A 57671-nucleotide genomic window follows, 5' to 3' on the forward strand; every position below is an offset into this window, starting at 1 on the left:
ATTTCTGCCAACATCTAACTTTTTCGTTGCTGGTCTTCTCTTCGGTTTCTTTTCGCCATCTTCCTTTGGATTAACAGCTTGCCCTTTGATTACTTCTTCCCTCTCCAAGTTGTTGCGAATTTCTGCCTTCATAATATATTTCGCCACATCTTCTTCAATGGAAATAACCATTTGTTCAAACATTGCATATCCTTCTCCTTGATATTCACGGAGCGGATCAATTTGACCATATGCTCGTAAATGAATTCCTTGACGAAGTTGATCCATTGCATCAATATGGTCAATCCATTTGCTGTCAACAGCACGAAGCACAATCACTTTTTCAAATTCGCGCATTTGCTCAGATGCTAATTGTTCTTCTTTTTCATCATAATTTTTGATCACTTTATCAAAAATCATATCTACAATTTCATCGCCGTCTTTGCCGCGAATTTCACTTAATTGCAGCTCGCCTTCATGAAGAAGGTTACCATTTGCATAGTCAATAATGGCTTGCAGGTTCCATACTTCTTGGTCTTCATGATCTGGTGTATGTGCTAATACATTGCGCTCTAAAGATGATTTAATCATGCCTTCCACAATGGAGCGTAAGTTTTCAGCAGTCAACACTTCATTACGCTGCTTATAAATAATTTCTCGTTGTTGACGGAGCACATCATCATATTGCAACAGCTGTTTCCGTGAATCAAAGTTATTACCTTCGACACGTTTTTGCGCGGATTCTACTGCACGAGAAACCATTTTGCTTTGAATAGGCTGCGAATCATCCATGCCTAGTCGTGCCATCATGTTTTTCATATTGTCAGAACCGAATCTGCGCATTAACTCATCTTCCATAGAAAGGTAGAATTGTGTCACCCCAGGGTCTCCTTGACGTCCGGAACGTCCGCGAAGCTGATTATCAATACGTCTGCTTTCATGACGCTCTGTACCAATAACTGCTAAACCACCAAGGTCTTTAATGCCTTCTCCTAATTTAATATCGGTACCACGACCAGCCATATTCGTTGCAATCGTGACAGCACCTTTTTCACCAGCATTGGCAATAATTTCTGCTTCTCTTTCATGGTTTTTCGCGTTTAACACATTATGCGGAATCCCTTTGTTTGAAAGATATTTCGAAATAATTTCAGAAGTTTCGATCGCAACCGTACCAACAAGAACTGGCTGTCCTTTTTTATAACGTTCTGCGATATCTTCAACAACTGCTCTAAACTTGCCATCCATGCTAGCGTAAATTAAATCAGCACGGTCATCACGAGCGATTTCTCTGTTTGTTGGAATAACAACAACATTCATATTGTAAATATTACGGAATTCCTCTTCTTCCGTTTTTGCCGTACCAGTCATCCCGGAAAGTTTTTCATACATACGGAAGTAGTTCTGGAATGTAATCGTTGCAAGCGTCATGCTCTCATTTTGAATTTCCAAGTTTTCTTTCGCTTCAATAGCCTGATGCAGCCCATCACTGTAGCGGCGTCCTTTCATTAGACGACCTGTAAATTGGTCAACAATCACAATTTCTCCGTCCTGTACAACATAATCTACATCATTATGCATGCTGGCATGCGCTTTTAACGCTTGGGAAATATGATGGTTAATCGCTACATTGGAAACATCAAACAAGTTCTCAATTTGGAAAACACGTTCTGCTTTCGACATTCCTTCTTCTGTCAGCTGAACCCCTTTTGTTTTTTCATCATAAATATAATCTTTTTCTACTTTTAAGCTGCTTACAAATGTATTGGCACGCACATATAATTGCGTTGATTTTTGTGCAGATCCAGAAATAATCAATGGTGTGCGGGCCTCATCGATTAAAATAGAATCGACCTCATCGATAACCGCAAAAAAGAGCGGTCTTTGCACTTTTTGCTCATTATAAAGAACCATATTATCACGCAGGTAATCAAAGCCTAATTCATTATTCGTACTATACGTAATATCCGCACTGTAGGCTTCTTGTTTTTCCTCTTTTGATAAAGAGTTTAAATTCAAGCCAACGGTCAATCCAAGAAATGTATATAATTGACCCATTTCTGCAGCATCACGAGTAGCAAGATATTCATTGACTGTTACAACATGTACACCTTTTCCAGAAAGTGCATTCAAATAAACTGGCATCGTAGCAGTTAACGTTTTCCCTTCCCCTGTTTTCATTTCAGAAATATTTCCTTCATGAAGGGAAGCACCACCCATTAACTGAACAGGGTATGGGTATAGACCAAGAACACGCTTAGCACCTTCACGTACAACAGCAAAAGCTTCGACAAGCAAATCGTCTAATGTTTCCCCTTTTTGATAGCGCTCTTTAAACTCCTCTGTTTTAGCTTTTAATTGCTCATCCGATAATGCCGCAGTCTCATCTGCAAGCAATTCCACCTTATCTGCAATTTTTGTTAGTTTTTTCAAATCGCGCTTATTTTGATCAAACACTTTATTTAAAATTCCAAGCATTAAAAAACGCTCCTTTGTGTATATGTTTATATCGACCGTTTACACGTTAAAAAACGAATCACAGTCTTATTAGTATAGTTATAATACATTAAGATCAGATGAAAAATCTTTGTAGCTTTTGTTAATTTGCTACTATACTATTTCAAAAAATCATGGTAATTTTCCACCTGTAAACTTCTTTATCTTATTTATCTTACCATTTTCATACTTGAGTGACAACTTATGTACTGACACCGCAAAAAATCGCAAGGCTCAGCGCCTTGCGATTTGCTGTTATTATAATGCTTCAATCAAACCATATTTACCGTCTTTTCTTTTATAGACGATATTAGTTGTATTTGTTTCTGCATCTGTGTAAACAAAGAAACTATGTCCAAGCAGATCCATTTGCAAGATTGCTTCTTCGCTATCCATCGGCTTTAAATTAAACCGTTTTTGACGAACAATTTCAAAATCTTTTTCATTCTCTTCTACCTCAGCAGAAGCAGCGACTTCAAATGTACCAAACAGTTCTTTCACTGTGCCTTTTTCGCGGAATTTGCGGTTTACTTTCGTTTTATGTTTTTTTATTTGACGTTCTAATTTATCAACTATTAAATCAACGGCTGCATACATATCTTCATGGTCTTCCTCCGCACGCAACACCAATTGGCTCATCGGAATAGTCACTTCCACTTTTGATGTTTTATCATTGTACGTTTTTAAATTGACATTCACATTCGCATCTGGTGTTTCGGAAAAATAACGCTCTAATTTAGAAATTTTCTTTTCTACATATTCTCGTATTGCTGGAGTTACCTCAATGTTTTCTCCTCTAATGTTGAAGTTCATATAGCTGTTCCTCCTTCATATTTCCAGTGCAAGAATTATATACCGAAAAGAATAAGAAATTTTCTATTCGGTGATTTTTTGACCATACTATATAATTCTATTAGCTCCTTTAAAACTCCTGCTAAATTTTTTAAAATTTTCGACAAATTTATTAATAAAAAGTAATTTTTTTCTCAAACTAGACATTTTCTTTGCTATATCACTTGTTGCTTTGAAAAGATTCTTGACGAAAATGCGAAAAAACCGCCTTATGAAAGACGGTTTTCCACTTAATTTCTTCGATCATAAAAAACGCCATCCGTTTGCAGGGACTGGTACGGATTTACATATTTTTGATTCGATGTTTTTTTCATTTTTAACTTCTTAAGCTCTTGCAGAATATTTACTTTTTCTTCGTTAAGAAGCTTTAACAGCTCTTGATCCTGCTGCAATAAAACTTCTACTAGATTTTGTTCCTGCTCCGATTGTGGAGGAGCAAGCAATGTCAAACAGGATTGCCTTTGGTTGAGCAACTCGTCTACTTCTTGCATAAATTCCTCTTTATCAGATGCTTCCTTTACTAGTTGAATTAACTGCGCAGTTATTGTATAGCATTGCTTGAATGCTTCCATTAAACTTGGCCGCCTTGACCATACTGCTGTTGACGATTAATTTGGATTGCCTCTTTCCACGTATCACGAAATTCTGTTACGAATGTTTCTACTTCTTCGAGAATGGTTATATCACTTGTAATATTTGCCTTTATTAATTGACGATTCAAATAGTCATAAAGGGACATCATATTTTTGGATACAGGAATATCCATATTTAAAGTCACCATTAATTCTTGAATAATATTTTGTGTTTTTTGGATATTAATATTTCTCGTTTCAACATCTTTGTTTTCGATTGCTTTTTTTGCTAATTGGATAAATTTTAAACAACCGTTATAAAGCATTAAAGTTAACTCTCCTGGAGATGCAGTCGTAACAGAATTTTGTTTATAAGATTGATATGGATTGGAAGTTGCCATTGTTAAAACTCCTTTATTGCGAATTAAACATATTTGTTAATTGGGCTGATTGACTATTTGCTCTATTAATTGCTGTTTCCATCACGGAAAACTTAGACCAATATCGGTTCTCTATCGTTTTTAATTTATCTTCATAACTGGATATTTGATCATTATAATTATTCAGTAACTTCCCTAGTGTAAACGAATTATTACCTTTGGAAGCGTTCCCTGCTTTTTCTGTAATATCAGTCATCGCTGTTTTTAAGCTTGCACGCAAGCGCTGGGCAATTCCTTTTTCAGAAGTTGTCTCCCCGCTTTTTTGAAAAAGTTCATAGATTGCGTTTGGATTTTCAGCGATGGCCGCACGCAGCTTGTCTTCTTCAATCGTCAGTTTTCCGCCATCCAAATAATTTTTGGTTGTTGTGATTCCAATTTGCGAAAGCTGTTTAAAACCAGAAGTTCCAGAAACTGAATCGCTTATATCGCTTCTCATTTTTGTGAGAATACCCGATAAAATCGAGTCATTTCGAAGTGTCCCGCTTTTTGCTTTTTCTTCCCACAGCTTAATTTCATCCTCTTCCATTTCTTTTTTCTGTGCGGTTGTGAGAGGAGTATAAGCACGATACTTAGATTCGCTTGTTTTTGTTTTTATTTTATCAATAACTTCATTATATTTATCAACAAATTTAACAATCGTGTCCATGATTGCGTCAACATCAGCTGTTGAGGAGAACGTGACCGGAGTACCTGTTGTTTCTTTTTTTGCTGTGAATTCTACACCGTTGATTTGGAATGTGTTAGAAGTACGAGTGATACTCATTCCATTGTAGATAAGCTCTGCATTGGTTCCTTTTTTTCCGACTGCTGCCATATCACTTTCTAATTCTAGGTTTAATAAGCCACTAAAAAACCTATCATCTGGATTAGTAATACCGCTGTCATCTGTTAATTTGATCTCTGATCCAGTAGTATCCCCCGCATTTTTTGCTGTGAAAGATATCCTTTTGGAAGTTTCATCAAAAAAAGCAGTCACACCAGAATCTTTATTGATTTTTGCAATCACGCTATCTAATGTATCATCATTCGTAATTGATATTGTTGTATCTTGCATTGTTCCATCTTTTGTAATAGCACTGATTTTAACCGTTTGCGCACCAATACCTAGTATATCGGATGACTTGGCAATGTCAGTTGTACTAGACATCGTCGCAGCAGTTGCCAGTTTAGTTACTTCAAGCGACCCAGTAAAATCAATCGTCGAATTGATATTTTTAATAGAAACAACATTAGGATCGGAGATATTTACTGTTTTCTTGATATATGACCCTTGTTTGGCAACACCGTTAAAAATCTGCTGATCCAATTCAAGCAGCAATGAATTCATACTGCGATAGTCATCTCGTTGCCATTCTGTATATGTTTTTCTTTGATTAATTTTATCTAATGGTTTTCGTTCAGCTTGCATTAATTGTTCTACCATAGAATCAATGTCCATGCCGCTTGCAAGACCACCTATTCTCGTAACCAAACTCCATTCACCTCTTATGCTTTTTTATCTACTACTAAGCCGACAAACTCCGTCATAGCAGCATACATATCTAAAAATTTCTTCGATGGAATTTCCTTGACCACTTCATCGGTCACATCATCTACAATCGTTACGTAATACTCATTTAACTTTTCATGCAATTGAAATTTCACGGAAGTATGGGATGGCTGCATAAATTTATTCATCCCTTGAATAATATCATGAAGCTTTTTTTCATTTGCAACATGATCAGAATCAGCTTCACTTTTTGTAAAAGCATCCTCTGCAATAATTGATTCCTCTATACTTGCTTTATTTATAATCGGATTTTTTTCCATTTGTCTAGATGCAGAAAATATCGGCTGGGAAACAGTTTTTTCAATCATTTAATACATCCCCCTGTAAAGAACAACTAGAATTGTATTATTTATATCGGCAGGAATTTAAGAGATTGAAGAAAAATATTATGTGAATATGGATGAATGAGGAGAAATGACTAGTTAAAGACGGGAAAATGAGACTAGATTTTGTTTTAAAATCAATCTTTACTCGTTTCTGTCGATGCCTGTCCTAAAATTTGTTTTTTAAATAAAGAGTGACAGGCACCATAAGAAAAATATTTACAATTTTACTCATTTTATGTTAACTTATTTAATAAATTAGTTAACATAAAAAAGAGGCGACTTTTATGAAAAGACATTTTTGGATAGCTGGTACAGATACCAATATTGGAAAAACACTCGTAACTACATATTTAACGCAATATTTGCAAAGAAAAAAAGCAACTGTCATACCATACAAACCGATCCAAACAGGCATCATAGAGGATACAGCATTCTATCAGTCATTTAGTAAAGAGCCCTTAGTAGAAGAGCATTTGAATAGCTATTCTTTCAAGGAGCCTGCTTCGCCGCATTATGCTGCGATGTTAGAAGATGCTGTTATCAAAGAAGAGGTAATTCTAGAGCATATCGAAAAATTAAAATCGTTGTATGATTATGTGCTTTGTGAAGGGGCAGGTGGATTATACGTTCCATTAAGTGATCAGCGTCCCTATCATTTAATCGATCTTATAAAACAATCAAAGCTGCCTGTCGTCCTAACTGCTGGTACACAATTAGGGACAATCAATCACACATTGCTGTCTGTAGAAATGCTTAAAATGAAGGATATTCCGATTACCGGCATTGTATTTAACCGTTTTGAAGGCACTAGGCTTGAGAGGGATAACATCAAAACGATTCAACAATACACAGATTTGCCTTCTCTTGTGATTCCTAAGTTAAATAATCTATCAGAATTGAAAAATATTCAGGTGGAAAATAATGAATTTTTCGAAAGGATATTAAGGACATGACACCCCTTTCCAATTTACAAAAAAGAGACTTGCAGCATGTTTGGCACCCTTGTTCTCAGATGAAGGATTATGAAGATTTCCCACCGATTGTCATTAAAAGCGGGAAAGGTATTTATTTGTATGATGAAAACGGAAAACAGTATATAGATGCCGTATCTTCCTGGTGGGTGAATTTATTTGGCCATGCGAATGAGCGGATTAGTAGTGCATTAGCCAATCAAGCTTTTCAGTTAGAGCATGTGATATTTGCCAACTTTACGCATGAACCAGCCGTATTACTAGCAGAAAAATTAGCGAAACTAACACCGGATGGTTTAACAAAAGTATTTTTTGCAGACAATGGCTCTTCTGCAATCGAAGTGGCGTTAAAAATAAGCTTCCAATATCACCAGCAAAAAAATAAACCGAATAAAAAACGGTTTCTAGCACTAACAGATGCCTACCATGGTGAAACACTCGGAGCGCTCTCAGTCGGGGGAGTAGATTTATATAATGAAATCTATCAGCCTCTTTTGCTAGATACGATACGAGCACAAGGACCAGATTGCTTTCGATGTCCCTTTAATGAAAAGCCAGAAAGCTGTGATACACCTTGCATCTCATTTATAGAAGAAAAATTAAAACATCATCATGAAGAACTGACTGCTGTGATCATTGAGCCGTTAATACAAGCAGCAGCTGGAATGAAAATGTACCCTCCTTCTTATTTAAAAAAATTAAAGGAGTTATGTTTGCAGTATGATGTACACTTGATTGCCGATGAGATTGCCGTTGGCTTCGGGCGGACAGGGACAATGTTTGCATGTGAACAAGCGGGTATTACACCAGATTTTATGTGTTTATCAAAAGGATTAACAGGCGGCTACTTGCCATTATCTGCGGTAGTAACAACGGACGATGTTTATGATGCTTTTTACGATGATTATGAAAGTGGGAAAGCATTTTTACATTCTCATAGCTACACAGGGAACCCTTTAGCATGCAGAGTGGCACTTGAAGTATTGCAGCTATTCGAAGAGGAAAATTACATAGAGCAAATTCAGCAAAAAAGTAAGTATATGCATGATTTAGCATTAAACATTTTCACTAACCAACCCTATGTCGGTGAATACAGACAAACTGGTATGGTCGGCGCGATTGAATTAGTAAAAAATAAAGAAACAAAGGAACCTTTTCCAAGCAAAGAACGAGTCGGCTATCAAATTTATCGAATTGCGCTTGAAAAGGGCTTGCTGCTAAGGCCGCTTGGAAACATCCTTTATTTTATGCCGCCATATGTCATAACAGAAGAAGAAATAACAACAATGATTCATACAGCAAACGAAGCCATCCAGGAATATTTCGTATCAAAAGGAGGTTTTTTCAACAAATGAATAAAAACACAACTGTTTCATTAGCAGCTGTCTCAATGTTTGCAGCATTAACTGCTGTTGGGGCATTTATCAAGATCCCACTGCCCCATGTTCCATTTACACTGCAAGTTCTATTTGTCTTTTTATCTGGAAGTCTATTAGGGTGGAAAAGAGGATTGCAAAGCCAACTTGTGTATGTTTGCATCGGTCTCGTTGGCTTTCCTGTCTTTACACAAGGGGGAGGAATCAGCTATATTTTTCAGCCTACATTTGGCTATTTAATCGGCTTTATTGCTGGTGCATTTGTGATTGGGTGGATTATAGACAAAATAGATCAGCCAAAAACGTATCACTTTATTCTGGCCCATTTCGCTGGTCTGCTAGTCGTTTACGCGATTGGCGTTCCTTACCTTTTCATGGCACTTAACATGTGGATGGGCATTCCAAGCAGCTGGTCCCATGTCATAATGATTGGCTTTGTTTACAGCATTGCTGGTGACATTCTTATATCCATTGTTGCCGGTGTTTTAGCTGCAAGATTATACAAAGTATTCCAGAGTGTTCGAAGCAAAAACAAAATTGAAAACCAAAAGGAGAGTATCGTATGAATTGGCTACAGTTAGCACAAGAAGTTATCGACGGAAAAATTATTAGTGATGAGGAAGCAAACAGTATTTTAAATTGTGATGACGATGATTTATTGCCTTTATTACATGGCGCATTCCATATTCGCAAGCACTATTATGGAAAAAAAGTGAAATTAAATATGATTATCAATGCAAAAAGTGGCTATTGTCCGGAAGACTGCGGGTACTGCTCCCAATCTTCTATTTCGACAGCTCCAATTGAAAAATATCCGTTTATTTCGAAAGAAGAAATTTTAGAAGGCGCGAAAACAGCGTTTGACAATAAAGTAGGAACGTATTGCATTGTAGCGAGCGGCAGAGGTCCGACACGAAAAGATGTAAAAGTGGTCAGTGAAGCAGTAGAAGAAATTAAAGAAAAGTATGGTCTGAAAGTATGTGCCTGCTTAGGTCTACTAAAAGAAGAATATGCTGCTCAATTAAAAGATGCCGGCGTTGACCGCTACAACCATAATGTCAACACATCAGAACGCCATCATTCTTATATTACAACATCACATACATATGAAGATCGTCTAAATACAATCGAAACGGTAAAAAAACACGGCATTTCCCCATGCTCTGGAGCGATTATCGGCATGAAGGAAACAAAAGAAGATGTTATTGATATTGCTCGTGCCCTTCATCAGTTGGATGCGGACTCGATTCCAGTCAACTTTCTTCATGCAATTGACGGAACAAAACTAGAGGGCGTTCATGAATTAAACCCTCGTTATTGCCTAAAGGTGTTAGCTCTATTTCGCTACATCAATCCGACAAAAGAAATCCGTATTTCAGGCGGCCGAGAAGTAAACTTAAAAAGCCTACAGCCATTAGGCCTATATGCAGCCAACAGCATCTTCCTAGGAAACTACTTAACAACAGCAGGACAAGAAGCGAATCAAGATCATAAATTGATTGAGGATTTAGGGTTTGAGATTGAGTTGGTGAAGAAGCAGGAAGAGGAGTTTTCTTGTTGAAGTGCTGTAAGTAATTAGTAAAAAGCTGACTTTGTATTTTAATTCTTAATGCAAAGTCGGCTTCCTATTGAAAGAGATTCCTTTATTAATAGTCACTTGAATTCTTAATTTCAAAACTCATTAGAAAATAGGTTGTTAAGAGTTGCTTCTCATATAATTCCAAATTTGATAATCTAATACACGAGGATTAATATTCGAATATTTTTGTAGTAGAATTTTAGAAGTTTTATATAATAAGATTTGCGCTTCGTCTACATTCACTTTTCTCTGTAATACTCTATCAAGAAACCGAATAATCATTCTATCAGGTTTAAAGTATCTTCTCCTACCAACATATAAAAGTAAACAAGTGAGATTCCGCTTTTCTGACCAGAAATTAATTTGATCTCCTTTTCAAATTCTTGATTCCCATAAAGTTTAATAACATCTTGCAAATAATTAACGCTATATTTGTGAAGCACTCTACAGAATTGATATACAGCTTCAGCTTTTAATATTCCATTTCTAGAAGAGGTTCTTTGTCTATTTTGGAACACTTCTTGGACAAAATTATCTAAACCTATTTTTTCATAAGAATCTAAAAAATCCTCAACAGATTGTTGTTCTTCAACACTAGGATGATTTGCTTCACTTCTATATCGATTGAAACCGAAGTAATCACAGTACCTGTTAACAGTGTTTCTTACTAACTCCTATTGAAAATACTGAATCTATTACACATAAAGGCACACTAGTATAATAGTACTCATCAGGAAGAGTTGCATTTTCGAGTTCTAGTACCTCTTCACAAAATTTACTTATTTTCGTTTCATCGTTATATAAAATATCTTGCATTATATCACTCCTTAGAACAGTAAACAAAAGACAATCTAAATACACAACATTCTGAACAGTATCTCTCACAAAATAAATCTACTATCACAACAATTGTAAACGAAGAGGAGTACCTTTTGATAAATTATTTTTCGCTTTACGTCCTAGCACTTCTTCATAATATTTTGGTGCTAAACCGTAACCAGGTCGTATTACTTTAATATTTTCTTTCGTAAACTCTTCACCAGCTTTAATATCTTTAGCTACATAGATAGAACGTCGAAATTTTAATGAGCTTTTTTCTTTTTCTGTTGGTCCGTAAGTAACTTGTCCAATAGCTTGCCAAGCTCTTTCTGTTTCTTCTACAAGGAGCTTCATCTCATGTGGCTCCATTGAAAATGCGGCATCGACGCCACCTTCTGCTCTTGATAAAGTAAAATGCTTTTCAATCACAGTAGCTCCTAACGCTACGCTTGCTACCGTAACACCTGTACCCATCGTGTGATCAGAAAGACCCACTTGACAATTAAAGGCTTGTCTCATATGTGGAATCGTAGAAATATTTGTATTATTAGGAGTAGCTGGATATGTGCTTGTGCATTTTAACAAAATTAAGTCTTTACATCCCGCTTCTCTCGCCACTCTAACTGTTTCATCTAGCTCTGCTAACGTGGCCATACCTGTAGAGATAATCATTGGTTTTCCTGTAGAAGCAACTTTTTTAATTAATGGGAGATCATTATTTTCAAAAGAAGCAATCTTATACATAGGAACATTTAACGATTCTAAAAAGTCAACAGCTGTCTCATCAAAAGGTGTACTAAACGGAATAATTCCCAGCTCTCGGCACCTTTCAAAAATAGGCTCATGCCAATCCCAAGGAGTGTAAGCTTGTTGATATAATTTATAAAGAGAATTTCCGTTCCATAAACTCTCTTTATCTTCAATCTTAAAATCATCGTTATCAATATCTAATGTCATCGTATCAGCTGTATACGTTTGAATTTTCAATGCATCTACACCCGCTTTAACAGCTGCCTCTACAATAGCTAAAGCCTTATCTAGTGACTGATTATGGTTGCCAGACATTTCTGCTATAATAAAGGGTTTATAACTTGAAGATATAATTGATTGTCCTAATATAATATCTTTCATAAGATCATTCCTTCTATCATTTTAATTACCTCTGGTTGGTATTTTGTCCAACCTTCACGAGATATTGACAGGAACAATACGTTTATATATTGTTCGTTTCTAAATACTTTTTCATTTAGGATTCTATCTTGTGAAAAACCCAATTTTTTGTGCACCGCTATACTTTTACTATTATTTTCTAATACTTCCGCATATAACTTATTCATATGTAACTTATTAAAAATAAAATTTAAAGCTAAATATCCCATTACTTTTCCTAAACCATTTGGAGCATTTGAATCACCTATGTAAAATCCCCACTTGCATATCCGTTCAATTGCGTCTAATATATTTATATTTACTACTCCAATAGGCAATTGGTCTAAATAAAGTATTTTCATAATAAAATTACTATTACCTTCGACAATATTTTGTTGAAACCATTTTTCATGCTCTTCTAATGTAATTAAATGATTGTCTAACATCATTCTACGAATATACTCTTGGTTTCTCCACTTCAAAATTAAATCAAAATGCGAATGATCAACATTTTGCAAATATACTCTATCAAGTACGTTCAAAATCAATTTCCTCCATAATAGCTTTTAACACAGTGTATTTATCAACAATTGATGAATCTACCATATTAAGAGCTTTATCCGATAAAAGCTTAACCTTATTAGGATATTTCATGAGATGATGTAGTTGTTCCTGAATCATCGTAACTGTTACATTATTATGATTACCTAAATAAACAGTTGCGCCTACATTACTAACTGCATCTGTAATTTCTACTTGATTATCAGCTACAGTAATTGTAATAGAAGGTAAACCAAGATAACATCTTTCCCATGTAGTAGTTCCTCCTGCACCGATTGTTAAATCAGCTTGATTCATTAAATGTGCCATATTGGATATCTGATAATGAAACGTTAAGTTAGGATGACCATCACAATACAATTGAATTTCTTCTTTTTTTATATTAGATGCACCTGCAACGACATTTACATCTATATGCTTGAACTTATCAATACTAATAGCTTTTAATGTTTTCATCGTTTCATTAGTAGCATCTGCACCACCAAAAAAAACTAAAATGTTACGAATTTCCCCATCACGACTACGCTGCTTCTTAGATTGAACCAAAAATTCTTCTCTTAGCAAGACATAATTAGGGCCTAAAAGCTGTCGACAGTTCGAATGCAGTATTTGACAATACCTGCTTTCTAAATTCAAATAAAAATTTTGATCTAATAATACGTCACAGGCATGTTTTCGATTAGCTAAATCATCTATAACGAATATTTTAGGTATAATTTCTTTAATGGCTGTTTCCCAATTAAAATCTAGAGCGTAATGATCGACTACAATCATTGCTATTTTTAATTTCTTTTTTGTAATCATTAATTTAGTTTCATCAAAATCTACACTCCAATATGCTCTGTGCCAATCTAAATCAGATAGCGTAGTGTTTTTATATGGTAACCTAAGTAATTCAAACCCCTGACTTTCTATATAACTCATGAGATTACCATCTAGTTCTCTACAAATAAAATAGCTATTAATATTTATTTTTTTTAACTGATGAGCCAGAGTGATACATCGCATTACATGACCTGTCCCAATTTGTAAGGAAGCGTCTACTCGAAAGGCAACATTCATATTATTCACCCTTAACCTAAAAACTTTTAATCACTAAATGATTTTTTGTTCCACATGTTTATTTATATTTGCCCAACTAGGATTTTCATTTAGAACCCCTACAATATCTTTTAAATCAAAGAATTCTTTTTGAGGATAGAGTATACAAACTATTTTCTTTATTAAAGTAAAATCCTCCATAGTATCGACTGTTAGACGATATTCACTGTGATCATCCTTATCTTCAATACTTGCTAACCTAAATTTCTCAGGGTGTTGATAAAAATAAGACGTAACATGTTCACGATTCGAAACATTTTTTGCTTCTAAATAAGCCATTGTTAATGCTTCATATGAAAACACTTCTGTATCGAACCCTCTTGGATAAGTACGTGCTAATGTATTAGATGCATAATCATATTTATTTATATCGCTAATAAAAAATTCTACTACTTTATCTACAACATCCGAATCAATAAGTGGACAGTCTGATGTAAGTCGAACAATGACATCAAGTTTAAATGCAGTTGCCGCTTCGTAATAACGTGCGAGGACATCTTCTTCTGAACCCCTGTATACTGGGATACATAGTTTTTCACATAGTTCTACAATTGGATGGTCAGCTTCATTTGTTGTCGTAGCTACAATGATCTCATCTAGTCTATTCGATCGACCAACTCGCTCCCATTGATATTCAAGCAATGTTTTTCCAAGAACTGTTTTCAATACTTTTCCCGGTAATCTTGTGGATCCCATTCGTGCTTGAATAATAGTGCCTACTCTTAAGCTCTCCATCTATCACAACACCTCGTATTCGCTGACAATACTTTTCACCGCGTTAATTACATCTTGAACATCTTTCATACTCATAGCCGGAAATAGTGGCAGCGTAATAATTTCTTCATATAGCTTTTCTGCTTCTACACAGCTTCCTTTTTTATAATCTAATTGTTGATAATAAGGTTGTAAGTGAACAGGAATATAATGAACATTCACTCCGATATTATGCTTTTGTAACTTTTCAAAGATTTGTTTGCGATTTGTCGATAACTTAGATAAATTCAGACGGATAATGTATAAATGCCAACTAGATAGGGTTTCTTCTAACTGTCTTGGAACGGATAATGTTGATAATTCTTTAAAAGCCGCATTATACATCTCAACATATTTACGCCGTAATTCAATGAAGCGATTAATTTTCTTTAACTGACTCGTTCCTAATGCAGCTTGTATATCCGTCATTCGGTAGTTATAACCTAAAAACTGCATTTCATAGTACCATGGACCATCGTTACGATTCATTTTGTTTACGTCACGTGTAATACCATGTGAACGAAATTGCAGCAGTTTTTCATAGTATTTCTTACTGTTTGTCGTAATAATGCCGCCTTCTCCACTCGTAATATGTTTAACAGGATGAAAGCTAAACATCGTCATATCACTAATTGATCCTACTTTTCTTCCCTTATACGTAGCACCTAACGCATGAGCAGCATCCTCAATTACAACTAAATGATGCTTTTTAGCAATGTCCAAAATAGCATCTAAATCCGCTGGTTGACCTGTGAAATCAACTGGAATAATCGCTTTCGTTTTATGAGTAATTTGATGCTCTATCTCAACTGGATTGATATTATATGTTTGTTCATCAATATCTGCAAAAACGGGCGTACCTCCTTGATATAAAATACAATTCGCACTTGCAGCAAATGTCATAGGTGTAGTAATAACCTCATCACCTTTTTGAATACCCGCAGCAAAGCAAGCACCATGCAGCGCTGCTGTTCCATTAGAGAATGCAACGGCATATGTAGCACCTACGTAGTTAGCAACTGCTTCTTCAAACTGTTGAATATACGGACCAGTTGTTAAATAATCTCCTCTTAATACATCAACAACAGCTTGTATGTCCTCTTCGTCAATCCATTGCTTTCCATATGGTAAATAACTTTCTCTTTTACTGATCACGATTTACTCTCCTTATTGGCAATACGTTATTTTCTTACATACTGTCAACTAGATGACGAAGCTCATCAATTGTTAACCATGTATCATTAACATCACTTGTATATTTAAATCCATCTGAAAGAGGTTTCCCATCTTGCACACATTCACTTGACCACCAAGGAAATTCCGGTTGTATGGTGTAGTAGGTATCAAATTCTAAAGTATGGCGAGCATCATCTTCAGTGATCATCGCTTCATGAATCTTTTCACCTGCTCTAATCCCAACATATTTTATTGAGCATTCAGGTGCAATTGCTTTCGCTAAATCAACAACCTTCATGCTTGGAATTTTAGGAATAAAAATTTCTCCACCATGCATTCTCTCTAAACTATCAAGTACAAATTGAACACCTTGTTCTAACGTAATCCAAAATCGTGTCATTCTCTCATCTGTAATTGGAAGTTCACCCGTTTCTTTCATTTTTTTAAAGAACGGAACGACACTGCCGCGACTTCCAACTACATTTCCATATCTTACAACAGCAAAGCTCGTCTCTTTGTCACCAACGTATGAATTTGCTGCCACAAATAGTTTATCCGATGCTAATTTAGTCGCTCCATATAAATTTACAGGACTGCATGCTTTATCTGTACTTAAAGCAATTACTTTTTGAACACCTTTGTCAATAGCAGCTTCAATAATATTTTGCGCTCCGTGAATATTCGTCTTTACCGCTTCAAATGGATTATACTCACATGCTCCAACATGCTTTAATGCCGCAGCATGAATTACAATATCTACTCCTTCAAATGCTCGATATAATCGATCCTTATCACGTACATCACCAATGAAAAATCTCATCCGTGAATCTGTATATTCTTGAGCCATTTCATACTGCTTTAGTTCATCTCTGCTAAATACTATTACTTTTTGAACATTCATGTCTAAAATTTTCGAAATAAATTTGCGTCCAAACGAACCTGTACCACCTGTTACTAAAACAACCTTTCCACTTAAATCCAACATCAACACACCTTTTATCTAAATATAGTAAAATTATAAATACATGTTTATATAGCTTTGAAACGGGATGTGATGAAGACCATCTATATGTGCTCCACCTTCCGTACAGTTAAAAAAATTAATTTCTTTTTTTGTTTTCACATAGTTTTCAAACCATCTTAAATAGAATAATAAGTTTTTAGATGTAGCAATAACATCCGTTTTGTCATAGTTTTTCACTTTAATTAAATTGGCTAAATGATTTACATGCTTCTGATTATGGGTATCGTCTGCATGAGAAAATCCATTCGTAAAAGCAAGATCCTGTCCCACGAATATAATATTAGATGCGCCTAGCTTTACTAATAAATCAGTGAACGTTGTGGCAACCGACCCACCAGTATTAACTAATAATCTATTTTTCTCGTTCACTATTTTCTCCGCTTGTTCATATCCATTTTGCAAAATAATAAACCGCTGAAACGGCCATTTAACGACTGCCTCATGATTAGCTGTACTTAAATAAAATAGAATCATTGATTTTTGATTTGAAATGAAATCAAATTGCTCTACTATGTTTATTTTAGGATCTGTAACCATTACATAATCCGGGATAATACCTACCTTTAATAAAGGAGTTAGTGCTGTTCCTACACAACAAATTTTCACCTTTTTATGATTCACTAACTTTTTTAGAATTGGCAACTGTTTTGTTAAAGATGGTCCAGCCGATACAAGAATACAATGTTCATCAGGATGGATGTTTACAAATGTTGAAGCACATGAATCTTGTAGTTGTATGTTCAAATGAAAATTACGGCTTAATAAATGCGACTGATCTTCAATCGTTTGTTGCATTAACTGAATTTGTTGTACTTTTTGCAATATGTCAGGATTCGTAATCATTTTTAACGCCGGCTGGTATACCACTACTTTTACTGTATCATCTTGAACAAAATCAATAGCAGTAAATTGTTTTGGCGTCAGTACATTAATATCTCTCAAACGCTTTTGTATCAGTTCTTGACTTCTGCACCACTCTAAATATTCTTCATTAAATTCGATACTATCAACTTTTAGTTTCGGGTACATCTGTTTTAGGGCATGAATATGATAACCAGCACCAACGCCAATAACAATCACACGAGAAATTCTCGAAGGTTTCGTTATACTCTCTGCCCATTTTTCAGCTTCTAAAATAGGGTTATAGCGGCTATGTAAATAATAGCTATTTCCGTTCATATTTACTTTCACAGTCGGATACTGTCGATTTTGGACACATTCAAAATTACATTTCATAATGCTTGCTGCACTGTACTTAAGCTTGGGTTTATTTCATATTCAAATAGATCTGCTACCAATACATAATCTTCAATACTAATAGCCTCATTAATTTCATTTAAAAAATTATTAACCTTCATTAGTTCTTCTATATCAACCGCTACTTCCAGCTGATTTAATAAAGTTGTTGCTTGAGTCATCCACTCCATCCCTGTTGCAAACTGTACAATTAGTTGTAATGCGTCTGTTTGCTTATTAGCTCTCAGGAAATCAGCAATTTCAATACAAGCATTCATTAAATTAGGAATATAACTTTTTATCGTCTCTAAACTTTCACTTATAAGCTCTTTCGTTTCCATTCAATCATCCCTTAAAATTAAATTTCCCTTTTAAGCTTACACACTACCTTTTCTAAATAAGCAACAGTCAACGTGCAAACTCCTTTAATTCCCTCATATAAATCTTTAGACTTATTATAAATACGTTCCTTTGCATTTTCATCTGTTTCATTTTCAGTTTCTAAACTATAATGGTTTACTTGAAAAATCACTTCTTGTAATAGGTAAAACATAAAATCATCTTTTAATAATGTTTTTAATTCATCATCAATGTTTTCTAATTCAACTAACATATTAGAATTAGTAAATAACTCTTGACTTGGATATTCATTCAATATATCTAAAGACCTTATTGACAATTCTTTTATAGTGTTTATATCGTCTAAAATCTGTTGAATTTCACTGCAAATATAATCCAAATCTTGTTCCATAACGGAAAAGTGGTTTAATAAATCAAGAAAGCTTTCATTAATATTATCATGACAACATTCATTCATAAATGACATAAATTTTTTATTAGGGATGCCATTTATCGGAATTCCCCCATCTGTACAATTGTATATACGATTAGACTTTACTCTTTCAACTAAATATTCGAATGACTCTTTCATCCCTAGAAATACATAATCTGTATATACCGGTTCACCATTTATATCCTTCTTCAGCAACATTTTTCGCTCTTTTATTTGATTTTCTGTTATTCCTTTAGAATGTTTATTGCCATCAGCATGCGTTACGTGATTCGTATAAGCTAAGTCTTGACCGACTAAACAAATCGGACCAGACGTTATATAATGAGCGATACCTAATGCATAATTTGCCACTGATTTTCCGTCTTGAAGTTCTCCAATATCTTGACGCAATAGCTTATTTGTCCATTCCTTTATAGGAAGATGTGATCCTAAATTAAAAACAATCTGTTTACCTTTGTGCTCTTCGACGATGTTGTGATGAATCGTTAAACTATACGCAAGAGGAATATGATTTACATTTATATTTTTAAAGTGCTGATAGTTTGGCTCTCCGCCATCAATTGACACAATTAAGTCCGGTTCAATATGATGTTTTAATAAAGAATTAATTGTTGAACCTGCACAAATCAACATAAAGTTTTTTCGATATTTTTTTAGAAGTGGAATTTGTTTCGTAAGTGAAGGACCTCCCGAAGCAACAACAATTGGACATGTAAATTGCTGTTCTAAAAATTTTAATGGTGTAGCATGAGCAGCTTGAAATAAATTTAAACTAAAATTTTTTTGCCACGAATGAGAAAACAGCCTCATCGTATTTGAATTTACAATTTGACTCATCATGTTATCTTTAATAGAAATCATCACTTCTTTACAAATACTAGGAAAAATAATAGCGTAGTTTGGCGATGTAATGAATTGTACACGTCGTAAATAAATAGAAAATAAGTGTAATAATATGTTTTTTAAATCATTCACGTGATCAAAAACTACTAATTGTATATTAGGAAAATCTTCAATGGCGTTCATTGTTTTATTTATGTGTTCTATATTTCTTTCATAATTGGGTTCAACGACTAATAAATAGTCTTCTGTGTGTATTTTCTCTATAAATTCATCTACAATATATCCATCTCCTAACCCGAATAAAATATGGAGATGGTTTTTTTTATAGTGACTTTCAACAATTTTTTCGGCTTCTCGAATAGGATTATATACGCTATGTAATGGATATTGATTTACAGATGTAACAGGAAGCTGCGAAATTTTCGCCTCTTTCATACTAATAATAAACGATTCATTCATGACATCTCTCACCTTTAAAAAAGAGCAACCAATAGTTTGGTCGCTCTTAGTTTTTCATTTTACTATAACACGGCTATTCAATTAACGAAGTAATTGAAGAACTCCTTGTGGTTGTTGATTAGCTTGTGCAAGCATTGCTTGAGCAGCTTGAGAAAGGATAGAGTTTTTCGTTTGAGCCATCATCTCTTTCGCCATATCAACATCACGAACACGTGATTCTGCAGCTGTTAAGTTTTCTGCACCTGTGTTTAAGTTATTGATTGTGTGCTCTAAACGGTTTTGAACAGCACCAAATTTAGAACGCATTTTAGACACACTTTCAATCGCATCATTGATGTTTGTAATAGCTGTATTAGCAGCACCATTACTTGTTACTGTAATTGCGCCAGCAGTTAATCCAAGTGCTGTTGCCGTCATCGTTGTAATTGAAAGTGAAATTGTTTGACCTGAATTTGCTCCAACTTGGAATTTATAAGTTCCAGAACCTGCAATTAGTTTTTGCGTATTGAATTCTGTTTCGTTAGCAATACGTGTAATCTCACTATTTAATTCCTTAAGCTCATCAGAAATTGCTGTACGATCTGCAGTTACATTCGTATCATTCGATGCTTGAGTAGCTAATTCACGCATACGTTGTAAAATATCATGCGTTTCATTTAACGCACCTTCAGCTGTTTGAATTAACGAAATACCATCTTGCGAATTTCGAGACGCTTGCTCTAAACCACGAATTTGACCACGCATTTTTTCAGAGATTGAAAGACCTGCAGCGTCATCACCAGCACGATTAATACGAAGACCTGAAGATAATTTCTCCATTGATTTACCTTGTGCACCATTTGCAGCATTAAACTGACGGTACGTATTTAAGGCAGCAATATTATGATTGATTCTCATTCTATTTTTCCTCCTTGAATTTGGTGTTCACTTCCTTGTGAACAAGCTTTTTATTGATCGAGGAAGGTCGGCCGCCCTTCCTGTCTCTATTTTATTTATCGTCAATGGAGTAGAATATTTAATAGTTTTTTTATTTTTTTTCAATGTTTTTTAAAAATGGCAGGATCGAGGAAATGTCTTGTGATGCTTGATGGTTTTCCGCTAGTGTTTGATCATATACTTCTTTGCGAAGAATTTGTATATCTTTTGGGGCTTGTATCCCAATTTTTACTTGATCGCCTTTATTTGCAATGATGGTAATTTCAATATCGTCTCCGATTTTAATGACTTCGCCTTGTTTTCGTGTTAATACAAGCATATCATCACCCCTTTGAGCTAATTGGCATTTTATTTGGAAAAATAGGGTGTTTCGTTTCATAGTTTGAGTTGTTAAGAATAACTTGCATTGCCTGATTATTTTTTGCATTAATAATAATAGGTGCCTGGAAATTAGCGGTTGTTTTTTCAAACGGATCCTGTACCGTTAAAATGCTGTATACTACAACATCCTTTTCCTCTTTAATCTCCAATACTTCAATTACATAATTATCCAATTCAATATCATAGGTAGGATCGAAATCGAAAGGATTGGAAATAACAAATGCTAAGGATGCTGTCTTCGCTGATTGCATGGCAGCAAATCCGCCATCATCGGATAGTGGCAAAATAATAAACTGGGTTTCATCTGGAAAACCTGGAATTCCTTTTGTAAAAGAAAGTATCTCGTCTTGATTTATCGCTATTTTCCCATGATATTTTGTATCAATTTTCACTTTTATTACCACCAATCTTTTTTAATATTATTCACAGGAAGAATACTAAATAATTCACTATGATGTTGAAAAAGCTATCCAAAATGGATAGCTTAATGTAGAAAATCCAGCAGCGTTCTTTGAATTATTTTGGCTCCAACTTGTAATGCTGCATTATGAATAAGCTGTTGTGATAATAAATTGCTGGTTGCTTCTTCAAAATCAATATCTTCGTTTTCAGAAACTGTTTTTTTGGCAACGACTTCTTGTTGTGTTAACCGGCTTTCTACCATTTCCGCACGATTCATTTGGGCACCTAATTGTGATCTTGTTGAAATCACGTTATTCATATACTCATCTATGGAATCAAGTGATTTCGTAATTTCTTTGCCAGCAACATCTGGGTTCGTTATCATCTTTTTGATTGCTTCCATTCCACTAAACATATCAATCGAAAATGCTTCATTGGAGATGACATTCACTGGGATTGATACCCCTTTTGACACTTCTAATAATACCCGATTTGAATTAGTCGATACTGCTGTGTTTTTAGAAATAATGATATCGCTACTTTGAAGTTTTTCTTGATTAGTAGTTGTTTCTCCATCTTTATACGGTAATGCTTCTTGATAAGTGTGAGTAATTTCACCTGCTGGATCATTAAACGAAATAGTGTCTCCCTTTTTATCTTTGTATACATTATTAGTACTATCAAATGTAAATGTGTTTCCTCGATAATTAATGACATACTCAGAAGGTATAATTGTATTATTAGTTAAACCAGTTTGAAAAGCACTATATTCCATATCCATTTGGTTTAAATTAATAGGAGAGTTAGATGTATTCGTACCATTATAAATATATTTTTCTCCTACTTTTGTTTCAGCTAATGTTACCATATGCTGTTGTAAAGTGGTCATTTCATTGGCTATATTGTTACGTGCTGTTTTATCATATGTATCATTGGATGCTTGCACGGTTAATTCTCTAAATCTTTGCAAAATCTTTGTTGCTTCATCTAAAGTGGAATCCGCATTTTCCATCCAATTATACCCTTCATTTAAATTGCGTTGGTATTGTTCTACTTCTACTACTTCTGTACGATAACGCATGCCCTTCATTGCTACTACCGGATCCTCAGAAGGCTTCGTAATTTTTTTTCCTGTTGTAATCTGATCGGATAGTCTTTGTAATTCAGAATAGCTTTGACTAATATATTTTATATTATTATTCGAAAGCATGGATTGAGTTACTCTCATATATTTGCACCTCCTAGTTTAGTTTATCGTCCGCCTACGCCCATACCATTTATTATTTTATCCAGCATTTCATCTGCAATCGTAATCATTCTTGCTGCCGAATTATACGCTTGCTGATATTTCATTAAATCTATCATTTCTTCATCAAGAGACACACTGCTTACAGACATACGCGTTTGCTCAACGGAGTTTTTTAAGATACCTGATGTTTTTTCCATGCGATTTGCTTCTGATGCCTGCTCACCTAGTTTTCCTATCATTCCTTGATAAAAGGATTGTACGTTTGTTAGAGTACCGCCAAAAAGAAGACTTTCATCCTTTACTTTTGCTAATCGTAATGCATTCGTACCGTTTCCACTTGATGCTTCTGTTGCAGCTGCAATATTCTCCGCATCTTCTAAAATGTCATTCGATAACTTTAAGGTTGCTGCAGCACCTTTTGGATTATTAGCAGTTATCGTACTATCAGTGAATGTAAAAAAATCAATATCTCGTTCTGCGCCCGTTTGAATTTCATTTAAACTATAACCACTTCTATGTACTTCATTAAAGGTTTGTACAAAAGTTGCAGCCATTTGATCTAAATCTGCTAATAAATTATTAAAGATTCCTTTTGTATCATTACCATCCAAATATCCATAACCCTCTATTACACCCTTAAGCTTACCTTGAGAATTTAAATCTGAAAAATCATTGATAGTATATAAGCCAGTTGCAGAATCTGCTTCTGTATTAGTACTGATTCCTTCAAATTCATTTGTATCGGTTGGTTCATTGCTTAATTTAAAGAATTTAATTGCTGTTACTGGACTATCCAATTGCACATGATCCTGATATTGAATATGAATACCATTTGCTGTTTTAGTAGCAGCATCCACTAGCTTGATAGGTTGTCCATTAGAATCTGTTAATACATCCCCTTCTGGTGTAGCCATGAAAATATCATATAGACCTTCTGCACTTGCAGTAGCTAATCCTCCGCTAGACTTCGTTTCTATTTTAATATTCACCATGGAAGATAGTTCATCTACTAACCTATCCCTTTCATCATATAAATCATTGGGCAAATATCCATTTGGCTCCACGGCGCCAATTTGTTTATTTAACTGATTTACTTGCTTTAATATACTATTTACATTATCCTGTGTGTTATCTAGTGTATTTCTATTATCCTTCTGGATTGCCTTTAAGGAAGAATTCATATAATGAAATGATTCCACTAAATGAGAGCCTCTTTCTCTTACTACTCTTCGGGCACCATCATTTTCTGGTTCTGTAGCTAAGTCTTGTAATGAATTCCAAAATAAATCCATACTATTTGAAAGTCCAGTATTAGATAATTCATCCATAACATTTTCCATTTGGGACAGCATATCTGCTTTTGATTCCCAGTAACCCATTTTACTTGTTTCTTTTCTATACTGCATATCTACAAAACTATCTCTTATTCTTTGTATTTGATCAGCACTTACACCTGTACCTAACTGCCCCGGCATCTTGGGACTGTTCATTGCTACTGCTGGATAGGATTCTGTTGTCGTTAAATTAACACGTTGTCTTGTGTAGCCTGGTGTATTCGCATTAGCAATATTATGTCCTGTCGTGGAAATTGCAAGTTGCTGAGTTGTCAGCGCACGCTTAGCCGTTTCTAATCCATGAAAGGTCGAAACCATTTATTTTCCTCCTAAACCTTTGATTCAAAACTAGAATATCCTTCTGTTTCATATGAATTTTTTTTCATCGGTCGTTCATAGTTATACGTTTCAATACTAGGTTTTAATAAATCTAATGAAACCTGAACAAACTGTAGTGATTGCTGCAGTAATTGCTGATTTGTTTCATTTTTATTTTTCAAATCTTTAATTGTTTCTTCTAGTTGTTGTTTTAATTGTATAAGTGTTTCACTATCTTTTTCTTCCGACTGTTTTATCACGTCATTTAATGTTATATCATTTTCTCTCTGCAAATAACCTTTTGAGAATATACGCAGATCTTGATCTTTATTTTGAATCAATTTAATCAATTTTTGTTCTTTGCTCATTATTGATTTTAAAAAATTCATATCCCCACGAATAAGTACATCTGTTTTTTCAGTTGCAAGTTCTAATAAATTTTCATGCAGTAGGTTTAAATCTTTTAGCGTATTGGCAATCGCTGCTACATGCAAAATTGCTCCTCCTAATTATCCTTTTTCCAAAAGGACAGTATTTTCTTTGCAACTGTTGTTGCGTCTATTTCGTAATGTCCATTGTTAATTTGATTTTTTAATTCCTGTATTTTTTCCTGTCGACCTTCCATTCCATTACTTTCTTGCAGTTTTTTTGCCTCTTGTGAAATTTCTACCTTATCCTGACGTTTTATACTTTCGGCAGCCTCATTTTTTTCTATTTGTTTTTTATATGGATTTAAATTCACTCGATTATAATGATTGATTTTCATTTTTTCACCCCCAAAATACCTTATTAAAAAGACCGAATCCAATTTATATTTAATTATTCATGTTTTAAGTACTATTCCGCTATTTACTTTATCGGTTAAAATGATTTAAGTTAAAGAAAAAACTATTATTTTTTAGAATTTAGACGTATATTCCTATTATGCGTTTTATTCTAAATAATAGTCCTCATACTTAATGACCATTTTATGCTGAAATACAAAAAACAACATAGAATTTTCTATGCTGCTTACTATGTGTAAATATTAATTAAAAGCCCTCGGATTTCACCGACGGAACCTAAAATATCTAAACCGCTTTTTTCTTTATCTAATAGTGTATTGGTTAGATCTACTAGTTTTTTATCCACTTCTTTAACAATCTTATAAATTTTTGTTCTTCCTCTTCGATTGAAACCACTTTGTTCTTCCAGTTTCAATGCATTATTAACGGCCTCTTCCATAAAATCTTTAACCATTTTTTTATATTTACGCAAATCATCAACGGTCCGATTTTCTGCTAATTTCTTCCCTTGCCCTTCTATATCTTCGACTAATTTTGTCAGTTTTTCGTGCACCATTTGCTGCCGATTTTTCGACATCACTTCTTGAAAGGAAATACTTTCCGTCGGCGTCTTATCCTTGCTCTTTATCTTTTCTGTACTTGCTCTTGAAACCTTTTGTACTTCCAAACAAACCCCTCACTTTGCAATAAGATCCGTACAGTATCTTCTATATATTCTAACATAAAAATTCACTAAAGAAGCTAGTCCAACTATTTCTAGGACTAGCTTCGGTTTAATTAAGATTGTAATAACTGTAAAACACCGTTTGGTAATTGATTTGCTTGAGCTAACATAGCTTGAGCAGATTGATTAAGAATATTATTTTTCGTAAACTCAGTCATTTCTTGTGCCATATCGGTATCACGAATTCTTGATTCAGCAGATGTTAAGTTCTCATTCGTTACTTGAAGATTGCTGATTGTATGCTCTAGTCTATTTTGAGTAGCCCCAAGCTTTGATCGAGTTGCTGATATTTGATTAATGGCTTGGTCAATATTAAACACTGCCTTACTTGCACTTTCGTTAGAAAGCACATTCAATCCATCGATGCCAAGTTTTACTGTACTTAGTTGAGGTACATCAATTTGCACATTTTGATTCGTGTTCGCACCAATTTGGAATGTTAATGCTTTGTTTGTTAAGTCAAACTGAGAAGCACCTTGTTTAGCATTTGCTCCAAATTCCAATTCTAATCCGCCATGAGTAATAATTCCATTTCTAGTAGTTAATTCTTTTTCAAATGTAATTGGCGTTTTTGTTCCATCTCCATTCACTTTTGAAACGGATACTTCCATTTTATTTTCAATTTGAATTTTTGCTGTGCCAGCTTGAGTGATTTTACTTGTATCAACTAAAATACTTTTTCCTGTTTCTGCTCCGATTGATTTAAATGAACCGTCTTCACCTATTTCGGAAGCCAATTTACCTAATGAAAATCCATTTGGGTCAAACACTTCAACTGTAGCACTCATTACACCGTTAGCATCTTTTTGAATACTTGAAGCAACTAGAGTGTATTCTCCAAGACTTAAATCACTTGGCTGCACATCAAAAGTACTTGATCCTTCTGTTACTACAGCAGGGTCAAAATTCCAAGAAAATCCACCGATTTGCAGCTTACCATTTTGCAAATCAACATTTGTTTGCGGGTATATAGCAGGGCTAACTGTCGTACCATCTACATTCAATTTTTCAATTGTAATATCAGCAGTTGCTTGTACATGAAATTTTGTTTCTCCGTTGCTTGTAATTGTATTGGCTCCAATTGTAAATTTCGGATCGGTACCAAATACAACATCTGCATCCAGTGCTTGATCAGTACCAGAGTACAATTCATTATTATTCGCATCTAAAATTTGAACATCCGCTGTGATAGGTGTACCCGAAGAATCGAAATTTGATACTTTAATAATGTAATCTCCACCAACTGAGTCTGTCGCACTGTCAATAGTAATATCAGTATTAGGATTAACCCCTGTTGTTGATGATCCAATCAAAGTTGGAGGTGTTACGAAATCTTTGTTTGCTACTGTTACTTTATATGTTCCATTTTCATCTTTCACGCCTGAACCTACTGCAACTGGAGAATTCCCTAAATTTGTTTTCACTAACTCTCCGTCTTTATACGTTCCTACCATAGGCATCTGAAGTACTGATGAATTACTTACACCAGCACCAGGCTGATTTAACGTGTATGTTAATTTCGGTTGAGATTCTACCCTAACCTCATATCTTCCTGTCGCAATAGATGGATCTACCACTGTTGGAACTTGTTTAATATTTGTTTTTTCACTTTCACCAAGAATATATTGTGTATCAACAGCACTTGAACCATCAAGAAGTTTACGTGTATTAAATTCAGTTTTCGCAGCAATACTATCAACCTCTTTAAGAAGTTGATCAATCTCCAATTGAAGAGATTCGCGATCTGAATCTGTGTTTGTATCATTTGCTGCCTGTACCGATAATTCACGCATACGTTGCAGCATAGAATGTACTTCATTCATTGCTCCTTCTGCTACTTGCATGAGAGAAACACCATCTAAGGAGTTGCGTTCAGCCATTGACAGACCTTTGATTTGTGAACGCATTTTTTCTGAAATTGCTAGTCCTGCTGCATCATCGGCTGCTCTGTTAATTCTAAGTCCTGATGATAATCTTTCTAAGTTTTTAGAAGTGTTAAATTGGTTTTGGTATAAATTGCGGTAGGCATTTAAAGCTTGAATATTGTGATTGATTTTCACTATATAATTCTCCTTTTAAAGTTTAATTACCATTGATTGGTCATAATATTTTTTTCATATGCTTGTGTTTTATGGCGAAGTCCTACATTTATTTTTGATTTATTTTTCATTCCAGCATTCCATGTGGTTAATAGTTCTTCTACTATTTTCTGCACTTCTTGGATGATGGTTATATCTTTTTTTAAATTTGCTTCAATAAGTTTTTCAGCTATATAGTTATATAACATGTCTAGTTGATCGGCAATAATCCCCGCCTCATAATTAAGACCTGCGCCAAGTCTCCAGACAATATCATTTGCTTTTTTTAATTTTAGATTAGCAACAACATAGTCTGTACTAGAAATGTTTTCGATTGCTTCTTCTAAGTTGGTTAAACATGCTTCATATAATAAAGCAGTTATTTCTTGTGGAGATTTTTGAAATATTACTGCCTCACTAATAGGGGTAGACACGAAATTTACACCTCCAAACAATTATCTGTTTTTTTATCGACATTTTCGGTTATATCTTTAATAGTTTTTCTCCATTTCTTCTATTAAAAGCAAAATCTCTGCAATCACGGAATACAATTGAGGAGGAATACTATCTCCTAAGTCCATATCTAATAGGTTTGCTACAAGAGAAGAGTCTTCTTGCATATGAATATTATTTTTTTTTGCTAATTCGATAATTTGTTGGGCAACTACCCCTTTACCTTGAGCTATAACTGTTGGTGCACTATTTTTATTTTCGTACTTTAACACTGCAGCTACTGATCCGTTTTTCTCGAATCTCCTTTTCTGATTATAGTACTTCATCATACTCATATTTGTAAGTCCACTCCTTTCTCTTGTAAAATTGCATTTTTACTAGGTGTCTTTTCATTCGCTGATTCATGAGAACCTTTGACTTCGGTTGTCATTTTTGTAAATTGGATATTTTGAACATAGTAGCCAATATCCTGTAATCGATTAATGGCTATATTAGCTAGTGGTGTCATTTTTGACTGAAATCCTTCTGAATCATTTTTAACCGTAATAGACAAATTTCTGTCTGTCGCATTCAACAGAATCCCTACATCCCCTAATTTCTTTGTTTCTAGTAAGAAATAGAGACTACAGTTTTCCCAATCTACTTGCTCACCTTGTGATTTCGAATGAATAAAAACTTGAATATTTTCACTCTTTTGCCCTAACAGCATCGGTAAATTAAACACCATACTTTGAAGCTGATTGGGAGGGTCCTGCTTACTTAGCAATTGTTGTCCAGTAATATTATGTAAAGCCTGCTCTGCCTGTTTTGCTAATTGTTCATTTCCTTCATCTGAGCCATTTACTAGCTTTAGCAGCGTTGACTTTAAATTTTCTTCTTGTGTCGGAATATTGGACACTAGTGAACTTGCTAAATCACTTTCTCTATTTAAGCCAAGTGAACGTATTTTTTCATATAAATGTCTTGGTGATGGTTCCTCTCCTGCTACTCTATAATCGGAGCCAACATGTGCTGCTTGCTTTAATAAATTTTTCACTGGAGAATCCTGTTCTAAAAATTGACTTTCTTTTGAAACATAATGGAATATTTTTTGTTCCGACGGTTTATATTGAATTTTCTCCACCATATTTTTCACTTCTGACACTATCTTTGCCGCTTCACTTGTATTTCCTTTTGACAGCAGTTTTTTTGCTTCGGCTAATTGCGAGCTGGCTTGCAATAATTGCTTTTCGGTCCGCATATCTGCATATAACATCATGTCACTTTTTAAAATAGCATGATCCAATTTATTAATCGTGTTTTCTAAAATCTTCGTTGTTTGTGGAATGGATGCCTTTTTTAAATTCTCCATTAATCTTTGTGCACTATCTAAATTTCTATAAATTTCTCTTTTTATATCTCGGAACTGTTGCGTAGTTTCTGCTAATTTTTGCGAAATTTTTGTTACTAATATATCTTTAGATAATATCCCCATTGCTAGAAGTTGATTATTCCACTTTTGTTCATCTAATGCTGACTCGTTTTTTGTACTTTTCTGGATGACATCTGGATTCTCTTGCTGAATATTTTGTTCTATTTCTGAAAGCGCATCTGCTATATGATTCCTAGATGCGATTTCTCTACCTTTATTGTTTAATTGCAATGATTCATCAATTGCTTTTTCGATTTTGTTTATTTTTTCTGCATTAAAATTTTCGTTCTTTTTAAATTCAGTCTTCACTAGATTTAATGCTTGCTCAAGATTAGGTTCTGTTTGTAAATGTTTAACTGCTTGTTTTATTGTTTCTATTTGCCCTTGAGCTTGCGATATATTTTTGGGCTGTATCGGTAAAGTTTTTTCCTCTATTGGTTCACTCGAAATTCCCGGTAATGTTGGACTAATTTTTTGTTGTAATTCAGTTACTGCACTTACTATTCGTTTCTTAGCTGCCTCATTTAATTGTTCTGACTGATTCATCACTTGAGAAATTTGCTTTACTATTTCTTGATTTATATTTTTATTTGAAGCAACCGTCTCTAAAATAGCATTACGGACTTGGTCAATTGACTGCCCATCACTTACTTGATTTATTAATTGTTTTATTTGATTCGCTGTCTGACCACGTCCAACTGCTTGTTGCGTATTATGATTAACGATCTGTTCTGCGTTGCTAAGTGCCTTTTGTAGTTTATCAAAACCAGCACTTTCATTTCCCACTAGCTGTTGGATGGAAGCATCCCTTATTGCTTGTTCTACTTGTTTTAATATTTCTGTCGGCATCTTTGGATTCAACACAATCGATTCTCTTACCGTTTGGATCGCCTTTTGTAGGATTGGTTCTTGTTTCAATTGTTCCTTTACTTGTGCAAGATGATCTTGTATTTGCTTTGGTTGGTCAACAGTTTGATTCTTTCCTGTTCCTAGTGAAGAAACCTCTGTCTCTGCTTTCGTAATCGCTTGAACTAGTTTTTCTCGGCCTGCCGCTTCATTTCCTACACGCTGTTGGATGATCGCTTCACTCACTGCTTGTTCTACTTGTCGAACTACTTCCGTTGGTATCTTAGAATTTGAGAGAATCGTCTCTCTTACCGATTGAATTGCCTTTTGTAGATTTGGTTCTTGTTTTAGTTGACTAGTTACTTGCTTTAATTCATTTTGAATCTCTTTATATTGCGTTTGATCTGTATTCTCTTTAAATAAAGGTTCTATAGTGGATAGTGCATTAACTATTCTATTTTTCGCTATTCCTTGTAATTTTTCAGAATCCTTTACAGCTTGAATAACTTCTTGTATATCTTCTTTAGAAATGAAAGGATTATTTAATAACTTTCCTTTTACCGTTTCTATTACTTTGGTCGGATCTTGCTCCCTATTTATTAACGAACTCACTTCTTTGATGACATTATTTAAAATCGTTTTCTGTTGATCTATATTACTTTGCAAATCTTTGCTACCCATATCAAGTTGATAGATTGGATTGGGTTTAACATCTTGCTGTTTCACTGATTCACTTTGAAAATTAGGGTCCATTTTTCTGGCAATAGAATCTATCACATCATTTAACGGCTCTCCATTAAGCGCCTCATGAATGGAAACTAAATTTTTATTTGTGACTTCAAGATTTTTGTTAACTAATGCTCTAATCGCAACAAGCTTTGATTCAAATGTTCCTTTTTCATTTCCAAGGAAACTAGAAATTTGTGATAAGGCTTCTTTATTTACTGGATTATTTTTTCCTAAAAGAGTAATTGCTTTTTTTAGTTGTTCCGTTTTTTCTGTAGAGAGATTTAAACTTTGTATCAACTTTTCTTGATTATCACTTAAAGGACGAGCCACTGTTTCAGGTGGGGTTGATTTCACTCTTATTTCCGAGTTATTTACATCTGTTATTTGTACCGATATTCTATTTTCTGTTGGAATTTCATGATCAAACTTTACCTGAACCTCTTTTCCTTTTATTTGAAGGACCGCTTCATTATCTGATAATCTTGATTTAATCTGGGCATTATACGTTTCACCTTTAGATAACTCAATCGTTTTTTCACTCATTGATAAACTATTTGTAAAGGGGGGTTGATTGGAAACCTGCATATTAACACTCCCGTAAAGTACATTCTATATTTATATATATCGGAGAAATAAACTTGAGTTTTATTACCGATATACAAAATAGCTCTTATTGCTTATTAAAAAACAAATAAAAGTAATAAAAGAATCTTTAAATATGACTCTTTTATTACTTTCTTTTATCGATTCTTTTTATTTATTGCTCGATATGCATCATCTTTTTTCCGATTTGCTATTTCTTGTTTTCTCTCTTCTTCCACTTCCAATTTTTTTAAGTCCGTTCTTACTTCGTCTAAACAATTGGAACATAATTTCCCTTCTCTAATTTTTGCACCACACTTCGCACACGGATACCCCAAATTGGGAAATTGAGCGAGCTTTATTCTGCCTTTTTTAATAAATTTATAAATGAGTGACCGCTCAACGCCGGTTGCTTCGACTACTTCATCCATTTCTGCGGTTCTATTTTGTTTTTTTCTGATAAACTGATATACCTTTTCATAATCTGCTTCTTCTTGTTTCCAACATTTAGGACATATACCCCTAACGTTATTTTCTACATATACATCGCCGCATTTTGGGCAATTAGCCAATTCAGCCATTACCTCATTCCCCACTTTCGTCCTTTTTTACCGTGCAATCGTAAAAGAAATGACAGATTTCGCCCCTGCCTCCTTTAACACCTTTGCCGCTTTACGCAAGGTTGCTCCTGTAGTATATATATCGTCCACTAATACAATATTTTGAGCGACTATACTCTCTTCCGCTGCCACTTTAAATATCGGCACCGTTTCCAACCGTTCTTCCCTTGTTTTTTTCGACTGTTTCTCACTATGTACCCTTGTAAGACAATCAATCGCTTTTATTCCTGCAGCTTGTACGATAGCTTCTGCCTGGTTAAAACCTCTTTCATACAGCCTTTCCTTACTTAAGGGGATCGGCACCATTATTTTATTCGCAAATAATTCTTTCGATAAAAAGATAGAAAATGCTCCAGCTATTTCGAAATCTCCTCGATACTTAAAACGTGCTATTACCTCTTTTAAAAAATCATTGTATAAAAACAGCGAGGTGTTTTGCTCTAATACGCCTTTCCATTTCGGATTCTGTTCCCATCTCCAGCAATCATTGCATCTTTTCTCTTTTATAAAAACATCATCTAAATCAGCAAGAGGACGGCTGCAGATGATACAGCGCTCTCCTTCAATAAAAGCTAATTTATGTTTGCAATCATCACATATATAATAAGAAGGTTCTCGTGAAAATAAATAAGTCCAATTAAAAACAGGTGTTACTTCCGTTAAACAAATCGCACAGTGCATCCTATCCGACCTTTCATAACAGCAGCCCTTTTTCTTTTGCCTCTTTATTACTTTGTAAAATTTGCTTTCTTGCCCCTACCATACTGTTCGTTTTTCCGTAATGAAAAAAGGTAATATTCCCTGTTGGGTATTCTTTTTTTCTGCCAACCCTGCCGGCAATTTGTATAAGTGCGCTTTCTGTAAAAATTTCGTTCTCTGCACCAATTACAGCAACATCGATATTAGAAAAAGTCACGCCTCTTTCCAAAATGGTGGTCGTAATCAGAAGGGATAATTCTTTATTACGCATTTTTTGCACTTTTTCTTTTCGCAATGGATCTTCTGCATGAACCGTTTCTATCTTTGTTGTTAATGGTGCGAAGACAGATTTTACGTTTTTCATATACGCAATTTTTGGGATAAAAAGAAGCACTTGTTTATTGGAATGAAGGCGTCTTTCTACCCACTCTATAACTAATTTTGGAAGTCTTCCTTTCTGTAGCTGCTTCTCCCAGTTTCCACACCATAGGAATTCTGGTACGGGAAGAGGTCGCTGATGAAATCGCGCCGGAATGGTGACATAATTTATTTTGTTTTGCTGGCATTTCTTTCTCCAACTTGCATCAGGGGTAGCGGTTAAATAAATCATGGTGGAGGTTGGTTTTCGTGCGTTGTGCACAGCGAATTGCAGGGATTGATCAACAGAATAAGGAAATGCATCCATTTCATCCAAAATCACAAGATCAAATGCTTGTTTAAAACGGAAAAGCTGGTGTGTTGTACTGATGGTCAGTGGACTGTATCGATGGCGGTCTTCGCTGCCTCCGTATACTGGAAGTACGCGAATATCAGGAAAAACTTCTTGTAATCTTGGCGCCAATTCCAACACGACATCTGTTCTTGGTGTTGCGATACAAACTCGTTTGTTTTGCTGTAAAGCTTTTTCGATTCCTTTAAAAAGTATCTCAGTTTTCCCTGCACCACATACGGCCCATACTAAGAGATCTGATTGTTCGTCTATTATCTGCTCCATTTTTGCCGATGCTACTTGTTGCCCTTTAGATAATGTTCCTTCCCATTCAAGTTGGATGGAAGTGGTATCTTGGTCGATAGTGGGGCCAGTCCAACTGATTAGCGGCGTGCACTCACTAATTCGGCCCATCATGATACAGTTTCGGCAATAGTGGCAAGTTTCGTTGCAGCGGGAACAAAGGAAGGAAGCAAACAGATGTTTTTCCGTATTGCCGCAGCGATTGCAAAGATAAGTGGATTTTTGTTTTACGATGCCTTTGTTGTAAGAACAATAACCGTTTACGTAATGGTCTTGGATTTCTTCTAAAGGAAATAAGAGTTCATCGAGAAGGAGTTGTTTTCCTTGTAGTGTGGATTGCAAAGTGGGATTGAATGAGTAGTTAGGATTGGTGGGCTGCTGCGGCGGTTTGGGGATGTCGCTGATTCTTGTAGAATTTTTTACATCCATTGTTGGCTGGAGTATATTATTGGTGGTAATGAATCGCAATTTTTACTTTCCTCCTAATAATTTATTTAACTGTTTAATCGACAAATAGTACTCATTTCCTTTTCCCTTACGACAACTTTTGGTGGTCACAGATTTTATTACCCTTGTTGCCAAGTATGCTAAACCTTTTGTAAAAATTCTCTTACTTCTTGATTCGTAATGGTTTCTCCAAATATATAATAATAATCTATTAACGTATTAATATGAGCTTTTTTACTTTTTGAATAACATTTTGGGCAGTACCAATTAGCATTTACTCTGCTCATTTGAAGAGAACCACAATTTTCACATATGACTCCTTTTTGTATGTCTTCTTTTTTAAGATTATATTTGGTTAGAATAGATGAGTTTAAAGGGGTATTTTTCTTTTTTATAACTTTGATGGTATTTTTTAATTTATGTTCGTCTAGTGTAGGGGTAGAAATTGAATTAGAAATCTCCTCTATTCGAAAAGGAAGGGATTCACGATGAATAATTTTTTTGGTAAATGGTGAGTGAGGATCGCTTATTCGGATTAAGCTTGCAGGGTTGCTAATAACAACAAATCCAAAAATCGGTATAGAGATATGTGGCTTTAGCCATTGTTTCAATTGTGATTCTATTCTTTTTAATTGTGTTAGGGGATCTGCAAAAGCACTGTCCTTTCCTTCTTTCGTACGAATTAATTGATTAAATTCTGTATCAAAGTACAATTCACCAGCTATATTTTTCACTTCTAGGATAAGAAAATACTTGGTCGTAAGAATTAAAACATCGATTTGAAAGTAGTTTTTCCCATCAAATAATCGTAAATCATGTAAGATATAGTACTCTTTTTCTGATAAAAAACTTAATACAAATGCTAATGATTTTTCACCATGGTATCCGGCTAATATTTTCTGTAAATCTGATTGTATGAGGGGAATTTTTTCATGCATTGGAGTTATTCTAGCTAATAGAGCTTCCGTTTTAGAAACGAGGAGAGGAATTTCGAGGTTTTTTATGATCATTAAATCACTCCTATATCATTTTCTCCTCTGATAAATTCAATAAAAGGCTTCTAAAACCCTCTTTTTAGTAAGAAGTTTTTTCTAATTTTATTGGATTTTGCAGTATTGTTGCAATTTCGGCTGTTTTTGTTGCAGTTTTAGCAGTTATTATTGCGTTTTTTTCGATATAGCTACTTTTCGACAAAAAACAGCTTTTTTCTACACAAAAAAAGAACCCCCAAACAGGTTCTCTCCCCAATCTACAGCTTCTTCACCCAACCAATCCCCATTGCACCTTCGCCTAGATGTGTTCCGATTACGGCTCCAAAGTAGCTGATGGTGAAATCGATATTCGGATATACTGCCGCTAGTTCTTGTTTCCACGCTTCTGCTTCTTCTTTGCGGTTTGCGTGGATAATCACTGCTTGGTAGCTTTCTCCGTTTGTTGCTGCTGCAAATAATTCGGTCATTCTTTTTATCGCCCTTTTTTTCGTTCTAATTTTTTCAAATGGAACAATTACATTATTGGAGAAATGAAGAAGCGGCTTCATTTGGAGCAAGCTTCCTATCAATGCTTGAGCACTAGACAAGCGACCTCCGCGCTGAAGATGGCTTAAATCATCTACCATAAAATAAGCATGACCCGTTTGCTTTAACTCCTTCAATATTGGCATTATTTCGGCTGCCGACTTTCCTGATTGTGCTAGTTTTGCAGCTTCAATTGTATAAAATCCTTGAATCATACAGCTAATTTCACTATCAAAAGCATATACCGTAATTCCATCGACCATGGTTCCGGCAGAAACTGCTCCTTGATACGTACCACTAATGCCACTTGATAAATGAATACTAATTACTTCATCATAATCTACAGAAAGTTTCTCAAAAAGTTCTACAAACTTTCCAATCGGTGGTTGTGAGGTAGTTGGAAGGTTGTTTGTTTTCACCTTTTCATAAAATTCATCCGCATTTAAGTCGATCTCTTCTTCATAAATGTCATTCCCCAGCACTACGGTTAAAGGAATAATATGTATATTGTGAAGATTTCTTACTTCTTTTGGAATATATGCAGTACTATCAGTAACAATCGCTGTTTTCATGCAAATAATTACCTGCCTTATCATTTCGGTATTATATGTTCATTCTATCTAAAAGAAAGTTGGTTTGCATTATATTCGACGCAAATAATGAATAATTTATCTATCAGTAATTCGCTTCTTGTTTATTTATTACATTAATATTTCTTCTTTTTATTTCTTCCACCAAAATTCCAAGAAATTCTGGTTCTAACTTTAAAGATACAGCTAGGTGATAAGCATGTAATAATTCAGCATTTGATAGATTTTTTATTCCACTCAACGCAAACACTCCTATCCCTTATCTTTATGAATAGTTTGCCTTAAAATGATTCATATTGCAAAACTATTGAATTGTCATTTTTCACTAAAAGTTCACTTTTCCCCCCAACCTATTTGCCATTTTTTATAATAAGGCTCTGTTAAACTTGCCTGTTGATTTCCGTACCAGGCGTTCGCTTTCCGCGGGCGGTCCAGGAGCCTCCTCGGCGCTTTGCGCGTGTGGGGTCTCCCTCTGACTCGCTTTTCCCGCAGGAGTCTCACGCCTTCCACTCCCAATCAACATAGTGCCAAAATCAACAATGAGCTTTAACATAGCCTATAATAAAATATAGGTAGTGTCATCTCACTGTCGGAACATGTATATTGTATTGTATCGTTTCTTTCAAAAAATAATCATTACAGAACAAAAGCGCAAGCGCCTTGAATAGCTCTGAAGAAAAATGTTCACATGACTCAAAAAGTGCTTTTTACTTTTAGAGGCATGGGGTTATTTTTCACAAGAGCTAGGCGCTGGAGCTGGATGCGGACACAACCGCCAAGTTATCCACAATCCCATTTCGTTTATAACTTCCTGGACGACAAGAAAAAATGGCGCCCTAATAGGGACACCATTTTTATCGAACCTCTACCCAGCCATTTTTTATTGCAAAAACAACTGCTTGTGTTCGGTCATTTACATTCATTTTTTGTAAAATATTACTTACATGGTTTTTTACTGTCTTTTCACTAATAAATAAAGCTTCTCCAATTCCTCTATTGCTTTTGCCGTCTGCAAGAAGCTGCAATACTTCACACTCGCGACGTGTTAATAAATGAAGAGGCCGTCTGATTTCAACCGCTTGCACATAATGATCATTATGGCCTGACTCTTCTAATGCTAATCGACGATATTCATTTACTAAGTTATGTGTAACTTTTGGATGTAAATAGGATCCACCGTCTGCAACTACTTTCACTGCGTCAACTAATGCATCCGCATCCATTTCCTTTAACAAGTAGCCGCTAGCGCCTGTTTTTAATGCATGTGTAACATAATTTTCATCATCATGAATAGATAGAATTATTACTTTTGTATCTGGAAATTTTTCTAAAAGCAGTTTAGTAGCTTCTACCCCATTTATTGTAGGCATATTAATATCCATGATCGTTACATCTGGCTCGTATTTTTCCACAAGTTCTACTGCTTGCGTTCCATCATATCCTTCTGCCACAACATCAAAACTTGATTCAAAATCTAAAATACGTTTTACTCCTTCTCTGAACAATTGATGATCATCTATAATGACAATTTTTGTAGTCAATTGTTTCGCCTCCCTTTTTTCTCTCTTCTTTAATTTTGAACGGGAACATTTATCATCACAATCGTTCCATTTCCTGGCTTTGTATCAATCGTTAACTCGCCTTTAAGCAATTCTACTCTTTCTTTCATTCCTATTAGTCCAAAAGATTCCGGCTTTTTTTGTTCTTTATCAAAGCCTTTTCCGTCATCTTTAACCATAACAATTACTTGCTCTCTCCGTATTTCTATCTGAACAGTAATCATTTTTGCTTCTGAATGCTTTAATGCATTTTGTACGGATTCTTGAACGAGGCGAAACAATGCTACTTCATATTTGCTAGGCAGCCTTGCTTCCTTCCCAATAGTAGAAAAAGCAATATTTGTAGTTTGATGATACTCTTCAATCGTTTGCAAATATTTTTTTAATGTAGGAATTAGTCCTAAATCATCAAGAGCCATTGGACGAAGATCATATATAATTCTACGGACTTCATACAAGGCATTGCGCACCATTACTTTAAGGCTTTTTATTTCTTTAAACGCCTCTTCTTCGCCATTTTCTTTATATATTCTTTCAATTAAATCCGAACGCATCATCACATTTGCCATCATTTGTGCAGGCCCGTCATGAATCTCTCTTGAAAGCCGTTTTCTTTCTTCTTCTTGTGCCCCTATAATTTTCAACCCGAAATCCTGTTTTTGCTTCGCATCTTCTAACACTTCACCAACTTGCTTTAAATCACTGATTAAATAATTCATTACTACAGCAATTTGCGTTACAAGTTGATCTGCTCGTTCTATCGTTTCATCTAACCCAATTAATCGTCTTTCAATATCATCACGCCGGTTACGATATTGCTTCTCCAGATGACGATTCGTGTTTAAATCCATCTGCAGATTATGGGCCTTTTCATAGGCTTCTCGTACTTCTGATTCAGAATACTCTTTAAAATGTTGGCTTACTTCTGATAACCTTTTCCTAGCAAAACGAGATTGTATCTCCAGCTTGTCACCTTGGTCTATTGTCTGTAGCACCAATGCTTTTATTTCTTTCAACTCTTCTGTTAATGTTTCATAATCTTGTCGACACTGTTCGCCAATCCGAAAGATTTCTTCCTTACTAGATCCGACCGTTTCGATCATTTTTTCTAAAATAAAATCTAACGCTTTTGTGTCAAATTTCTTTATTAGCATATATAATTCCTCCAAAAGGCCGAAAACCCTTCCTGTAACTAGTCTTATTTAAGCGTGACAGTTAAAAAATATATATTAGATTCGTTCATGTTCCTATATGTTTCCCAATTCATTAAGACTTATATCCTATTTTTGTTTTTTTATTATAAGATTAATGATACCGAAAGAACTTTTTTATGGACATGTTGCGAAAGATACTTAGCAAGAAATTCTCTCAGTTAATTTTTCCACAAATATGTGGACGACAATACTACATACTCTTCTAAACGCTTTCTTTTTTGAGTTAAAAAAGAGGACTTTTTGAGCATGGAGTTTTTCTTATTATACCATGGGACACCGTTATGAATATTAAAATTTCATTACAAACACATCAATAATTGAAGTATCATCCATGTCGAATTATAATGAAATAAGGCTGTAAAGAGAAACTTATTACGAAAGCAACATTTTATTATTTTACAATACTTTTTTATTTATAGCAGGCGTTCAAAAGGAGGGCAATCAGAGCGGAGAAGGACTAATGGGCGGAAGTCACAAAGCCTGGAGCGTAAAGCATTGCACAAGGACTGAGTGATAATGCAGCGAAGAGATTTACAAGCCCGGACTTTTTGAACAACCTCTTATTCACGGTTTTACTGAAAGGAGCGATATTTGATGCTTCCTTGCTATCATACTGTACAAGGGTACGGTGAACATGAACTGATTATTCAAAAGTCACGTTTTATTGCACATATCCAAAGAGTTGAAACAGAAGAAAAAGCACAGGAATTTATTCAAGAAATTAAAAAAAAGCATAAAGATGCAACCCATAATTGCTCTGCTTATTTAATTGGTGAACATGATCAAATTCAAAAAGCAAATGATGATGGAGAGCCTAGTGGAACAGCTGGTGTACCTATGCTGGAAGTTTTAAAGAAAAAGCATTTAAAAGATACGGTTGTTGTTGTTACCCGCTACTTCGGAGGGATTAAGTTAGGCGCAGGCGGCTTAATTCGTGCGTATGGGAAAGCCACTTCTGAGGGAATAGCTGCTACCGGTGTGGTAGAAAGAAAATTAATGAGGATTATTAGCACGAGTATAGACTATACTTTCCTTGGAAAATTGGAAAATGAGTTAAGATCCTCTCCTTATCAAATAAAAGAGATTCATTATTTAGAAGCTGTAGAAATAGAAACCTTTATCGAAATAGACCATATTCAAGACTTTAAAGATTGGATAACTGATTTAACAAATGGTCAAGCCATCATCACCGAAAAAGAAGAAGTGTATTTAGAAACCTTATTAGAGGATGTTCAAAAAGGCACCAAATGATAAGCGGCGAGTCTCTTCGTTGGCTTGCTTCTAATTTGTTTCCTTTTTGAACAGGCACTATTATAATATTTTCACATTTCCATCAAAATCCACCATAAAGAAACAAATCACTAGTGTACGATAGGACTATTAGATAGTAGAATAGATATATAACGACTATCTTCGACAAAAATCTATTTAAAGGAGAAATCAATGGCTTCAAATAGAGAAATATATATAAATAAAAAGCGAAAAAGAAAGAAAAGAATCATGACATTTATTCTGCTCCCGTTATTGGTGTTGGCAGTAAGCGGTATTGGCTATGGGGCTTTTCTATATACAAAAGCAAAGTCTGTTATAAATAATTCGTATCAGCCAATTGATAGAGAGTCAAAAAGGGAAACAAAAGTAGACCCAAAAATCGACGATGTATCCATTCTGTTTGTCGGAGTGGACGATAGTAAAAAAAGATCCACCCAATCAGGAAGCACTCGCGCACGATCAGATGCATTAATGCTGGCAACATTAAATGAAAAAGAAAAATCAGTTAAATTGCTGAGTATACCTCGTGATTCTTATGTGTATATTCCGGAAAGAGGATACAGTGATAAAATCACTCATGCCCATTATTTCGGCGGTGTTAGCTCTACAATCGAAACAGTCGAAAATTTATTAGATATACCTGTTGATTATTATGTCAAAATGAATTTTGATGCATTTATGGATATTGTAGAAGCACTTGATGGGATAGAGGTCGATGTGCCTGTTACTTTTTCAGAACAGAATTCAAAAGATAAAAAAGGCGCTATTCATCTAGAAAAAGGACTTCAAACACTAAATGGGGAACAAGCGTTGGCACTTGCCAGAACTCGTAAAATTGATAATGATATTGAACGCGGAAAACGGCAGCAGCTTATTTTAAAAGCAATTATGAATAAAGCTGTATCAGCGAAAGGTATTACAAAATACTCCAGTTTAATGGAGGCTGTCGGTGACAATATGACAACCGATTTATCCTTTAGTGATATTCAATCCTTCTTGGCATATGCAACTGCTGAAAATGGTCTGCAGATTGACAGCTTAACATTGACTGGAAGCGATGGAAACATAAACGGCAAATATATTTATCAGCTTGATGAAACAGCGCTTGAAGAAACAAAGACCATACTGCAAAATCATTTAGGCATTACGAAAAATAATCTTGCAACAGAGAACAATGACACATCGACAGATACTACATCCGATGTTGCAAATGATTCTACAATAAGCGGCGACAGTTAATACCCTATAAAAGAAAAGCTTGAGGAATTCTAAACCTCAAGCTTTTTATTTTTTGGCTGTTTTCTGAAAGTTTGTTGTTTTTGAATAAAATAATAACCATGGCTGAAGCACTAAGCAGCCTGAATACCCGTAGACTCCCGCGGGATAAAAATAACAACACTCTATACGAAAAGAGACTATTTTTTAAATTCGCTCTTTTCCATAAAAAAGCAGCTATTCCTTTATTCAGAATAGCTGCTTCGATTATTTATTTTTTTCTGTTGTATATCGTAAATCATTAAAAAACTTTATTAATGGCTTATAATTTTTTCCTACTAATCCGATTTTCTCTACAAACAATTCGATAATTATGAGCATAATGACAATTAATAAAATAGCTCCCCATACTTTTGCCTGTGAGAAGATTACGGCAACAAGCCCAAAAAATGTTGCCATTGCATAAATGATAATAACCGTTTGGCGGTGGGTAAATCCGATTTTCAACAGACAATGATGAAGATGGGATTTATCTGGTGCTGATAATGGCTGTTTATTAATTAATCTGCGTATGATGGCAAAGAAAGTATCTGAAATAGGTACACCTAAAATAATAACAGGAATAACAAATGAAATTAATGTTACATTTTTAAATCCTAATAAAGACATGACAGCAATGATGTAACCGAGGAACAAAGCACCCGTATCCCCCATAAAAATCTTCGCTGGATAAAAATTGAAAAATAAAAAGCCTAAAGTACTCGCTAAAGCGATAGATGAAATAGCAATAACGTAGCCATTCCCCATAATCATTGCCATGCCAGTAATGGTGAACAACGCGATGGATGAAACGCCTGCTGCCAACCCATCTAACCCATCAATTAAATTAATCGCATTCGTGATTCCAACAATCCATAATATTGTGATAGGAATATCTAAAAATCCGAATTGGAGCTGCCCGCCGAATGGAAGGTTGATAAATTCAACTTGCACTCCTCCCCATATTACGACCACCATAGCTGCGATTGTTTGTGCTCCGAATTTAATTTTAGCAGAAAGATTATATATATCATCTAACATGCCAGTAACGATAATAATCACACTTCCTATTAAAATAGGATAATGATACGCTTTATCTGGGTTAATAATTAAAGCTCCTATAACAAAACTAATATATATTGCTAAACCGCCCATACGAGGCATAATTTTTTGATGCACTTTCCTTTGTTCTGGTTTATCCATTGCTCCTAGTTTAAATGCCAATTTTTTCACTAGTGGAGTTAACAAGATGGAACCAAAAAAACATATAATAAGCATTACATAAATCATAAAGAGCCTCCTTCCTGCCCCACTATACGTACATTTCTATACATATGTCTTTTCAAACCTTATATCGGAGTTTATTATAGCACATTCCAAACAAGCTTAGTTGAAAATTTCGTTTCCTTCTTTTACATTTTTATTACAAAAAAAATATATTTTCTTCACTTCCACTTAACCTTTAATATATAAGACGAAAGAATATAAAAAAAAGTTGCACTAATAGTATAAACAAATTTAATCTTTTTGATTTAAACTGTATTTTTAAAAAAACAACCTTATTTCTAGTCACTAGAAATAAGGTTGTTTTTATTGGTTTTTATTAACTTAATGCTGCGGCAATTTCTTCACTTTGGTCTTTTGATGCCTCTTCCCGATACCTTTTCTTTTCTGCATTCGACATTTTTTTATACTCGTCTAGAAATTTTTCATATGCAGGAATAACTTCTTTAATGCTTCCTTCCATTTTTACTTTTCCGTATTCCAACCAAATCGCTTTATCGCAAAATTGTTTCATTTGACCGATTGAGTGGCTGACGAAAAACATTGTTTTCCCTTTTGCTTTAAATTCACGCATTTTCTCAAAACATTTTTCACCAAATGCTTTATCACCAACAGATAATGCTTCATCAATAATTAAAACATCTGGATCTGTATGAACAGAAATAGAAAAGCCTAATCTTGAACGCATCCCACTGCTGTAGGATTTAACCGGCTGATCAATAAACTTGCCTAATTCAGCAAACTCGATGATCTCTGGCTCCAATCTGCGAATTTTTTCTTTGCTAAAGCCGAGCATTAAACATTTTAATTCTATATTTTCTCTTCCAGTAAGCTGATTGTTTAAACCTGCTGCAACAGCAATTAAAGATGCTTGCCCATCTATTTCAACCGTTCCTGAAGTTTCCGGTACAATCCCAGCAATAATATTGGAAAGAGTCGATTTTCCTGATCCATTAATGCCAACAAAACCAATGGTATCGCCTTTTTCTGCTTCAAAACTTACATCTCTCAGTGCATAGAAAGGTTCTCCATAGCTTTTTGGCAAAAAGATATCAAATAACCGCTCTTTATTACTAGTGTATAATTTATATCTTTTTGTTAAATTTTTTACAACAACTGATTTTTTCATTCGATCACTTCCATTATAAGAAATCAATAAAGTGCTTTCTAAATCTTACATGTAAATACGAACCTACTGAAAGCATAATCAAAACAATAACCCAAAAATAAATAGTAAAGTGCCAATGCTCTACGATAAACCAGCCTTCACCTAAAAGAGCATATCGATATCCTTCCACTAAATAATAAAAAGGATTTAACCTCATAACGAATTTAAAAAGAGAATTAAAATGGTCTAACGGCCAAAGAATGGGAGTGACATACAGTAGCACTCTCATCAGCGACTGAATCAACATTTGAAAATCTCTTACAATTGTGGCAATTGTAGAAGTAATCAATGATAAAGAAAACAGAAATATTATTGTTGCAAACAAAAAGTATGGAAGCTGAATATAATAGATATTAATTGGCAGCCCCATAAATTGAAAAGCAATAATCGTCACAATCATCAACAATAGCTGTGGATACAGTTTTGATAAAATGACATAAGACGGAATGGCGCTTAGTGGAAAGTTCATTCTAGATACCATTTTCAGCCTTGTATAGATGGATTTTGATCCATGCGTTATCGATGGATAAATAAAAAACCAAATAACAATCCCTGCCAGCATCCATGAGAAATAATCATACGTTCCTCCTCCTGGATATTCAATCGGATCTCTATCCTGCACAAACCCAAAAACAAACCAATAAATGGCGATTTGAATGGCCGGATTGAAGACTTCCCAAAACATTCCTAAGTAGTTATTATTATTTGCACTTTTTAATTCATACAATGATAATCTTTTAATTAAATGAAAATTATCATACTGCTCTTTCAGCACTTTAAACATTGAACCCATAAATCATGTATCCTTCCCTTAGACTTTTGTAAGCCAGCAGTCTACTTTTATTCAGAAAACGGAAGCATTGGGGAAACAGGTGAAAATCAGCTTCACCTGTTTCTGAGAGGCTGTTTTCGTATAGAATGTTGCTTTTAAACTCGCAGCCTGTATACACTTCGCTTTCCGTGGGCGAGCGTCGAGCCTCCTCGTCGCATACGCTCCTGTGGGGTCTCGTCTTTCTCGCATTCCCACAGGAGTCTACGTGTATTCAGTCTGCTGAGTACTTCTTCTCCCATTTTTCATGTGAAAAACAACGAACTTTGAGAAAACAGCCTTCTGAAAAAACGCTTCACTTAGAGTTTCAGGCATTCACCCTTAATTGTTATTTTTTCAGAAATACTTCCTCTACCACCCTTTTAGAAGCTTCCCCATCTTCTAAATAACAAAACTGTTGATAAAACTGGTCAAACTGATGATCCAATGGCTTAGTACTAGCTTGTTTGATGTAATCAATTACCTCATCCGTTGTTTTCGCAAGCGGACCTGGAGCTGTTTTTTCAAAATCAAAATAAAAACCACGTAATTTATCTCGATAGCTGTCGATATCATAAACATAAAAAATCATTGGTCGTCTTAAGTTTCCGTAATCAAAAAATACAGAAGAGTAGTCTGTAATCAACAAGTCTGAAATTAAGTATAGCTCTCTAATATCTTCATAATTAGAAAAGTCATAGGCAAATCCGCTATATGGAGTAAGATCCAAATTCTCTGCAACTAAATAATGCATTCTTAACACAATAATATACTCATCGCCTAATTCTTCTCTGAGCTTATTTAAATCTAATTCTAAATCAAACTTATATTTCCCTTTTCCGTAAAATTGATCATCTCTCCATGTAGGAGCATATAAAATCACTTTTTTATCTAATGGCAATCCAAACTTTTCTTTTAAAGCAGCTAAATTCTCTTGTGTATTATCATTAAATAATGCATCATTTCGAGGATAGCCAGACTCAATCATCGTTTTATCAAATCCGAATGCACGAGCAAAAATTTCGCTGGAATATTGATTAGGTGAAATTAAGTAGTCCCAATTACTCGCTTCCATTAAAAAATTCTTTTTGTATTTTTCCGTATTCGTACCAGGCATATGTACTTCATCCATATCTGCCGCAAGTCTTTTTAACGGAGTCCCATGCCAAGTCTGCAAATACGTTGTATATTTTGGTTTTGGTATCCATAATGGCAATCGGCTGTTACTCACCCAGTACTGTGCTCTCGACATCGTAAATAACCACTTAACAGAAAATCTTGGAACAATATCAATTCCTCTGTTGTCAAAGTTCTGAATAAATCTTTTATCTACACTCCAATATAATTTGTATTCGGGATGATGTTCCTGAATATACTCATATATTGCCCTTGGATTACAGCTGTATTGTTTTCCTAAAAAACTTTCAAAAACAATCGTATTCTTTTTAGAAGGTAATTTACCTAATAATTTAAAAGCCAATTGGTATAATAGCTTTGCCTTTTTGCTTCTTTTCAATCTACGGAGTTTTCCTTTTATTCTTGATTTCAACTCTTGTTTTGCATTATAATCTGACACTCTTATCGACAAAAATTGTTTTTTGGCTGTAGATTTCAGAAAGTATTTTTTCTTTCCAGCAACACTTGGAGCAACTGCTTTTTGTTTTAAGTATTTAGGATTGAAGGATTGAAATTTTAGACGAGGACTGAGCAAGCTTTTTGTTTCCCCATTTTCCTCATATTGTATTTCTAAATAAAAACGATAGTAGATTAAAGAATCATTATTTATATACTTATTTAAGTCTATTTTTCCTTCGAAACCTATGAAATCAAAATTATTATTGCTTGTGCCGTACTTTTCTGTTAAGTCTTTTCTTTCAGTAGACTCTAACTTTACTTTATGTTGTTCTTCATTTATGTTATTGGTAATAATTAAATTCTTTACTTGATTAGCAGGTACATTCCTTCCCCAATTCGGGTCAAAACCATATCCAGAAATACGAATAGAACCTTCTTTAGATAAATAGGCTTCTTCTATATTTGCAACTATTTTTTGTTTTGTAGTTTTACATGAAATGTTTCCTTTATTTGTTGTATAAGGATAAAACATCGTTCCTTCGTTAGGGAATAAACAATAATTAAGTTCTACATCTGCTCTATTACTTATTAAACGATATTTCTTTTCTTCTTCCCCTTCTAGCGACACATATAAATCCCAAACTGCATTTTGGTGAAAAACGTTGTCATTCTCTTTTAAAGAAATGGTCGTTTCATACGTTCCGTAGCCTTCCTGCAATGCAATTTGTTTAAATGGATACTTTATATAACGTCCTGTACTCCTTTGAAGGAAAAGTAGTGTCGCTTGTTGCTCTTTCAATATATCATCTTTAAAACAAAAGCTTATATATAATTGATGGTTATCAATCATAATCTTTTGTATTTGTTTATGCACAAACCCAGATTCACTCATTTTGTTACTCCTCTCAAACATTCCATAAAGAAAAAACCGTGGCATTTGAATCTATCACACATTATATCGGTTACTGAAAAGTATTTCAAACTAAATATCAAATCTTCCCCCGTATACACACATTTAGCTTAAAAAGTAAATGCCCGTTTACTTAAGACTAAAAAAACTGACGTCAAAAGTTGGAATCAACCTTTGCGTCAGCTTTTCTTCTTATTTAAAAGTTGGGATATCAAATGTCATCCGATAGGAACTTAATAAACTATACATATAATACATAGAATTTACTTGCTTGCTAGCCCAACCAATATCAGTAGCATATTGATGGGAACCACCCATTTTTCCATAATCAACACGATCAGAATGACTAGGATTCCATCGCATTTCAAACAATGTGTTTTGTTTATAGGTTGGATGATTAATATATGTTTGGCCTATAAATTTAGCTCCGCCGATAATGGCAGCCTCTGGTGTAAACCAGCCTTGCTTGTATGCATATTCCGAGCCGCTTTTAAGTGGAGAACTATCATATGCACCAATTCCGTACATATTGTAAACTACTTTCGGTTCCACATCTTTTCCATCCACTTTTGATACAGTAACGCCTGTTGCTAATTGTGATTTTCCATTGCCCGTTTCTAGCATTGAATGTGCAATTAAATAGATTTCATTTACGCCATAGGTTGCACCAGCCTGCATAAACGCCCCTGCTTTTCCAACAAATATTCCTTTATTCCACAAAATCTTTTCGTTTACTTCTGCTTCGTTTAAATTAGCACTGCTGGCTAAATCTAAAAACTGCAGCTTTTGCCTTTCATCGTTTAAGAAATTATTAGGATCTAAATAATTCTTCACATCATTAGGGCTTGCATTGACCCACGCATGATAGGCCGTTTTATAGTTTAATGGAATCCCTTCAAAAACAGGTCCAACTGGCACATAATATTTGTAATAGTTAATCTCATACCAGTATTTACCGAAATTATCCATCGTTGATTTTGCGATTACATCTACTTTATTATTCGTTGATAATGTTCCAATACTCCAAAAATCAGTACTAGGACCGCCTCGAACATTCCATTTTCCACTCTTAGTAATCGCCTGTGTACCATTGTTTATCAATGTTAAAGCATCCTCCATAATATACGCTTTATACTTTGTATCTGTTTGAGGATGTAAATACATTTGATTTTGTACATGTTGATCAAGCGATTTATTTAAATAAAAATAATTTGATAAAACATTCTGTGCTTTGCTCATCTCAAACTTAATAGAAGCATTTGCGGCATCATCATAATATTTCAGTACAACGGTATGATCGCCTTGTGGTAAATAGTAGCCTAAATATTCACGTTTATCGCCGACGCTGTTATTCCATGAATCAATCATTTTAATGCCATCGATTTCTAATATTACTCCGTCATCAGCCGTCACAACAAAATTGTAATTTCCACTTTCGTCCACATTAATCACTTTTTTATAAATAGCTGAAAATTGATCATTAGGAATCGAAGCGTCTGGCGAACCTTGCTGCCAATCAAAATTTATATTTTCAATATGATTAAGTGAATCTTTTCCACCAACAATCATTGTTTTCTGTGCATCATGTATATTAAAGCTAGGAGGATTGTTTGGATCAATGATTCCAGAGAAATATTGTGCCAGCCAGCCTGAACTATCCACTACATTTCCTTCATCATATTTCGTTAGGGATAGCTTAAATTTAGCTTCGTTCGTATTGTCATAATAACGTACTTCAATCCAGTGAATATTATCATTATTCGTATCATCAATTCTTACTTTTGTTGCCTTTTCACGATATTCGCTATCATTCCATTGATTAATAACGGGCTTGCCGTCAATAAATACTTGCATGCCATCATCAGACAAGCCTCGGACAATATATTCTCCCGCTTCTAATCTTTTTGCTGTTACATATTTTGCTGAGAACATATCATTTTTAATTCCATTAGCAGGTCCATTAAATCCAAAATCCTGTTCTAATGTCATGCTATTATTGGTACTAAAAGAGTTCACCGCAGAAGGATGACCAGTTAACTCCTTATTATTATAGTAATAAGCAACCCAGTCGCCGAGCGGCAGTACATCTGCAGCTAATGTGGCATTTCCTGTATTTTCATAATAATCGATTTGAACCTTATGATCCTCATCGCTCAAGTTTTTAATTAATGCACTATTTAATCGTCCACCGGAATTTTTCCACCTGGAAATAAGATTTTGATCATCGACCTTTACTCTAAGCCCATCATCTGCAAAGTTATACACAAAATAATCATTAAACCCAGATATTTTTTTGTAAAAGGAAGCAGAAAAACCGTCTTTTCTAGTAGTGGAAAATCCTGCACCTTTTCCCCAGTTATATCGAATATTGTTTGTGTTAAAAATCGATCCTTCTCCTGACAAATGATTGTTTGGATAGGAAACTCCCAACCAATCAGAGGATGTAATGAAATCAGTTAACGGTTTAATGGTAAAATTCAATTTTGATTTACCCTTTTTCTCTAAATACTCGACACGAATCCAGTGTACATCCTTTTTAGAATCATCTGCTTCATTGCTTCGATTAGTTATGTTAAGCACTAGTTTATTTGGGATAGTGCTTCCTTTTGTCCATCTATTAATCACTAACTTATCATCAAGATATATTTTTACACCATCGTCTGCAATGTTATCTATCACATATTTACCCTCTGGCAATCTCAAAGCCGTCATAAACTTAGCAGAATAATTATCAGTTGGAATGCCAGCTATTGGTGCACCCTTTCCTAAGTCAAAAGAAAGATTTCCATATTCATTTCCATTTAGAATCGTTTTTGCTTTTGGCAGACCACTTATAGTCGTATTCGGATAATAATATGCGAGCCATTGTCCAAAAGGAACAGCATCTGCTGTAAAGTAGGCTTTTTTTACTTTTTCCAGATAGTCAAAACGCAACGTATTGTCATCATTTGTTAATCCCGTTATTAATGCTTTATTTTCTTTGCCGCCAGACCCAGACCACCTGCTGAAAAGACTTTGCCCGTTTATGCTGGCTTTTGCTCCATCATCTGCGATCGCATGGACAAAATAATCACCGTTCCTTAACAGCTTGTAATAAGAAGCGGAGAAATTATTGTTATTCGTTTTTGCATTTGGTTTACCGTCCCAATTGAAAAATAAACCATTTATTTTCCTTGCAACACTATTTCCTCCATATACATTTGCTGTACCTGCTAAATTTTGATTATTATGATAGGTAGATAACCAATTATCGTAGGATAATTCTGTTTGCAAAGGCTTAATTGAAAAATCAAGGTAGCTTTTGCCTTTCTTCTCCACATATTCCAATCTAATTTCATGTACATCCTTATTACTTTTAGACTTCGTATCTGCTATTTTTATTTTAATAGACTGTGAGCCATACTTCGGTTGATCAATGATTTTTTTTCCGTCGATATAAACCTTTAACATTTCATTGACTTTTGTTTTAATAATGTATTCTCCAGCCGGTAAACGTTTAAAAGTAGATAATTTGACAGAATAATTATCTGCTCCTATATTTTTAGCTCCTGGTCCATTATTGCCATAATTAAATGATAATGTATCGTTATTTTCATTTAATATAAAAGCATCCTGTGGTGCCCCTTTTAATCTCGTATTATTAAAGTAGTAGCCTATCCAACTATTAAAAGGCAAAATCTCCGAATACAAAGCTGCATTATTCGTATTTTCATAATACTCGCTTCTAATAGTATGGTGACCTTGAGCCATATTGGGCAAAGCTTTCATATTAAATTTCCCACTAGAATTGCGCCAATTATCAATTTGCACTTTGTTATCCACAAACGTTCTAATCGCATCATCAGCATAAGAAGTTAAAAAATAATCCTTTTGCTCATTCACATCCATGCTTTTTTCAAATTTAGCAGAAAAACCATCTGCTTTAACTTTTTTAATTGGTGCATTTTTCCCCCAATTAAATTTAACAGCATCATATTCACTTTTAACAGGTTTCCCTGATAATGCCTTATTATTATAGTAACTTCCAGACCAAAGACCTTCTGCACTTGCTCTGTCATTCGTTGAAAATAGAACATAAAAACAGCTAACAAGTAATATAAAACTAATAACTCTATTTACATTTCTTTTAGTATTAATTTGGTACACCTCCAAAGATTAAAACTCCCAATCTATTATCTAAGAATCTAGTACAAATGTTAAGCTAGTTTCCCAAAAAAAACTAGTTATTTTTTCCTGTTTCCGATAAAATTTCCCTTTTTATTTCCAGTATATGACATAGTTAGACATGCTTCTGCCACAAAAAAAGCCCTATACATAAACGCGTATAGAGCAAAACAAAAAAACTATTTCCCTCTTCTTTTTTCCATTAGGTGAAGGGTAACCTCTTTAAAGATTCAGAAACGAGTTCACTTACCCGTTTCTTCTGAAAGGGACTTAGCTAGTTGAATTAAATATGGTTTTAACGAATCGCGAATATCATTACGTTTTAACGCTAATTCAATCGTTGTCTGGATAAAACCAAATTGTTCTCCTACGTCATAACGGTTTCCTTCAAATTCGTATGCAAATACTCGTTGAATTTTATTCAATTTTTCAATTGCATCTGTTAACTGGATTTCACCGCCAGCGCCAATTTCTTGTTCTTCCAGATATTTAAAAATTTCTGGTGTAAATATATATCGTCCAATAATTGCTAAATTTGAAGGGGCTGTTCCTTTTGCAGGTTTTTCCACAAATTTTTTGACTTGGTAACGTCTATTTCCGTTATCTTCTATCGGATCAACAATACCGTAACGATGAGTTTCGGAATCTGGAACAACTTGAACCCCAATTACGGAGGATAAAGTTTGTTCATATTCATTAATTAATTGGCCAAGGCAAGGTTTTTCACTATCCACGATGTCATCGCCCAATAAAACAGCAAAAGGTTCATCTCCAATAAACTTGCGAGCACACCAAACAGCATGTCCAAGTCCTTTTGGTGCTTTTTGTCGAATATAATGAATATCTACATTGGATGATTTTTTTACTTTTTCTAATAGGTCAAATTTTTCCTTGCTGACAAGGTTTTCTTCCAATTCCCAAGCATGATCAAAATGATCTTCAATCGCTCTTTTTCCTTTTCCTGTTACAATAATAATATCTTCAATCCCAGAAGCAATTGCTTCCTCTACTATATATTGTATCGTTGGTTTATCGACAATTGGCAGCATTTCTTTCGGCATTGCCTTTGTTGCAGGCAAAAATCTTGTTCCTAATCCAGCAGCAGGTATAATAGCTTTTCTTACTCTTGTCATAACTACCTCCAAAAAATTCCTCTTCCACCTATATATTAAAGTTTTATCATGTAAATGTCTATATTTATCCTACATATTATCAGTTAATAATAGGACTATCCCTCAATAGAATTACTAATGTCCAATCATTTCCTCTTAATCGTTTTATACTTCTACTTGTCAGAAGCAAATAAAAGTTTTAGAATAAATAATTATGCAAATATAAATGATATACACATATTATATACACATACGATTCATATTATAAATCAACTAAATTTAACCGACTATATTATTTCGGGAGGAAAAAAATGAAAAAAGTAATTACTTATGGAACCTTTGATTTACTGCACTGGGGCCATATTAATATTTTGAAGCGCGCAAAAGAATTAGGCGACCACTTAACTGTTGCTATTTCTACCGATGAATTTAACGCTATAAAAAATAAACAAGCATACCACAGTTTCGATAATCGTAAAATGATATTAGAAGCCATTCGCTATGTAGATGAAGTAATACCAGAGAATGATTGGGATCAAAAAGTAAAAGACGTTATCAACCATAATATTGATATATTTGTTATGGGAGACGATTGGGAAGGTAAATTTGATTTCTTAAAAGATCATTGTGAAGTTGTTTATTTACCTAGAACGGTTGGCATTTCGACATCAAAAATTAAGAAAGATCTTTTTAAAGTAAATGGCTAGAGAACTAGCCATTTCTGCTTATTTATTACTATTTTCTTTTCTGTTTAGGATCGCAAAACTATTTCCTCAGCAAAAGAAAATAGTTTTTTGTGTCTCTTTTGCTGAAAATAATCTTTATTTATATAACGAATTAAAAACACAACAGGCTGACATTCCATGTGTTTTTTTAACGGAGAAACGAACATTTAGTTATTTTATCGAGCACCAGAAGCAAACAGATACCGTCTTATTGTTTTCACCAATTAAATTTCTCACTTTTTTAATAGGCATCTATCATCTTGCTACTGCTAAAATAATAGTAGTTGATAATTATTATGGCTATTTATCAACTATTCGTTTTAAACGAAATGTGAAATGCCTGCAAATATGGCATGCAGCAGGAGCCATTAAACAATTTGGACGGAAAGATCCATCTATTAAAACGAGAACTGCTGCGGCAAGAACTCGTTTCCAGAAAGTATACAAGCAATTCCACTACATTTCGACCGGTTCTGACAAAATGTCGACCATCTTTCAAGAAGCGTTTGGAGCCAATAAAGATCAGATGCTGCCATTAGGCATTCCAAGAACGGATTTGTTTTTTCAAAAAGATACAAAAAATAAAGTTCAACAACAAATTTACGCTGCTTATCCAAATTTTCAACATAAAAAAGTGATTTTATATGCACCTACATATAGGGATGGGGAAAAAAACTATACATTGCCATTAGATCTTTCGTTAATGAAAGCTAGTTTGCAAGAAGAGTATATCCTTATCTTAAAACTACATCCGCATATAACGAATACACTGCATTTCGATACATATAAGGATTTTGTATACGACTTAACAAATTACCCTAATATTAACGAATTACTTTTAGTAACCGATTACTTAATTACAGATTATTCGTCTATCCCATTCGAATTCTCCTTTTTGGAAAAACCAATGATTTTTTTCCCTTATGATTTAGACGAATACAAAAAATCAAGAGGTTTCTGGGAAGATTATGAGGAGCTTGTTCCTGGTCCCATCGTATCCAATACAGCAGAGATCATTGACATAATAAAAAGTCAAAGTGTCAATACGGAAAAAACCAACCGGTTTCATCAAGAATGGAATGAATATTCCGTAGGCTGTTCCAGTTATAAAACGGCTCACTTATTATTAGAATGGGTAAAAAAAGACTAGACGAAAAGCTTTTTCTCCGTCTAGTCTTTTTTATTATTTGCCTCTGTAAACCTGCCTGTTGATTTCCGTTCCAGGCGTTCGCTTTCCGCGGGCGGTCCGGGAGCCTCCTCGGCGCTATGCGCCTGTGGGGTCTCCCTCTGACTCGCTTTTCCCGCAGGAGTCTCACGCCTTCCACTCCAATCAACATAGTGCCAAAATCAACAATAAGCTTTAACATAGCCTATTATTTAATGTTAAATCCTAAATTAGAATTAACGGTTGTATAAAATTGATATAATCTTTTTTCATACATTATTTGATTCGGTTCTTTTCGGATCAAGCTAATTTTTTGATAATCATTATAGCGAAGAAATATCGCGTATCCTGCTTTTTTGAAACCTTTTAAAACTGACATAGGAATAGTTAATTCAAATAAATGATTATCTTTTTTCATTACTTCGAAGGAATATTGATTTTCTGGATCATTTCTGTCTCGAAGAATGATATCATTCACTTCATGTATATAATCTCCATAAACCGAAAAGCTCAATGTATACTTATCTTCGTTGAATATTCCTTCCTGATAGAAACCAGCCATCGACACTCTAATATGTTTATTTTCCTCGAATGGTGTCACCATATAAGGCAAGTCATCAATTACTTCGATTTCCTTCACTTTTTCTTTTTTATCCCACTTAAACAGCGGCTCAATTTTCTCCTGATCTCCCTTTAAAAACATATGGTAGACTACTTTATTAATGGGATGAAAAAACTGATCCTCGATAGAATAAGGAAGATCTTTTGTCGTTTCTATCACTTCATTAAATTTCTCATAATACGCTTCTTTATTTTTGCTTTTGAAAAAATGCTGTCTATTAAATAACCTTGTAATGCAATCAAACTCATATAGTCGATTTAAAATCATCTTTTCTGTCTTTATGTCTAGTTTTTTACTTTTCACATAATTAATTACTTTTATATTTGTGTCCATCTTCTGCATAATGGACGTTTGTTTTGTTAAGGACGCATCGTTTTCATCTAATCGATTTAAATAATAAATTGGTTTCGTTGTAGTAGATATTGTTTTCGCATTTGTTAATACATCAATAAAAAACTGTTTATCCTCTGCAAACTTCATTTCAGGGTATCTAATATTATTTTCTTTTAATACACTTGTTTTCATCATTCTTGAACGAGGTCCTAAATGTTGAAAAATATGGGGAATAGAAGTCGGCAACACTCCTCTTCTTTCCATACATGATTCGTGTTCTCCTACAATTTTCGTTGATTTTGTTTCCACTTGTATCGTTTTTCCTACCACATAATCATCGTTGGATTCTTTTAATATTTGATACAATGTTTCCAAACCATCTTGTTCTAACCAATCATCTGCATCTAAAAAAGTAATATATGGTGCTGTAGCTAACTCGATTCCTAAATTTCTCGGCTGAGCAGGCGTCCCTGTATTTTTCTCTAAAAATACAACAACCATGTTCGCATATTTTTTTGCATAATCTAACAATATAGGACGTGATTGGTCAGTTGAACCATCATCCACTAATATGTATTCTATTTCATTAAAGTTCAGTGTTTGATTCACAACAGAATCAATCGTTTTCGTTAAATATTTTTCAGCATTATAAACAGGTGTAACAACCGTTACCACTTTATCTTTTTTCTTTTTTAAGACATCAAATAGGCTTGGTTTTTTATTAGCAATAAAGTAACCGTCGCTATTGTATTGTATTTTATGTTGTTTTTCAAAATCTAATTTATTATAAGTATTAGACAACTCTTAACACTCTCTTTCTGTTTCTCTTTTATTTTTTATATTATATCGCTTATGTATTATCTTAAACTTAGGATAAAAAAACAATCTACCAAGCACTATCACGCCGCTTTTTTTTCATTAAAGTTGACGTAGCTCCGGCCCCTTTTCCAAACTAAATAAAAGACTATTCCTAAGCCTCCTCCAAAGCAATCAACAATTACATCCGATTTAAGCGGAGTTCTTCCATCTTTAAATAGTTGATGCGTTTCATCTAATATAGCATAAATCAGCACAAACAAGAAACTAATCACGGCTGCCTTTAATGTAGACTGCTTATAAGTTCGGAATGCTCGAATTGTAAAAAATGCAAGATTGACATCCTCCCCCACCTAAAATCTTAACGTTTTTTGAGGAAGGGGATTCCAAAGGGATTTCACTGCGTTACAAACCGTCAGTGCCTTTGGTGTTACCGTTACCTCCTCCCAGTCCACACGTTGTTTCTAAAACAAAGAACGGTAGGGAATCATCAGTTAGGTGTACAGCTCAGTCAGGAGCCTTG

The 57671-nt window shown here is 34.5% G+C and carries 51 protein-coding genes and 1 pseudogene (1 of these 52 only partly in view); 8 read left to right on the top strand and 44 right to left on the bottom strand.

Features of this window, described 5'->3' with window-relative positions:
• The 6 genes from secA to flaG form a co-directional block, all read right to left on the bottom strand.
• Positions 1-2457, bottom strand: partial view of a preprotein translocase subunit SecA gene (gene secA / locus ACTYA4_RS09355; RefSeq protein ID WP_443482405.1) — the 5' portion only. Its footprint begins 60 nt before the window's first position; the window shows 2457 of its 2517 coding nt (coding positions 1-2457); the start codon lies at positions 2455-2457; its stop codon lies off the left edge, out of view.
• Between the two features lie 276 nt (positions 2458-2733).
• Positions 2734-3288, bottom strand: coding sequence for a ribosome hibernation-promoting factor, HPF/YfiA family (gene hpf, locus ACTYA4_RS09360; protein ID WP_443482406.1), 555 nt, complete (start codon positions 3286-3288; stop codon positions 2734-2736).
• A gap of 269 nt (positions 3289-3557) precedes the next feature.
• The gene (gene fliT, locus ACTYA4_RS09365; RefSeq protein ID WP_443482407.1) at positions 3558-3899 is read right to left on the bottom strand and encodes a flagellar protein FliT; all 342 of its coding nucleotides are present in this window, start codon (positions 3897-3899) and stop codon (positions 3558-3560) included.
• Positions 3899-4300 carry a flagellar export chaperone FliS gene (gene fliS, locus ACTYA4_RS09370; RefSeq protein ID WP_443482408.1) on the bottom strand — a complete coding sequence of 134 codons (402 nt, stop codon included), beginning with the start codon at positions 4298-4300 and terminating at the stop codon, positions 3899-3901. Before fliS (ACTYA4_RS09370) ends, fliT begins: the two co-directional genes overlap by 1 nt.
• Before the next feature lie 13 nt (positions 4301-4313).
• Complete coding sequence (locus tag ACTYA4_RS09375) at positions 4314-5810, bottom strand: flagellar hook-associated protein 2 (protein ID WP_445505600.1); 1497 nt, start codon at positions 5808-5810, stop codon at positions 4314-4316.
• A 14-nt stretch (positions 5811-5824) separates the two neighbouring features.
• Positions 5825-6196: a flagellar protein FlaG gene (gene flaG, locus ACTYA4_RS09380; RefSeq protein ID WP_443482410.1), complete on the bottom strand. Its 372-nt coding sequence runs from the start codon at positions 6194-6196 to the stop codon at positions 5825-5827.
• Positions 6197-6498: 302 nt separating this feature from the next.
• On the opposite strand from flaG, the gene bioD reads away from it, so the two are divergent.
• The 4 genes from bioD to bioB are packed head-to-tail and all read left to right on the top strand — an operon-like array spanning position 6499 to position 10122.
• Complete coding sequence (bioD, locus tag ACTYA4_RS09385) at positions 6499-7167, top strand: dethiobiotin synthase (protein WP_443482411.1); 669 nt, start codon at positions 6499-6501, stop codon at positions 7165-7167.
• The gene (gene bioA / locus ACTYA4_RS09390; protein ID WP_443482412.1) at positions 7164-8540 is read left to right on the top strand and encodes an adenosylmethionine--8-amino-7-oxononanoate transaminase; all 1377 of its coding nucleotides are present in this window, start codon (positions 7164-7166) and stop codon (positions 8538-8540) included. Before bioD ends, bioA begins: the two co-directional genes overlap by 4 nt.
• Positions 8537-9127 carry a biotin transporter BioY gene (locus tag ACTYA4_RS09395; RefSeq protein ID WP_443482413.1) on the top strand — a complete coding sequence of 197 codons (591 nt, stop codon included), beginning with the start codon at positions 8537-8539 and terminating at the stop codon, positions 9125-9127. Before bioA ends, ACTYA4_RS09395 begins: the two co-directional genes overlap by 4 nt.
• The gene (gene bioB / locus ACTYA4_RS09400; protein WP_443482414.1) at positions 9124-10122 is read left to right on the top strand and encodes a biotin synthase BioB; all 999 of its coding nucleotides are present in this window, start codon (positions 9124-9126) and stop codon (positions 10120-10122) included. Before ACTYA4_RS09395 ends, bioB begins: the two co-directional genes overlap by 4 nt.
• 135 nt (positions 10123-10257) lie before the next feature.
• Here bioB and ACTYA4_RS22320 read toward each other — a convergent pair.
• The 30 genes and pseudogenes from ACTYA4_RS22320 to ACTYA4_RS09550 form a co-directional block, all read right to left on the bottom strand.
• Positions 10258-10956, bottom strand: a pseudogene (locus ACTYA4_RS22320) (DUF8548 family protein).
• 84 nt (positions 10957-11040) lie between these two features.
• A complete protein-coding gene (gene pseI / locus ACTYA4_RS09410; RefSeq protein WP_445505601.1) occupies positions 11041-12090 on the bottom strand; it encodes a pseudaminic acid synthase in 1050 nt (349 codons plus the stop codon).
• Positions 12087-12650, bottom strand: a complete 564-nt coding sequence (pseH, locus tag ACTYA4_RS09415; RefSeq protein ID WP_443482417.1) for a UDP-4-amino-4,6-dideoxy-N-acetyl-beta-L-altrosamine N-acetyltransferase — start codon at positions 12648-12650, stop codon at positions 12087-12089. Before pseH ends, pseI begins: the two co-directional genes overlap by 4 nt.
• Complete coding sequence (pseG, locus tag ACTYA4_RS09420; protein ID WP_443482418.1) at positions 12637-13731, bottom strand: UDP-2,4-diacetamido-2,4,6-trideoxy-beta-L-altropyranose hydrolase; 1095 nt, start codon at positions 13729-13731, stop codon at positions 12637-12639. Before pseG ends, pseH begins: the two co-directional genes overlap by 14 nt.
• A 33-nt stretch (positions 13732-13764) precedes the next feature.
• Entirely contained in the window at positions 13765-14505 is a 741-nt protein-coding gene (locus tag ACTYA4_RS09425; RefSeq protein WP_443482419.1) for a cytidylyltransferase domain-containing protein, read from the bottom strand.
• A 3-nt stretch (positions 14506-14508) separates the two neighbouring features.
• Complete coding sequence (pseC, locus tag ACTYA4_RS09430) at positions 14509-15678, bottom strand: UDP-4-amino-4,6-dideoxy-N-acetyl-beta-L-altrosamine transaminase (protein ID WP_443482420.1); 1170 nt, start codon at positions 15676-15678, stop codon at positions 14509-14511.
• 34 nt (positions 15679-15712) lie between these two features.
• A complete protein-coding gene (gene pseB, locus ACTYA4_RS09435) occupies positions 15713-16684 on the bottom strand; it encodes a UDP-N-acetylglucosamine 4,6-dehydratase (inverting) (protein ID WP_443482421.1) in 972 nt (323 codons plus the stop codon).
• A 30-nt stretch (positions 16685-16714) separates the two neighbouring features.
• On the bottom strand, positions 16715-17959 hold the full coding sequence (locus tag ACTYA4_RS09440; RefSeq protein ID WP_443482422.1) for a motility associated factor glycosyltransferase family protein: 1245 nt from the start codon (positions 17957-17959) through the stop codon (positions 16715-16717).
• A complete protein-coding gene (locus ACTYA4_RS09445; RefSeq protein WP_443482423.1) occupies positions 17956-18300 on the bottom strand; it encodes a DUF8042 domain-containing protein in 345 nt (114 codons plus the stop codon). The genes ACTYA4_RS09440 and ACTYA4_RS09445 overlap by 4 nt, the downstream gene beginning before the upstream one ends.
• Positions 18301-18317: 17 nt before the next feature.
• A complete protein-coding gene (locus tag ACTYA4_RS09450) occupies positions 18318-20054 on the bottom strand; it encodes a motility associated factor glycosyltransferase family protein (protein ID WP_443482424.1) in 1737 nt (578 codons plus the stop codon).
• Between the two features lie 81 nt (positions 20055-20135).
• Positions 20136-20951, bottom strand: coding sequence for a flagellin Hag (gene hag, locus ACTYA4_RS09455; protein ID WP_443482425.1), 816 nt, complete (start codon positions 20949-20951; stop codon positions 20136-20138).
• A gap of 130 nt (positions 20952-21081) precedes the next feature.
• Positions 21082-21309: a carbon storage regulator CsrA gene (csrA, locus tag ACTYA4_RS09460; protein ID WP_443482426.1), complete on the bottom strand. Its 228-nt coding sequence runs from the start codon at positions 21307-21309 to the stop codon at positions 21082-21084.
• Between the two features lie 4 nt (positions 21310-21313).
• Positions 21314-21763 (bottom strand): flagellar assembly protein FliW, encoded by a 450-nt coding sequence (fliW, locus tag ACTYA4_RS09465; RefSeq protein WP_443482427.1) that lies wholly within the window; start codon positions 21761-21763, stop codon positions 21314-21316.
• Positions 21764-21855: 92 nt separating this feature from the next.
• A complete protein-coding gene (flgL, locus tag ACTYA4_RS09470; RefSeq protein WP_443482428.1) occupies positions 21856-23001 on the bottom strand; it encodes a flagellar hook-associated protein FlgL in 1146 nt (381 codons plus the stop codon).
• 23 nt (positions 23002-23024) lie between these two features.
• Positions 23025-24674, bottom strand: a complete 1650-nt coding sequence (gene flgK, locus ACTYA4_RS09475; RefSeq protein WP_443482429.1) for a flagellar hook-associated protein FlgK — start codon at positions 24672-24674, stop codon at positions 23025-23027.
• Between the two features lie 11 nt (positions 24675-24685).
• Complete coding sequence (locus ACTYA4_RS09480) at positions 24686-25168, bottom strand: flagellar protein FlgN (protein ID WP_445505602.1); 483 nt, start codon at positions 25166-25168, stop codon at positions 24686-24688.
• Positions 25169-25179: 11 nt separating this feature from the next.
• A complete protein-coding gene (gene flgM, locus ACTYA4_RS09485) occupies positions 25180-25440 on the bottom strand; it encodes a flagellar biosynthesis anti-sigma factor FlgM (protein ID WP_443482431.1) in 261 nt (86 codons plus the stop codon).
• Positions 25441-25688: 248 nt separating this feature from the next.
• Positions 25689-26126 (bottom strand): YaaR family protein, encoded by a 438-nt coding sequence (locus ACTYA4_RS09490; protein WP_443482432.1) that lies wholly within the window; start codon positions 26124-26126, stop codon positions 25689-25691.
• 110 nt (positions 26127-26236) lie between these two features.
• Positions 26237-28243 carry a flagellin N-terminal helical domain-containing protein gene (locus tag ACTYA4_RS09495; RefSeq protein ID WP_443482433.1) on the bottom strand — a complete coding sequence of 669 codons (2007 nt, stop codon included), beginning with the start codon at positions 28241-28243 and terminating at the stop codon, positions 26237-26239.
• 26 nt (positions 28244-28269) lie between these two features.
• A complete protein-coding gene (gene fliS / locus ACTYA4_RS09500; protein ID WP_443482434.1) occupies positions 28270-28695 on the bottom strand; it encodes a flagellar export chaperone FliS in 426 nt (141 codons plus the stop codon).
• A 57-nt stretch (positions 28696-28752) separates the two neighbouring features.
• Complete coding sequence (locus ACTYA4_RS09505) at positions 28753-29040, bottom strand: EscU/YscU/HrcU family type III secretion system export apparatus switch protein (protein WP_443482457.1); 288 nt, start codon at positions 29038-29040, stop codon at positions 28753-28755.
• 5 nt (positions 29041-29045) lie between these two features.
• Positions 29046-32285 (bottom strand): AAA family ATPase, encoded by a 3240-nt coding sequence (locus tag ACTYA4_RS09510; RefSeq protein WP_445505603.1) that lies wholly within the window; start codon positions 32283-32285, stop codon positions 29046-29048.
• A 155-nt stretch (positions 32286-32440) separates the two neighbouring features.
• Positions 32441-32863 (bottom strand): TIGR03826 family flagellar region protein, encoded by a 423-nt coding sequence (locus ACTYA4_RS09515; RefSeq protein ID WP_445505604.1) that lies wholly within the window; start codon positions 32861-32863, stop codon positions 32441-32443.
• A gap of 27 nt (positions 32864-32890) precedes the next feature.
• Positions 32891-33583 (bottom strand): ComFC family protein, encoded by a 693-nt coding sequence (locus ACTYA4_RS09520; RefSeq protein WP_445505605.1) that lies wholly within the window; start codon positions 33581-33583, stop codon positions 32891-32893.
• 13 nt (positions 33584-33596) lie between these two features.
• The gene (locus tag ACTYA4_RS09525; protein ID WP_445505606.1) at positions 33597-35081 is read right to left on the bottom strand and encodes an ATP-dependent helicase ComFA; all 1485 of its coding nucleotides are present in this window, start codon (positions 35079-35081) and stop codon (positions 33597-33599) included.
• A 119-nt stretch (positions 35082-35200) separates the two neighbouring features.
• Complete coding sequence (locus tag ACTYA4_RS09530) at positions 35201-36070, bottom strand: nuclease-related domain-containing protein (protein WP_445505607.1); 870 nt, start codon at positions 36068-36070, stop codon at positions 35201-35203.
• Between the two features lie 239 nt (positions 36071-36309).
• The gene (fakB, locus tag ACTYA4_RS09535) at positions 36310-37149 is read right to left on the bottom strand and encodes a fatty acid kinase binding subunit FakB (RefSeq protein ID WP_443482440.1); all 840 of its coding nucleotides are present in this window, start codon (positions 37147-37149) and stop codon (positions 36310-36312) included.
• A 103-nt stretch (positions 37150-37252) separates the two neighbouring features.
• Entirely contained in the window at positions 37253-37408 is a 156-nt protein-coding gene (gene sda / locus ACTYA4_RS09540; RefSeq protein WP_443482441.1) for a sporulation histidine kinase inhibitor Sda, read from the bottom strand.
• A 613-nt stretch (positions 37409-38021) separates the two neighbouring features.
• Positions 38022-38708: a response regulator gene (locus ACTYA4_RS09545; RefSeq protein ID WP_443482442.1), complete on the bottom strand. Its 687-nt coding sequence runs from the start codon at positions 38706-38708 to the stop codon at positions 38022-38024.
• Between the two features lie 29 nt (positions 38709-38737).
• Positions 38738-39880 (bottom strand): sensor histidine kinase, encoded by a 1143-nt coding sequence (locus ACTYA4_RS09550; RefSeq protein ID WP_443482443.1) that lies wholly within the window; start codon positions 39878-39880, stop codon positions 38738-38740.
• 654 nt (positions 39881-40534) lie between these two features.
• Between ACTYA4_RS09550 and ACTYA4_RS09555 the strand changes: the two genes are divergently transcribed.
• Together ACTYA4_RS09555 and ACTYA4_RS09560 are read left to right on the top strand one after the other, a co-directional pair.
• Complete coding sequence (locus ACTYA4_RS09555) at positions 40535-41191, top strand: YigZ family protein (protein ID WP_443482458.1); 657 nt, start codon at positions 40535-40537, stop codon at positions 41189-41191.
• A gap of 192 nt (positions 41192-41383) precedes the next feature.
• Positions 41384-42451: an LCP family protein gene (locus tag ACTYA4_RS09560; protein ID WP_443482444.1), complete on the top strand. Its 1068-nt coding sequence runs from the start codon at positions 41384-41386 to the stop codon at positions 42449-42451.
• Positions 42452-42694: 243 nt separating this feature from the next.
• On the opposite strand, the gene ACTYA4_RS09565 is transcribed toward ACTYA4_RS09560, so the two are convergent.
• From ACTYA4_RS09565 to galU, 6 genes are all read right to left on the bottom strand, one after another.
• Complete coding sequence (locus ACTYA4_RS09565; protein ID WP_443482445.1) at positions 42695-43756, bottom strand: glycosyltransferase family 4 protein; 1062 nt, start codon at positions 43754-43756, stop codon at positions 42695-42697.
• A 313-nt stretch (positions 43757-44069) separates the two neighbouring features.
• Positions 44070-44879, bottom strand: a complete 810-nt coding sequence (gene tagH, locus ACTYA4_RS09570) for a teichoic acids export ABC transporter ATP-binding subunit TagH (protein WP_445505608.1) — start codon at positions 44877-44879, stop codon at positions 44070-44072.
• 13 nt (positions 44880-44892) lie between these two features.
• Positions 44893-45711: an ABC transporter permease gene (locus ACTYA4_RS09575; protein WP_445505609.1), complete on the bottom strand. Its 819-nt coding sequence runs from the start codon at positions 45709-45711 to the stop codon at positions 44893-44895.
• Positions 45712-46075: 364 nt separating this feature from the next.
• Positions 46076-48193, bottom strand: coding sequence for a CDP-glycerol glycerophosphotransferase family protein (locus ACTYA4_RS09580; RefSeq protein ID WP_445505610.1), 2118 nt, complete (start codon positions 48191-48193; stop codon positions 46076-46078).
• 210 nt (positions 48194-48403) lie between these two features.
• The gene (locus ACTYA4_RS09585; protein WP_445505622.1) at positions 48404-52357 is read right to left on the bottom strand and encodes a PA14 domain-containing protein; all 3954 of its coding nucleotides are present in this window, start codon (positions 52355-52357) and stop codon (positions 48404-48406) included.
• 260 nt (positions 52358-52617) lie between these two features.
• Positions 52618-53508, bottom strand: a complete 891-nt coding sequence (gene galU / locus ACTYA4_RS09590; RefSeq protein WP_443482449.1) for a UTP--glucose-1-phosphate uridylyltransferase GalU — start codon at positions 53506-53508, stop codon at positions 52618-52620.
• Between the two features lie 290 nt (positions 53509-53798).
• On the opposite strand from galU, the gene tagD reads away from it, so the two are divergent.
• A complete protein-coding gene (gene tagD, locus ACTYA4_RS09595; RefSeq protein ID WP_443482450.1) occupies positions 53799-54194 on the top strand; it encodes a glycerol-3-phosphate cytidylyltransferase in 396 nt (131 codons plus the stop codon).
• On the top strand, positions 54187-55362 hold the full coding sequence (locus ACTYA4_RS09600) for a CDP-glycerol glycerophosphotransferase family protein (protein WP_445505611.1): 1176 nt from the start codon (positions 54187-54189) through the stop codon (positions 55360-55362). The genes tagD and ACTYA4_RS09600 overlap by 8 nt, the downstream gene beginning before the upstream one ends.
• 223 nt (positions 55363-55585) lie before the next feature.
• Here the strand turns inward: ACTYA4_RS09600 and ACTYA4_RS09605 are convergent, their stop codons facing one another.
• Positions 55586-57133 (bottom strand): glycosyltransferase family 2 protein, encoded by a 1548-nt coding sequence (locus ACTYA4_RS09605; RefSeq protein ID WP_445505612.1) that lies wholly within the window; start codon positions 57131-57133, stop codon positions 55586-55588.
• 98 nt (positions 57134-57231) lie between these two features.
• Positions 57232-57501 (bottom strand): VanZ family protein, encoded by a 270-nt coding sequence (locus tag ACTYA4_RS09610; RefSeq protein ID WP_443482453.1) that lies wholly within the window; start codon positions 57499-57501, stop codon positions 57232-57234.
• Positions 57502-57671 lie beyond the last annotated feature (170 nt).

The organism is Niallia yueguangensis, assembly GCF_052663115.1.

Excerpts from the sequence above, each read along its gene's own strand:
- hpf (WP_443482406.1), bottom strand. The coding sequence starts at position 3,288 with ATGAACTTCAACATTAGAGGAGAAAACATTGAGGTAACTCCAGCAATA.
- fliT (WP_443482407.1), bottom strand. The coding sequence starts at position 3,899 with ATGGAAGCATTCAAGCAATGCTATACAATAACTGCGCAGTTAATTCAA.
- fliS (WP_443482408.1), bottom strand. The coding sequence starts at position 4,300 with ATGGCAACTTCCAATCCATATCAATCTTATAAACAAAATTCTGTTACG.
- flaG (WP_443482410.1), bottom strand. The coding sequence starts at position 6,196 with ATGATTGAAAAAACTGTTTCCCAGCCGATATTTTCTGCATCTAGACAA.
- bioD (WP_443482411.1), top strand. The coding sequence starts at position 6,499 with ATGAAAAGACATTTTTGGATAGCTGGTACAGATACCAATATTGGAAAA.
- bioA (WP_443482412.1), top strand. The coding sequence starts at position 7,164 with ATGACACCCCTTTCCAATTTACAAAAAAGAGACTTGCAGCATGTTTGG.
- ACTYA4_RS09395 (WP_443482413.1), top strand. The coding sequence starts at position 8,537 with ATGAATAAAAACACAACTGTTTCATTAGCAGCTGTCTCAATGTTTGCA.
- bioB (WP_443482414.1), top strand. The coding sequence starts at position 9,124 with ATGAATTGGCTACAGTTAGCACAAGAAGTTATCGACGGAAAAATTATT.
- pseI (WP_445505601.1), bottom strand. The coding sequence starts at position 12,090 with ATGAAAGATATTATATTAGGACAATCAATTATATCTTCAAGTTATAAA.
- pseG (WP_443482418.1), bottom strand. The coding sequence starts at position 13,731 with ATGAATGTTGCCTTTCGAGTAGACGCTTCCTTACAAATTGGGACAGGT.
- ACTYA4_RS09425 (WP_443482419.1), bottom strand. The coding sequence starts at position 14,505 with ATGGAGAGCTTAAGAGTAGGCACTATTATTCAAGCACGAATGGGATCC.
- pseB (WP_443482421.1), bottom strand. The coding sequence starts at position 16,684 with ATGTTGGATTTAAGTGGAAAGGTTGTTTTAGTAACAGGTGGTACAGGT.
- ACTYA4_RS09440 (WP_443482422.1), bottom strand. The coding sequence starts at position 17,959 with ATGAAATGTAATTTTGAATGTGTCCAAAATCGACAGTATCCGACTGTG.
- ACTYA4_RS09445 (WP_443482423.1), bottom strand. The coding sequence starts at position 18,300 with ATGGAAACGAAAGAGCTTATAAGTGAAAGTTTAGAGACGATAAAAAGT.
- ACTYA4_RS09450 (WP_443482424.1), bottom strand. The coding sequence starts at position 20,054 with ATGAATGAATCGTTTATTATTAGTATGAAAGAGGCGAAAATTTCGCAG.
- hag (WP_443482425.1), bottom strand. The coding sequence starts at position 20,951 with ATGAGAATCAATCATAATATTGCTGCCTTAAATACGTACCGTCAGTTT.
- csrA (WP_443482426.1), bottom strand. The coding sequence starts at position 21,309 with ATGCTTGTATTAACACGAAAACAAGGCGAAGTCATTAAAATCGGAGAC.
- flgL (WP_443482428.1), bottom strand. The coding sequence starts at position 23,001 with ATGAGAGTAACTCAATCCATGCTTTCGAATAATAATATAAAATATATT.
- flgK (WP_443482429.1), bottom strand. The coding sequence starts at position 24,674 with ATGGTTTCGACCTTTCATGGATTAGAAACGGCTAAGCGTGCGCTGACA.
- flgM (WP_443482431.1), bottom strand. The coding sequence starts at position 25,440 with ATGAAAATCAATCATTATAATCGAGTGAATTTAAATCCATATAAAAAA.
- ACTYA4_RS09505 (WP_443482457.1), bottom strand. The coding sequence starts at position 29,040 with ATGAAGTACTATAATCAGAAAAGGAGATTCGAGAAAAACGGATCAGTA.
- ACTYA4_RS09510 (WP_445505603.1), bottom strand. The coding sequence starts at position 32,285 with ATGCAGGTTTCCAATCAACCCCCCTTTACAAATAGTTTATCAATGAGT.
- ACTYA4_RS09515 (WP_445505604.1), bottom strand. The coding sequence starts at position 32,863 with ATGGCTGAATTGGCTAATTGCCCAAAATGCGGCGATGTATATGTAGAA.
- ACTYA4_RS09520 (WP_445505605.1), bottom strand. The coding sequence starts at position 33,583 with ATGCACTGTGCGATTTGTTTAACGGAAGTAACACCTGTTTTTAATTGG.
- ACTYA4_RS09530 (WP_445505607.1), bottom strand. The coding sequence starts at position 36,070 with ATGATCATAAAAAACCTCGAAATTCCTCTCCTCGTTTCTAAAACGGAA.
- fakB (WP_443482440.1), bottom strand. The coding sequence starts at position 37,149 with ATGAAAACAGCGATTGTTACTGATAGTACTGCATATATTCCAAAAGAA.
- ACTYA4_RS09550 (WP_443482443.1), bottom strand. The coding sequence starts at position 39,880 with ATGCTAATAAAGAAATTTGACACAAAAGCGTTAGATTTTATTTTAGAA.
- ACTYA4_RS09555 (WP_443482458.1), top strand. The coding sequence starts at position 40,535 with ATGCTTCCTTGCTATCATACTGTACAAGGGTACGGTGAACATGAACTG.
- ACTYA4_RS09560 (WP_443482444.1), top strand. The coding sequence starts at position 41,384 with ATGGCTTCAAATAGAGAAATATATATAAATAAAAAGCGAAAAAGAAAG.
- ACTYA4_RS09565 (WP_443482445.1), bottom strand. The coding sequence starts at position 43,756 with ATGATTTATGTAATGCTTATTATATGTTTTTTTGGTTCCATCTTGTTA.
- tagH (WP_445505608.1), bottom strand. The coding sequence starts at position 44,879 with ATGAAAAAATCAGTTGTTGTAAAAAATTTAACAAAAAGATATAAATTA.
- ACTYA4_RS09575 (WP_445505609.1), bottom strand. The coding sequence starts at position 45,711 with ATGGGTTCAATGTTTAAAGTGCTGAAAGAGCAGTATGATAATTTTCAT.
- ACTYA4_RS09580 (WP_445505610.1), bottom strand. The coding sequence starts at position 48,193 with ATGAGTGAATCTGGGTTTGTGCATAAACAAATACAAAAGATTATGATT.
- galU (WP_443482449.1), bottom strand. The coding sequence starts at position 53,508 with ATGACAAGAGTAAGAAAAGCTATTATACCTGCTGCTGGATTAGGAACA.
- tagD (WP_443482450.1), top strand. The coding sequence starts at position 53,799 with ATGAAAAAAGTAATTACTTATGGAACCTTTGATTTACTGCACTGGGGC.
- ACTYA4_RS09600 (WP_445505611.1), top strand. The coding sequence starts at position 54,187 with ATGGCTAGAGAACTAGCCATTTCTGCTTATTTATTACTATTTTCTTTT.